Annotated in this window: 53 protein-coding genes and 3 tRNA genes (2 of these 56 cut by a window edge); 49 read left to right on the forward strand and 7 right to left on the reverse strand. The window is 62.3% G+C overall.

Features of this window, described 5'->3' with window-relative positions; genetic code table 11:
- From folD to KIT02_RS03400, 16 genes are all read left to right on the forward strand, one after another.
- Positions 1 to 66, forward strand: partial view of a bifunctional methylenetetrahydrofolate dehydrogenase/methenyltetrahydrofolate cyclohydrolase FolD gene (gene folD / locus KIT02_RS03325; RefSeq protein WP_297582198.1) — the end only. The gene continues 837 nt to the left of window position 1, outside the view; only the last 66 of its 903 coding nucleotides appear in the window; its start codon lies off the left edge, out of view; the stop codon is at positions 64 to 66.
- Positions 63 to 605 carry a DUF1643 domain-containing protein gene (locus KIT02_RS03330; protein WP_297582200.1) on the forward strand — a complete coding sequence of 181 codons (543 nt, stop codon included), beginning with the start codon at positions 63 to 65 and terminating at the stop codon, positions 603 to 605. Before folD ends, KIT02_RS03330 begins: the two co-directional genes overlap by 4 nt.
- Positions 606 to 824: 219 nt before the next feature.
- The gene (locus tag KIT02_RS03335; RefSeq protein WP_297585094.1) at positions 825 to 1802 is read left to right on the forward strand and encodes a septal ring lytic transglycosylase RlpA family protein; all 978 of its coding nucleotides are present in this window, start codon (positions 825 to 827) and stop codon (positions 1800 to 1802) included.
- Between the two features lie 60 nt (positions 1803 to 1862).
- Positions 1863 to 3005 carry a D-alanyl-D-alanine carboxypeptidase family protein gene (locus KIT02_RS03340; RefSeq protein ID WP_297582202.1) on the forward strand — a complete coding sequence of 381 codons (1143 nt, stop codon included), beginning with the start codon at positions 1863 to 1865 and terminating at the stop codon, positions 3003 to 3005.
- A 315-nt stretch (positions 3006 to 3320) separates the two neighbouring features.
- Complete coding sequence (tmk, locus tag KIT02_RS03345; protein WP_297582204.1) at positions 3321 to 3995, forward strand: dTMP kinase; 675 nt, start codon at positions 3321 to 3323, stop codon at positions 3993 to 3995.
- Positions 3996 to 4253: 258 nt separating this feature from the next.
- The gene (locus KIT02_RS03350) at positions 4254 to 5279 is read left to right on the forward strand and encodes an AAA family ATPase (protein ID WP_297582206.1); all 1026 of its coding nucleotides are present in this window, start codon (positions 4254 to 4256) and stop codon (positions 5277 to 5279) included.
- Positions 5276 to 6826 carry a methionine--tRNA ligase gene (gene metG / locus KIT02_RS03355; RefSeq protein WP_297582208.1) on the forward strand — a complete coding sequence of 517 codons (1551 nt, stop codon included), beginning with the start codon at positions 5276 to 5278 and terminating at the stop codon, positions 6824 to 6826. Before KIT02_RS03350 ends, metG begins: the two co-directional genes overlap by 4 nt.
- A 1-nt stretch (position 6827) precedes the next feature.
- A complete protein-coding gene (locus KIT02_RS03360) occupies positions 6828 to 7607 on the forward strand; it encodes a TatD family hydrolase (RefSeq protein WP_297582210.1) in 780 nt (259 codons plus the stop codon).
- On the forward strand, positions 7604 to 8449 hold the full coding sequence (locus KIT02_RS03365; RefSeq protein WP_297582213.1) for an MBL fold metallo-hydrolase: 846 nt from the start codon (positions 7604 to 7606) through the stop codon (positions 8447 to 8449). Before KIT02_RS03360 ends, KIT02_RS03365 begins: the two co-directional genes overlap by 4 nt.
- 267 nt (positions 8450 to 8716) lie before the next feature.
- Complete coding sequence (locus KIT02_RS03370) at positions 8717 to 9613, forward strand: alpha/beta hydrolase (protein ID WP_297582216.1); 897 nt, start codon at positions 8717 to 8719, stop codon at positions 9611 to 9613.
- Positions 9614 to 9740: 127 nt separating this feature from the next.
- Positions 9741 to 10640, forward strand: a complete 900-nt coding sequence (locus KIT02_RS03375; RefSeq protein WP_297582219.1) for a LysR family transcriptional regulator — start codon at positions 9741 to 9743, stop codon at positions 10638 to 10640.
- A gap of 82 nt (positions 10641 to 10722) precedes the next feature.
- Positions 10723 to 11553: a shikimate dehydrogenase gene (locus KIT02_RS03380; protein ID WP_297582222.1), complete on the forward strand. Its 831-nt coding sequence runs from the start codon at positions 10723 to 10725 to the stop codon at positions 11551 to 11553.
- Entirely contained in the window at positions 11550 to 13439 is a 1890-nt protein-coding gene (locus KIT02_RS03385) for a sugar phosphate isomerase/epimerase and 4-hydroxyphenylpyruvate domain-containing protein (RefSeq protein WP_297582224.1), read from the forward strand. Before KIT02_RS03380 ends, KIT02_RS03385 begins: the two co-directional genes overlap by 4 nt.
- Positions 13440 to 13598: 159 nt before the next feature.
- Entirely contained in the window at positions 13599 to 14603 is a 1005-nt protein-coding gene (locus KIT02_RS03390) for a tripartite tricarboxylate transporter substrate binding protein (protein WP_297582227.1), read from the forward strand.
- Positions 14604 to 14663: 60 nt separating this feature from the next.
- Positions 14664 to 15152, forward strand: a complete 489-nt coding sequence (locus tag KIT02_RS03395) for a tripartite tricarboxylate transporter TctB family protein (RefSeq protein ID WP_297582229.1) — start codon at positions 14664 to 14666, stop codon at positions 15150 to 15152.
- Positions 15152 to 16666: a tripartite tricarboxylate transporter permease gene (locus tag KIT02_RS03400; protein WP_297582231.1), complete on the forward strand. Its 1515-nt coding sequence runs from the start codon at positions 15152 to 15154 to the stop codon at positions 16664 to 16666. The genes KIT02_RS03395 and KIT02_RS03400 overlap by 1 nt, the downstream gene beginning before the upstream one ends.
- A 215-nt stretch (positions 16667 to 16881) precedes the next feature.
- On the opposite strand, the gene parE is transcribed toward KIT02_RS03400, so the two are convergent.
- Positions 16882 to 18897: a DNA topoisomerase IV subunit B gene (gene parE, locus KIT02_RS03405; RefSeq protein WP_297582233.1), complete on the reverse strand. Its 2016-nt coding sequence runs from the start codon at positions 18895 to 18897 to the stop codon at positions 16882 to 16884.
- A 207-nt stretch (positions 18898 to 19104) separates the two neighbouring features.
- Here parE and KIT02_RS03410 point away from each other — a divergent pair, with 207 nt between their 5' ends.
- The 3 genes from KIT02_RS03410 (at position 19105) to KIT02_RS03420 (ending at position 21502) form a co-directional block, all read left to right on the forward strand.
- The gene (locus KIT02_RS03410) at positions 19105 to 19431 is read left to right on the forward strand and encodes a hypothetical protein (protein WP_297582235.1); all 327 of its coding nucleotides are present in this window, start codon (positions 19105 to 19107) and stop codon (positions 19429 to 19431) included.
- Positions 19432 to 19562: 131 nt separating this feature from the next.
- Positions 19563 to 19733 (forward strand): hypothetical protein, encoded by a 171-nt coding sequence (locus KIT02_RS03415; protein WP_297582238.1) that lies wholly within the window; start codon positions 19563 to 19565, stop codon positions 19731 to 19733.
- A 257-nt stretch (positions 19734 to 19990) separates the two neighbouring features.
- Complete coding sequence (locus KIT02_RS03420) at positions 19991 to 21502, forward strand: ABC-F family ATP-binding cassette domain-containing protein (RefSeq protein WP_297582243.1); 1512 nt, start codon at positions 19991 to 19993, stop codon at positions 21500 to 21502.
- Positions 21503 to 21607: 105 nt separating this feature from the next.
- On the opposite strand, the gene KIT02_RS03425 is transcribed toward KIT02_RS03420, so the two are convergent.
- From KIT02_RS03425 to KIT02_RS03435, 3 genes are all read right to left on the reverse strand, one after another.
- On the reverse strand, positions 21608 to 22792 hold the full coding sequence (locus tag KIT02_RS03425) for a GGDEF domain-containing protein (protein WP_297582245.1): 1185 nt from the start codon (positions 22790 to 22792) through the stop codon (positions 21608 to 21610).
- 140 nt (positions 22793 to 22932) lie between these two features.
- Positions 22933 to 24312, reverse strand: a complete 1380-nt coding sequence (tig, locus tag KIT02_RS03430) for a trigger factor (protein WP_297582246.1) — start codon at positions 24310 to 24312, stop codon at positions 22933 to 22935.
- Between the two features lie 46 nt (positions 24313 to 24358).
- Positions 24359 to 24443 (reverse strand) — tRNA-Leu (locus KIT02_RS03435).
- A 385-nt stretch (positions 24444 to 24828) separates the two neighbouring features.
- Here KIT02_RS03435 and KIT02_RS03440 point away from each other — a divergent pair.
- Together KIT02_RS03440 and glnA are read left to right on the forward strand one after the other, a co-directional pair.
- Positions 24829 to 25167: a P-II family nitrogen regulator gene (locus tag KIT02_RS03440; protein WP_297582248.1), complete on the forward strand. Its 339-nt coding sequence runs from the start codon at positions 24829 to 24831 to the stop codon at positions 25165 to 25167.
- A 72-nt stretch (positions 25168 to 25239) separates the two neighbouring features.
- The gene (gene glnA / locus KIT02_RS03445; RefSeq protein ID WP_297582251.1) at positions 25240 to 26649 is read left to right on the forward strand and encodes a type I glutamate--ammonia ligase; all 1410 of its coding nucleotides are present in this window, start codon (positions 25240 to 25242) and stop codon (positions 26647 to 26649) included.
- A gap of 69 nt (positions 26650 to 26718) precedes the next feature.
- Here the strand turns inward: glnA and KIT02_RS03450 are convergent, their stop codons facing one another.
- Together KIT02_RS03450 and KIT02_RS03455 are read right to left on the reverse strand one after the other, a co-directional pair.
- Positions 26719 to 27408 (reverse strand): PilZ domain-containing protein, encoded by a 690-nt coding sequence (locus KIT02_RS03450; protein WP_297582253.1) that lies wholly within the window; start codon positions 27406 to 27408, stop codon positions 26719 to 26721.
- Positions 27409 to 27518: 110 nt separating this feature from the next.
- Positions 27519 to 28169, reverse strand: coding sequence for a PilZ domain-containing protein (locus KIT02_RS03455; protein ID WP_297582255.1), 651 nt, complete (start codon positions 28167 to 28169; stop codon positions 27519 to 27521).
- Between the two features lie 193 nt (positions 28170 to 28362).
- Here KIT02_RS03455 and KIT02_RS03460 point away from each other — a divergent pair, with 193 nt between their 5' ends.
- The 26 genes from KIT02_RS03460 to KIT02_RS03585 all read left to right on the forward strand — a co-directional run bounded on the left by KIT02_RS03460 (position 28363) and on the right by KIT02_RS03585 (position 53634).
- Positions 28363 to 29838: an NAD(P)H-hydrate dehydratase gene (locus KIT02_RS03460; RefSeq protein WP_297582257.1), complete on the forward strand. Its 1476-nt coding sequence runs from the start codon at positions 28363 to 28365 to the stop codon at positions 29836 to 29838.
- 133 nt (positions 29839 to 29971) lie between these two features.
- Positions 29972 to 31195 carry a TCR/Tet family MFS transporter gene (locus KIT02_RS03465; RefSeq protein ID WP_297582259.1) on the forward strand — a complete coding sequence of 408 codons (1224 nt, stop codon included), beginning with the start codon at positions 29972 to 29974 and terminating at the stop codon, positions 31193 to 31195.
- 242 nt (positions 31196 to 31437) lie between these two features.
- Positions 31438 to 31710, forward strand: coding sequence for an HU family DNA-binding protein (locus tag KIT02_RS03470; protein WP_297582273.1), 273 nt, complete (start codon positions 31438 to 31440; stop codon positions 31708 to 31710).
- Between the two features lie 132 nt (positions 31711 to 31842).
- Positions 31843 to 31918: transfer RNA gene (locus KIT02_RS03475), tRNA-Val, on the forward strand.
- Positions 31919 to 32122: 204 nt separating this feature from the next.
- Positions 32123 to 32199, forward strand: a tRNA-Asp gene (locus KIT02_RS03480).
- Between the two features lie 129 nt (positions 32200 to 32328).
- Positions 32329 to 33054 (forward strand): peptide-methionine (S)-S-oxide reductase MsrA, encoded by a 726-nt coding sequence (gene msrA, locus KIT02_RS03485; protein WP_297582276.1) that lies wholly within the window; start codon positions 32329 to 32331, stop codon positions 33052 to 33054.
- Positions 33055 to 33173: 119 nt separating this feature from the next.
- Positions 33174 to 33656: a porin family protein gene (locus tag KIT02_RS03490; RefSeq protein WP_297582278.1), complete on the forward strand. Its 483-nt coding sequence runs from the start codon at positions 33174 to 33176 to the stop codon at positions 33654 to 33656.
- Positions 33657 to 33975: 319 nt separating this feature from the next.
- On the forward strand, positions 33976 to 34566 hold the full coding sequence (locus tag KIT02_RS03495; RefSeq protein ID WP_297582281.1) for a hypothetical protein: 591 nt from the start codon (positions 33976 to 33978) through the stop codon (positions 34564 to 34566).
- A gap of 518 nt (positions 34567 to 35084) precedes the next feature.
- Complete coding sequence (locus tag KIT02_RS03500; RefSeq protein ID WP_297582283.1) at positions 35085 to 35450, forward strand: NADH-quinone oxidoreductase subunit A; 366 nt, start codon at positions 35085 to 35087, stop codon at positions 35448 to 35450.
- On the forward strand, positions 35441 to 36022 hold the full coding sequence (locus KIT02_RS03505; RefSeq protein ID WP_297582285.1) for an NADH-quinone oxidoreductase subunit B: 582 nt from the start codon (positions 35441 to 35443) through the stop codon (positions 36020 to 36022). Before KIT02_RS03500 ends, KIT02_RS03505 begins: the two co-directional genes overlap by 10 nt.
- Positions 36023 to 36031: 9 nt before the next feature.
- Positions 36032 to 36649: an NADH-quinone oxidoreductase subunit C gene (locus tag KIT02_RS03510; RefSeq protein WP_297582288.1), complete on the forward strand. Its 618-nt coding sequence runs from the start codon at positions 36032 to 36034 to the stop codon at positions 36647 to 36649.
- A complete protein-coding gene (locus KIT02_RS03515; RefSeq protein WP_297582291.1) occupies positions 36649 to 37839 on the forward strand; it encodes an NADH-quinone oxidoreductase subunit D in 1191 nt (396 codons plus the stop codon). The genes KIT02_RS03510 and KIT02_RS03515 overlap by 1 nt, the downstream gene beginning before the upstream one ends.
- A complete protein-coding gene (locus KIT02_RS03520; RefSeq protein ID WP_297582296.1) occupies positions 37839 to 39149 on the forward strand; it encodes an NADH-quinone oxidoreductase subunit E in 1311 nt (436 codons plus the stop codon). The genes KIT02_RS03515 and KIT02_RS03520 overlap by 1 nt, the downstream gene beginning before the upstream one ends.
- Positions 39150 to 39353 carry a hypothetical protein gene (locus KIT02_RS03525; RefSeq protein WP_297582298.1) on the forward strand — a complete coding sequence of 68 codons (204 nt, stop codon included), beginning with the start codon at positions 39150 to 39152 and terminating at the stop codon, positions 39351 to 39353. It begins immediately after the preceding gene.
- 2 nt (positions 39354 to 39355) lie between these two features.
- The gene (nuoF, locus tag KIT02_RS03530) at positions 39356 to 40669 is read left to right on the forward strand and encodes an NADH-quinone oxidoreductase subunit NuoF (protein ID WP_297582300.1); all 1314 of its coding nucleotides are present in this window, start codon (positions 39356 to 39358) and stop codon (positions 40667 to 40669) included.
- Positions 40670 to 40673: 4 nt separating this feature from the next.
- Entirely contained in the window at positions 40674 to 42776 is a 2103-nt protein-coding gene (gene nuoG / locus KIT02_RS03535) for an NADH-quinone oxidoreductase subunit NuoG (protein ID WP_297582302.1), read from the forward strand.
- A 9-nt stretch (positions 42777 to 42785) separates the two neighbouring features.
- On the forward strand, positions 42786 to 43883 hold the full coding sequence (gene nuoH / locus KIT02_RS03540) for an NADH-quinone oxidoreductase subunit NuoH (protein WP_297582304.1): 1098 nt from the start codon (positions 42786 to 42788) through the stop codon (positions 43881 to 43883).
- Positions 43883 to 44371 carry an NADH-quinone oxidoreductase subunit NuoI gene (gene nuoI / locus KIT02_RS03545; RefSeq protein WP_297582306.1) on the forward strand — a complete coding sequence of 163 codons (489 nt, stop codon included), beginning with the start codon at positions 43883 to 43885 and terminating at the stop codon, positions 44369 to 44371. The genes nuoH and nuoI overlap by 1 nt, the downstream gene beginning before the upstream one ends.
- Before the next feature lie 11 nt (positions 44372 to 44382).
- Positions 44383 to 44991, forward strand: a complete 609-nt coding sequence (locus tag KIT02_RS03550) for an NADH-quinone oxidoreductase subunit J (protein ID WP_297582308.1) — start codon at positions 44383 to 44385, stop codon at positions 44989 to 44991.
- A gap of 15 nt (positions 44992 to 45006) precedes the next feature.
- Positions 45007 to 45315 carry an NADH-quinone oxidoreductase subunit NuoK gene (nuoK, locus tag KIT02_RS03555; RefSeq protein WP_297585097.1) on the forward strand — a complete coding sequence of 103 codons (309 nt, stop codon included), beginning with the start codon at positions 45007 to 45009 and terminating at the stop codon, positions 45313 to 45315.
- A gap of 10 nt (positions 45316 to 45325) precedes the next feature.
- On the forward strand, positions 45326 to 47434 hold the full coding sequence (gene nuoL / locus KIT02_RS03560; protein WP_297582310.1) for an NADH-quinone oxidoreductase subunit L: 2109 nt from the start codon (positions 45326 to 45328) through the stop codon (positions 47432 to 47434).
- The gene (locus KIT02_RS03565; protein WP_297582312.1) at positions 47434 to 49014 is read left to right on the forward strand and encodes an NADH-quinone oxidoreductase subunit M; all 1581 of its coding nucleotides are present in this window, start codon (positions 47434 to 47436) and stop codon (positions 49012 to 49014) included. Before nuoL ends, KIT02_RS03565 begins: the two co-directional genes overlap by 1 nt.
- Before the next feature lie 9 nt (positions 49015 to 49023).
- Positions 49024 to 50472 carry an NADH-quinone oxidoreductase subunit NuoN gene (gene nuoN / locus KIT02_RS03570; RefSeq protein ID WP_297582314.1) on the forward strand — a complete coding sequence of 483 codons (1449 nt, stop codon included), beginning with the start codon at positions 49024 to 49026 and terminating at the stop codon, positions 50470 to 50472.
- 121 nt (positions 50473 to 50593) lie between these two features.
- Positions 50594 to 51424, forward strand: coding sequence for a biotin--[acetyl-CoA-carboxylase] ligase (locus KIT02_RS03575; protein ID WP_297582316.1), 831 nt, complete (start codon positions 50594 to 50596; stop codon positions 51422 to 51424).
- Between the two features lie 71 nt (positions 51425 to 51495).
- Complete coding sequence (locus KIT02_RS03580) at positions 51496 to 53169, forward strand: ribonuclease J (RefSeq protein ID WP_297582319.1); 1674 nt, start codon at positions 51496 to 51498, stop codon at positions 53167 to 53169.
- Between the two features lie 213 nt (positions 53170 to 53382).
- On the forward strand, positions 53383 to 53634 hold the full coding sequence (locus tag KIT02_RS03585; RefSeq protein ID WP_297582322.1) for a DUF1467 family protein: 252 nt from the start codon (positions 53383 to 53385) through the stop codon (positions 53632 to 53634).
- A gap of 15 nt (positions 53635 to 53649) precedes the next feature.
- On the opposite strand, the gene KIT02_RS03590 is transcribed toward KIT02_RS03585, so the two are convergent.
- Positions 53650 to 53973, reverse strand: coding sequence for an MmcQ/YjbR family DNA-binding protein (locus KIT02_RS03590; RefSeq protein WP_297582325.1), 324 nt, complete (start codon positions 53971 to 53973; stop codon positions 53650 to 53652).
- Positions 53974 to 54321: 348 nt separating this feature from the next.
- On the opposite strand from KIT02_RS03590, the gene proS reads away from it, so the two are divergent.
- Together proS and KIT02_RS03600 are read left to right on the forward strand one after the other, a co-directional pair.
- Positions 54322 to 55671 (forward strand): proline--tRNA ligase, encoded by a 1350-nt coding sequence (proS, locus tag KIT02_RS03595; RefSeq protein WP_297582327.1) that lies wholly within the window; start codon positions 54322 to 54324, stop codon positions 55669 to 55671.
- Positions 55668 to 56790: the 5' portion of an ABC transporter permease gene (locus KIT02_RS03600; protein WP_297582329.1), read on the forward strand. Its footprint extends 254 nt past the window's final position; 1123 of the gene's 1377 nt are visible here — the first part of the coding sequence; its start codon is at positions 55668 to 55670; its stop codon lies beyond the right edge, outside the window. The genes proS and KIT02_RS03600 overlap by 4 nt, the downstream gene beginning before the upstream one ends.

A 56790-nucleotide genomic window follows, 5' to 3' on the forward strand; every position in this document is an offset into this window, starting at 1 on the left:
GCCAATACCATCACCACCGCGTCGTTGATAAACGGGCTCACCCTGCCGGGCGACCTCACCGCATGAGTGCTGACCTGCACGACCCCGGCGGCAAGGTCCGCCTGCGGCTGGGCGAAGGCGTGCGCGGCGATGCGGTGATGAGCCAGGACGGCCGCTATCGCCAGCTTATGCGCCGCTGGCTCGGCGATGCCTTTCCGGACGACTACATCCTCTTCATCGGCATGAACCCATCCACTGCCGATGCCAGCGTCGATGACCCGACCTGTGCCCGCGAATGGACCTTTGCCCGTCGCGAGGGTTTCTCGGCCATGGTCAAATGCAATGTCGGCGACTATCGCGCCACCGACCCGAAAATGCTTGTCGCCCCGGGCGTCGTCGCTGTCTCGCCCGATAATCTGCCGGCCATCCGCGCTGCGGCGCGCGGGGCAGGGCGGGTCGTGCTCTGCCACGGCAAGCTCAACAAGGCGCTGGCCCCGGCCGGCAAAGAGCTCGTCGAGGCCCTGCGCGCCGAAAACATCGCGCTCTGGTGTTTCGGCACCAATGCCGACGGCTCGCCAAAGCATCCGCTCTATATGCGCGCCGATACCCCGCTCCGGCCCTATTAGCAAAACGTTCACCAAGCCGCTGCAAATCCGCCTGGCGCCGGTAACCCTTCGTTCGCCTTAACTCCGGGGAAACCCGAAATCTGTTTTCCTGTCGGCACATAGCCTGTGCCAGGTCCGCCCCGGCACGCCGACAGTCCTGAACTTCGAGTATCGCGTACCGTGACGACCACCTGGCGTAGTGCTGTTCGTGCCATTGCCCTGGCCGCCCTGATTGCCCCCATGATCGCCGCCTGCGCCGGCGGCAGTGTCGGCCCGACCGTCAATCGCGGCGCCTTCACGTCAAAGGAATATGGTGTTGCCGCGTCCCCGCGCGTCACCAGCAATCCCAATCCGCCCAAGGGTGGCGGCCGCTATCAGGTCGGAAAGCCCTATACGGTGCGCGGCAAGACTTACGTGCCCCAGCACGACCCCAATTACGCCGCCTCCGGCAGTGCCTCCTGGTATGGCGCCGATTTCCACGGCCGCCGCACTGCCAATGGCGAAATCTTCTCGGCCAATGCCATCACCGCGGCCCATCCGACGCTGCCCCTGCCGTCCTATGTGCGCGTCACCAATACCGGCAATGGCCGCTCGGTGATTGTCCGCGTCAACGATCGCGGCCCCTATGTCAGCGGCCGCATCATTGATCTCAGCTACCGGGCCGCGTCCATGCTGGGCTATGTCAACAATGGCTCGGCCAGCGTTCACGTCGAATATGTCGGCCAGGCGCCGCTTGAAGGCGATGACACCCGCATGCTGGTGGCCTCCTATTCCGGACCCGCCTATGACACCGGCCGCACTCAGGTCGCCAGTTCCGGCGGCCAGAGCAATCGCAGCCTGGTGGGCATGACCACCAATTTCATATCCGGCCTGTTTTCCTACGCCGATACCGCCGAACAGGCGGACCTCGCCATCAATTCCGCTCATGCCGCTGCCAATGCCATGGCCGGCGGCAGCGACCTGCAGGCCTGGGCCGCCAGCGTTGATGCCGACAACCGTGAATTCAAGCTCGGGCTCGGTGTTTTCGCCGATGCGGCCAATGCCGCGGCACTTGCCCAGCAATTCGCCGTACTTGGCGCCGTTGCCGAAGATCAGGTCAGCGTCGGCGGACGGTCTGCAACCAGCCTCACATTTACTGTTCTCAAGCCCGGCGTGGACCGTCAGGACGTCCTTGATCTGGCGCGAGAACTTGGCCTCAGCGACATAATTCTCTATTAGTTTACGTGTCGCTTCAGGCACATGGCGCTATCATGTTGCCAAACTGCAAGGGACTGACGCGTGAGACTGCTCGCCATCTTCGCCATCCTGCTGAGCCTTGTGGCGCCCGCCCAGGCGCAGGTTGGCTTCGACACCAATGCCCGCTTCGCAATCCTCATGGATTACGAGTCCGGAACCGTCATCTTCCAGAAGGATGCCGATGAGCGGCTCGAACCCGCCAGCATGACCAAGCTCATGACCCTGGCCGTGGTTTTCAACGAGATCCGCGCCGGCCGTGTCAGCCTCGATGATCAATTCTTCGTTTCCGAAAATGCCTGGCGCACCGGCGGTGCGGCCTCGGGCGGCTCGACCATGTTCGCCGAGCTCAATTCGCAGATCCGCGTCGAGGATCTGGTGCGGTCGGTCATCATCCAGTCCGGCAATGATGCGGCCATCGTCCTGGCCGAAGGCATTGCGGGCACCGAGCCGACTTTCGCCGCCATGATGAACGAGCTCGCCGGCCAGATCGGTCTCGAGGGCTCCAATTTCACCAATTCCACCGGCCTGCCGGACCCGGACGAATATTCCACGGCCCGCGACCTTGCGGACCTCGGGCGTTACCTCATCCGTGAGTTTCCCGAATACTATCACTACTTCTCCGAGCCGGAGATGGAGTGGAACAATATCCGCCAGGCCAATCGCAATTCGCTGATCGAAGTCGGCATCGGCGTCGATGGCCTCAAGACCGGACACACCGAAGCGGCCGGATATGGCGCGGTCATATCCACCGCCCAGGGAGACCGTCGGCTGGTCGGCGTCGTTCACGGGCTCAATTCCATGCGCGAGCGCGCCGAGGAAGGCCGGAAACTCCTCACCTGGGGGCAGCGCGCCTTTGAGCGCTATGCGCCTTATCCCGAGGGCAAGATCGTCGCCTATGCTGATGTCTATGGCGGCGCCATCTCCAGCGTCGGCCTGGTCGGGAAGGGCGAGATTGCCCTCTATCTGCCGCGCGGCTCGCGCCAGTGCCTGACGGCCACCGTCAATTACGACGCCCCGCTCATGCCGCCGGTCAATCAGGGTGACCAGATCGCCGAACTGCGGGTGTTCTGCAATGACCAGCTGGTGCAGTCCGCGCCGCTCTTCGCCGCCGAGACGGTAGAGCAGGGGGATTTGTTCCGGCGTGCCGTCGACGCCCTCAAGCAACTGGCACTTGGTTGGCTTTGAAACGTGCCGCAGGCAAAATCTCCCCAGTGGGGAGATTTTAGGTGAAAAGGCCACGAAAGCTGAGCTTGAGTGGCGGGCAGAAACGTGCCGCAGGCAAAATCTCCCCAGTGGGGAGATTTTAGGTGAAAAGGCCACGAAAGCTGAGCTTGAGTGGCGGGCAGAAGCATGGTGCAGGCACGCCTCTGCTCCTCCCCCTTCTTCAGGGGGAGGCCGGGTGGGGGTCTTTCCTGCCCGAAACCTCCAAGCGACCCGGCCCGGCCTTTCCCCGCCCCCACGCCTGCCGTAAAAGGGAAATGTCCAAGGAATCACCTGCCCATGCTCGAAGCGCCACAGCGACGCCAGGCCCGGTTCATCACCTTCGAGGGTGGTGAAGGCGTCGGCAAGTCAACTCAGGTCAAGCGCCTCATCAGCGCATTGGCCCGGCACTCCGTCGAGGCTGTTCGCACGCGTGAGCCTGGCGGCACGCCGCGCGCCGAGGCCATTCGCTCCTTCATCCTGCAGGGGCGCTCGGAGGCCTGGGGCACCGGCGCCGAGGCGGTGTTGTTCGCTGCTGCCCGGCTTGACCATGTCAACGCCCTGATCGCGCCCAACCTGGCCAAGGGCACCTGGGTGGTGTCGGATCGCTTCAGCGATTCCACCCGCGCCTATCAGGGCCTGACAGGCGGGGTGAACGACCGGCTGATCGATGCCCTCGAACACCTGGCGCTCGATGGCCATACCCCCGACCTGACCATCGTGCTCGACATGGACCCCGTCGTCGCTTTCCGCCGCGTCGAACAGCGTGCCGTGGAGGATGGGCTTCAACTCACCGGGGACCGGTTCGAGAAGGAAGAGATCGAGTGGCACCAGCGTCTGCGCCAGGGCTTTCTCGATATCGCCCGCAACAACGCCGATCGCTGCGTCGTCATCTCTGCCGATCAGGGTGAGGACGAGCTTGAAGCCGCGATCTGGGACGCCGTCCGCACCCGCTTCCCCGAACTGCAGGCCTGACCCGGGCCCTTCAGCCAAGCCGTTCCTCGCCCATCCAGCGTCTGATTCCCCTACGGTGGCGTTCTCCCCGCCAGGTCATCCCCCCACCAGGTCATCCCCCAACAGGGTCATTCCCCCAACAGGGTCATTCCCTCAACCGGGTCATTCCCGCGAAGGCGGGAACCTGTGGTTTCCCAACCCAACTTCCCCTCCGACCTGGTCCAACCGTCGGAGAACCACCCCATTCCTGTCCGCCCCGTTTTGCTCTAAACGGAACCCATGACCGATCCTTCCGCCCTCCCGGATCTGCCGCTCCCCGAGCAGCGCCAGCTGGCCATTGGCCATGAGGCCGCACGGGCCGCCGTTTTGGCCCAGTTAGCCGGTGGCCGCCTCCCCGGCGCCATCATGCTGCATGGTCCCCAGGGGATCGGCAAGGCAACACTGGCCTTCGAATTGGCCGTAGCCATTCTCACCGCCAGTGGTGACGAAGACGCGCATCGGGTCAGCGAACAGGTTGCAGCCGGCTCCCACCCCAACCTGTCGACGCTGCGCCGCCGCCCCAAGGACAGCAGGAGCTACTACACCGTCATTCGCGTCGAGGACGTGCGCGAACTGCGCGAGCAGTTGCACCACACGCGCGGGCGGTCCGGCCATCGCATCGCGGTGCTGGATGCCATCGATGACTGCAATCCCAACGCCGCCAATGCCCTGCTCAAGACCCTCGAAGAGCCGCCTGCGGACACCACCTTCTTTCTGATCTCGCACCGGCCGGGGCAATTGCTCCCCACCATCCGTTCGCGTTGCCACAACCTGGCCTTGCGCCCGCTGCCCGATGCCGTCGTGGCCGAGATCGTCGGCGCATCCGCCCAGGTCGAGCCTGCCGCGCTTGAGCGCGCCCTCCGCCTCGCCGGCGGCCGGCCGCGCCGGGCCTTTGAAACGCTGTCTCTCGCGGAGGATTCGCCCGCCGGGGCCCTGGCCGGCTGGCTCAATGATCCGGGCAGTTACCCTGTATCCGTCCCGATGCAACTTGCTGACAGCCTGGGCCGGGACGCGCAGGGCCCGGACATGTCCTTCGCCCGCGAAATTCTTGCGACCTGGATGGCCGACGAAATGCGGGCCGCAGCCATGCTGGCCGAGCATCGCGGGCGGCTTGCCTCGGCAACCGAGCTATGGGACAAGGCCACCGCGCTTCTGGACGAAGCCGACAGCGTCAACCTCGACATGAAGCAGACGCTGATCGTGATCTTCGATGCCATTCGCAAGCATGTTGCCCTGATCCAACGCGTCCCTGCCGAGCCACAATGACCGCCAAGCCCTTCTACGTCACCACCGCGATTTCCTATCCCAACGGCGCCCCCCATATCGGGCACGCCTATGAGATGATCGCGACCGACGCCATCGCCCGCTGGAAGCGGCTGGAGGGCAGGGAGGTCTATTTCCTCACCGGCACCGACGAGCACGGCATCAAGATGGTGCAGACCGCGGCCAAGGAAGGCATTCCGGTCCGCGAACTCGCCGACCGCAATGCCGGCGAGTTCAAGCGCCTTGCCGAAGCCCTTAATCTCTCCAACGACGATTTCATCCGCACCACTGAGCAGCGCCATCACGAGGCCTCGCAGGCCATCTGGAAGAAGATGGAAGCCAGCCACAATGGCGATATCTTCCAGTCCACCTACAAGGGCTGGTACTCGGTGCGCGACGAGGCCTATTTCGACGAGTCCGAGCTGACCGAAAAGGACGGCAAGCGCTTCGCTCCGTCCGGCGCCGAGGTCGAGTGGGTGGAAGAGCCGACCTATTTCTTCCGCCTCTCCGCCTATCAGGAAAAGCTGCTCGCCCTCTACGAAGCCAATCCCGATTTCATCGCGCCCAAAGAGCGCCGCAACGAGATCATCTCCTTCGTCAAAGGTGGGCTGCAGGACCTGTCGGTCTCCCGCACCACCTTCGACTGGGGCATTCCCGTGCCAGGCGCCGATGGCCACGTCATGTATGTCTGGGTCGACGCCCTGACAAACTACATTACCGGTGTCGGCTATCCCGATGAGAACAGTGAACTTTTCAAAAAGTTCTGGCCCGCCGATCTGCATGTCATCGGCAAGGACATCATCCGCTTCCACACCGTCTATTGGCCGGCCTTCCTGATGAGCGCCGGCATCGATGTCCAGCATCGCGTCTTCGCCCATGGCTTCCTGACCGTCGATGGCCAGAAGATGAGCAAGTCGCTTGGCAACGTCATCGACCCCTTCCACCTGGTCGACACCTTCGGCACCGACGCCATCCGCTATTTCTTCCTGCGCGAAGTCTCCTTCGGCAATGACGGTGATTACTCCAACGAGAAGCTGGTGAACCGCGTCAATGCCGACCTCGCCAATAATCTCGGCAACCTGGCGCAGCGCTCGCTGTCGATGATCAACAAGAACTGCGACGGCAAGGTCCCGCAACTCGGTGCCCTGACCGACGCCGACAATGCCATCATCGCCGAAGTCACCGAAGCCCTCACTGAGGCGCAGAAGGCCATGGATGTCCAACTCGTCCACGAGGCCACCGGCGCCATCATCGCGGCATTGAGTTCGGCCAACAACTACTTCGCCGGCCAGGAACCCTGGGCGCTGAAAAAGACCGACCCCGACCGCATGGCGAGCGTGCTCTATGTCACCGCCGACACCGTCCGCCGCCTCGCCATCCCCATGCTCGCCTTCGTTCCGGACTCGACTTCGCGTCTGCTTGACCAATTGGGCGTCAAAAGTGACGATCGGACCCTGACTGCTGCGCTAAACGTCAACAGTCTGCTAGCCGGAACCGAGCTGCCGCTACCGCAGGGCGTGTTCGCCCGCCTCGAAAAGCCGGTCGACTAGCATGCTCATCGACAGCCATTGCCATCTCGATTTCGAGGCCCTTTCGGGCGATATCGACGGCGTCCTCGCCCGTGCCGAGGCCGCTGGCGTCACCGGCATGGTCACGATTTCCACAAGGGTGGATAACTTTTCCACTTATGCAGCAATTGCAGAACGTTACCCGAACGTCTGGTGCTCAGTCGGCACCCATCCACACAATGCCGATCAGGAATTGCACATAGAAATCGAGGACCTGGTCCGGTTAAGTGCCCATCCGCGCTGCGTTGCCATCGGTGAAGCCGGTCTCGACTATTTTTACGACAACGCCCCGCGCGACGCTCAGGCCACCGGCCTCCGCCGCCATATCGCCGCTGCGCGGATCACCGGTCTTCCACTGGTTATCCACAGCCGTCAGGCCGACGACGACATGGCCGCGATCCTCGAAGAAGAAGCCGGGCAGGGGGATTTTCCCTTTGTCCTGCATTGCTTTACCGCTGGTATGGATCTCGCCCAGCGGGCGTTGAAACTCGGTGGGTACATCTCGTTTTCCGGTATCGTCACCTTCCGCAACGCCCAGGAAATCCAGGACGTCGCCAAGATCGTTCCCGCCGACCGCTACCTGGTCGAAACCGATGCGCCCTACCTCGCGCCAATTCCGCATCGCGGTCAGTCCAACGAGCCCAGCTATGTTCGGCACACCGCCGAAAAAGTCGCGGAATTGCGGGGGGTTAGCCTTGAACAGGTGGGCGCCGAGACGACCGCCAATTTCGGCCGCCTGTTCTCCAAGACAGGCATCAAATGACAGCCGGACAGGTGCCCGATCGCATCGTGGCGACCATACTGGGCTGTGGCTCGTCCGGCGGCGTTCCGCGCATCGGCAATGACTGGGGCGCCTGCGATCCGCACGAACCGCGCAACCGGCGGCGGCGCTGCTCTCTGCTCATCGAAGGCTGGACGACCGGAATAAGTGAGCCCACACGGGTCCTTATCGATACCGGTGCCGATCTGCGCGAGCAGCTCCTGGATGCCCAGGTCGACCGCGTCGATGCCGTACTCTATACCCATGAGCACGCCGACCACACCCATGGCATCGACGATCTGCGGGTGCTGGCCCTGCACAATCGCCGCCGCGTTGATGTGTACTTCACAAAGGAATGTGGCGCCCGGCTGCGCGAGGCGTTCGGCTATTGCTTCGAAACCCCGGCCGGCAGCACCTATCCGCCGATTCTCAACGCCCACGAGATCACGGCGGGAGACACCATATCGGTTACCGGCCCCGGCGGAACGCTTGAAATCCGGTCGTTCCTGCAACTGCACGGCGACATTTCTTCTCTCGGTTTCCGCATTGGGGAAGTCGCATACAGTTGCGATCTCTCCGGATTTCCCGGGGCCGCGCATGAAGCCATTTCGGGCCTCGATATCTGGATCATCGACGCGCTGCGCACCACGCCGCATCCCAGTCATTTGAGCCTTGCCGAAACCTTGGGCCTGATTGAACAGTTCGCGCCGCGCATGGCGGTGCTGACCGACATGCACATCGATCTCGACTACGCCCGGACCGACAGTGAAACACCGGAAAACGTGACCCCGGCCTTTGACGGCATGCAGATCGACATCCGCGCGGGCCGCATCCTCAACCGCTAGCCTCGCACCGGTCGACGCGGCGCGACGCCAATAACATCATGTTATATTTCGTGCTGAATTGGGTATTTGACCTTAATCAAGCAGTGGCGCCAACTGTCAACGACGCTCGGAGGAGAGCGGCGCATGACGGAGGACACGTGCAGTTAAGCTGTTTCGCAGAGAGCCGCCACGCGTTCTACCTGCACTCGGTATCGCGTTGACCGGCGTTTGATCTGATTTTCGGCGCTTGCTGCCGATTTTCGCACAACACCCAAATTGGAGGAATGAATGAACCTGCTTCGCAGTGCGATGGCGGCTGCCATCCTGTCTTTGACCGTGGCTGGCGCCCACGCAGAAGTCGAAACCCTGATTCCAGAGGGCAATAGCGGCTTTGCCACTTTGCTCAGCGGGGTCAGCTACACCAAGGTCGCCAATGGCTTCGCGCGTAATAATCTCGAAATGGACCTGCTCCTGCCGGGCAGTCAGGAGCCGACTGCCGCAATCGTCTTCGTGATGGGCAATGGCTGGCAGAGCATCGATCGGCGCGTCCTGATCCCGCAACTGTCCGAACTCGCCCGCGCCGGCTATGCAGTGGCCACGATCGACTATCGCATCATTGGCGAAGCCACATTTCCGGAGCCGGAAAAGGACGTGAAGGCGGCCATTCGCTTCCTGCGTGAAAATGCATCGCGCTTCAATATCGATCCGGACCGGATCGGCCTGTTCGGAAATTCCGCCGGCGGCCACCTTTCGCTCGTGGCCGGCCTGAGCCATGGCGTGGCGACGTTTGCCAACGATGAATGGGCCGATCAGGACGATTCGGTGAAGGCCATCGTCGCCTTCTATGCTCCGAGCTTTTTGGGCGACATGTCCGATTCACCGACAGGCCGGACCAGCGCCCACATGGGTATGGACCTGTCCGATCCGGCCAATCTCGAAGCCGGCAAGGCGGGAGATCCGATCACCTATGCCGACGAGACGGATCCGCCTGTACTCCTGATCCACGGAACCGAGGACGTGGTTGTCCCGATCGAGCAGTCGGACCGGCTGCATGATGAACTGGCGGCAGCCGGCGTCGATGTCACCCTGCTGCGGGTCGAGGGCATCGGTCACTCGTTCGGCAAGATGAGCAGCACGCCCGAAGTCATGGCCCGCGTCCGCGGCTTCTTCGACGCACACCTCTAGCAACAAGAACAGGGCGGAGCCCGCACGGGCTCCGTTCCTTCCCATCACGTGCCGGACTTGCGTCACAATTGCTTGATGTTAAAAAATGTAACATCGAGGGATAAAATGTTAACGGGAGCGCCCCGCGGTGCTGACGCTCAGGCAGATCGAAGTGGTCCGCGCAATCATGGTTACCGGAACAATTGCCGGTGCCGCAAAGATGCTCAATGTATCGGCTCCCGGCATCAGCCGGCTGATGAAATACACTGAAGGTTCCCTAAAGGTCCGGCTGTTTGACAGACGTGGCGGCCGCTACGTTCCGACCCCCGAAGCCCGCCACATCTTCTGGCTGCTCGATACGGTCTTCAGCAAGGTCGAGGACCTGCAGGCCGCCGTGGACGGGCTGGGGCGAGGCTCCGATCAGGAATTGCGCCTGGGCTCCGTTCCCAGCATCTCCCAGGCCATGGTTCCCAGCGCCATCGAGCTTCTGCTCAAGCGATTTCCGGAATTGTCCCTGGACATCAATATTCTGAAGATCGAAGAAGCCATCGATTACCTGCTTTTGGGTAAGGGGGAGGTGGTCGCCATCTCGTCGCGGTTCGATCATTCCATGATCGACTTCGTTCCGCTCGCGACCGGCCGGTTGGTGTGCATCGTTCCCGAGAACAGCGACCTGGCGAGCCGGACGATGATTTCGCCGCATGAAATGGCGAAGCACCCCCTGATCGGCATCAATCCGGCAGATCCTTACGGTGCCATCATGGCCGACATCTTTCGCAAGGCGGGCGTCGACTACGAGATGAAGATCAAGGCCCGTTTTGGGACCACGGTCTGCAGCCTGGTCGCGGCCGGCCTGGGCATTGCCATCATCGACGAGTTCACCATATCCAAGGGTCGGATGCCCGGCATTCGCGCCATAGAAATCGCCGCCGAGAGCCAGTTCAGCACCTACGTGGCCTATCGAAACGACATTCCGATTTCCATTTATGCCGAAGCTTTCATCGAGGAATTGCGCGACACCATGAAACGCGTCGCCACCATAACGTGATGTTTGGTTCTACAAATATATCGGACATTTAGTTACGCGGGCCTCGGGGCTATGCTGCCGCTATTGATCGCGGAGCCACAAATTGTCGATTGAACCGGACCCACATCCGCACAGGACGCCTCCCAGTTTCATCCCGCTCGTCGGCTATCCCATCGGCCAGGTGCTGACGCCGCCGCTGTTCAATGCCCACTTCGAGCGAACGGGGCAGGGGACGACCATGATTCCGGTGGAACTGCTGGCTGGACAGGCAGGGAATTTCTTCGCAGCGCTTCGCGGCTGGACCAATTGCCTGGGCTGCTCCATCACCATTCCGCACAAGCAGGCAGCGTTTGCCGCCGTCGACCAACGGACACCGCGTGCCGAGCGCGCCGGGGCGGTCAACTTCCTGCGCAGGACCGCTGACGGACTGCTCGTCGGCGACATGACCGACGGTCTGGCCATGACTGCAGCCATTACCCAGGCCGGCATTGACCTCAAGGGCGCGCGCGTCGCGCTTGCGGGCGCTGCGGGGGGCGCGGGTGGAGCCATTGCCGACGCCCTCTGCGAGAGCGGAATTGCCGCCTTGACCTTGATCGATCCCCAGGTTGACAAATGCGCGGTCCTGGCAGGCCAGCTGAAAACCCGCTACCCGGAGGTTGCCATCAGCACCAGCCATGGCGCTCAACCGCTGGATGTCGCGATCAACGCGTCCCCGATGGGCATGAATGCGGGTGACCCGTATCCACTCGACCTCGATCTGCTCAAACCCCGGGGCGCAGTCGCCGACGTCGTGACCAAGCCGGTCATGACCCCGCTCCTGCTGGAGGCGGCCCGTCGTGGCCACACCATCGTGCGTGGAGACCAGATGGCCGCGGCCCAACTGCCATTCCAGCTTGCTCATCTCGATTCAAATTCGGCGGAGAATCAGCGGTGAAGACCTCCATAGCAACTGTGTCGATCAGCGGTGATCTGCCCGGCAAGCTAAGTGCGATCGCCAAGGCCGGATTTGCGGGTGTCGAGATTTTCGAGAACGATTTTCTGGTCTATGACGCGACCCCGCGTGACGTCGGTCAGATGGTGCGCGATGCGGGTTTGGAGCTCAGCCTGTTTCAGCCGTTTCGGGATTTTGAGGGCTTGCCGGAACCCTATCGCAGCCGCGCCTTCGATCGTGCCCGCCGCAAGTTCGATGTCATGCACGAGATGGGTGCCGAGCTGATGCTGGTCTGCTCGTCCGTGTCACCCCTGGCCCTCGGCGGCGTGGACAGGATTGCGGCCGATTTTGCCGAACTTGGTGCCTTGGCCAGCGAGCGGGGCCTGCGCGTTGGCTACGAGGCCCTGGCATGGGGACGCCACATCAACGATCACCGCGATGCCTGGGAAGTGGTGCGCCGCGCTGGCCACGAAAGCGTCGGCCTGATCCTCGACAGTTTCCATACCCTGTCTCGGGGCATAGATCCGGACACGATCCGCGCCATTCCCAAGGACCGCATTTTCTTTGTGCAGCTTGCCGACGCCCCGCGGTTGCAGATGGATTTGCTTTCCTGGAGTCGTCATCACCGCATGATGCCCGGCGAGGGCGACCTGCCCGTCGAGGCCTTCATGCGGGCCGTGGCGGCGACCGGCTATGACGGGACTGTGTCGCTGGAGATTTTCAACGATCAGTTCCGTGGCGCATCGAACCTGGCTATTGCCCGCGACGGCCATCGCTCGCTCATCAACCTGCTCGACACCGTCCGCCGTTCGGAGCCCGGCATCTCAATCTCCGGCCTGCCGGATATTCCGCCACTGCCGCAAACCGGCGGCCTCGCGTTCATTGAGTTCGCGGCTGACGAAGAAAACGCCCGCTCGCTGGAACAGGTGCTGCGTCACCTGGGCTTCCGGAAGACCGGGCAACACCGGAACAAGGCCGTCCGCCGCTACACCCAGGGCGAAATCAACATCGTCGTCAATTGCGAACGGGAGGGCATGGCGCACTCCGCCTTCGTTCTGCGCGGTCTGACTGCCTATGCGATTGGCGTATCCGTGGATGATGCCGGATTGGCTCTCGAACGCGCCCGGGCAATGGACGCTTCCCTTTTTGAACAGATCCCACCGCCCGGAGATGCCGCCGTGCCGGCGATACGGGGCGTCGGCGGTGGCATTGTCTATTTTCTCGATCAGTCCCGTGGCCTGGGCGACATCTGGGAGACCGAATTCGTCACAACAGAAGACGACACTGCCGCCACAGGGCTGATCGCGATTGACCATATTGCCCAGACGGTGCCGCATGACGAATTGCTGAGCTGGCTCCTCTATTATCAATCCATCCTGCCCACCCGGAAACTCCCGCCCGTCGATATCATCGACCCGCAGGGACTGGTCCGAAGCCAGGTTGTGGAAACCAGCCGCGGCGATATCCGCATCACCCTCAATGGCACCGAGGATCGGACGACTGTGGCCGGCCAGTTTCTGTCCGAGGCATTCGGTCCGGGCATACAGCATATTGCCTTCTCGACTGCAGACATCTTCGCCACCGCCGCCCAACTGGCGACGAATGGCCTGGAGCCGCTACCGATCTCGCGCAACTATTACGAAGACATTGAAACGCGCTTTGGCCTGTCGCCGGACTTCATCGCCCGGCTGCGGCAGCATAACATCATGTATGATGTGGACGCGGAGGGCGAGTTTCTGCAGATCTATACAAGACCCCTGGGGGAGGGGCTGTTTTTCGAGATCGTCGAGCGCCGCTCCGGCTATGCCGGCTACGGTGGTCCCAACGCAATTTTCCGGATTGCGGCGCAGCGCCGGTACTTGCGACCGGCATCGGTTCCGCGTAGCTGAATTCGCAGCGGCGCGGAAACTAGACATAACATCAAGTTATAGAATGTGCTCAAAATGGTATTTGCGTTAGCTCGCGGCCACGGGCAGGGTGGCGACCGGCTAGTGCGAGATGCCGCCTAACTCAAATTATCGGGGGCAATAGTGCCCTGGGAGGAATTCATGCTTCGTAGAACACTGCTTGCGACCGCCGCCGTGGCCGCCCTTGCCCTCGGAACCGGCCTTGCGCAGGCCCAGACCTTTCCCGAGCGCGAACTGCTTGGCGTGGTGATGTGGGGCGCCGGCGGCGCAACTGACGTTGTTGCCCGCTCGGTCAATCCCGGTGCGGAAGCCGCCCTTGGTAAGTCGATCGTGGTGCTGAACAAGTCGGGCGGCGCAGGTGCCATCTCGACCGCCTATGTTAATTCGGCCCCGTCCGATGGCTACACCATCCTGTACGGCGCGGAAAACCCGCAGTTGCATCCGGTCATGGGCGTTTCCGAACTCGACTATGACTCCTTCTTCCCGGTCAACATTCTCGGCCGTGGCGTCGCTGTAATTGTGGTTCCGACGAATTCCAAATACGAGACCCTGCAGGATCTGCTGGCCGACATTCAGGCCAATCCTGGCGCGATCCGCATGGGTTCGACCGGCCCGGGCGGCCTGCCCAGCACCGTCGGCGCTTTGATGAGCAATTCGACGGAATTCGACGTTACCGCCATTCCCTTCGATGGTGAGGGCCCGGGCCTGACCGCCATGCTCGGCAATGAAGTGGATTTCATGCCGGCCGGCGTTTCGGCCGCAGCCGAGCAGATCAAGGCCGGCACCATGCGCGCCCTTGCCGTGGTCAATGCCGACCCCATCGACTCGCTGCCCGGCGTGCCCGCAATCACCGACGCGCTCCCTGAAATGGAAGCCTATCTGCCCTGGGGCCCCTTCTATGGTGTCTTCGTCAAGGCGGACACACCGGACGACGTGAAAGCCACCCTGGTTGCGGCTTACGAGAAGGCCGCCCAGTCGGAGGAATTCGTGACCCTCATGGCCAACCGTGGCAATGTGGTCATGAACATATCGGGCGCCGCAGCTTCCGATTTCCTGACCAAGTGGCAGCAGGTTACGGCCTGGGCTCTGCAGGATACCGGCGCTGCCACCGTCAGCCCTGAAACCCTGGGCATCGCGCGGCCCTGAGACTGAACCAAGCAGGCGGGGCCGGCGCCAGGCGCGTCGGCCCTTGCCACGGGAGGAATGATGGAATTGTCGCGGCGGCCAGGCGAGCTGGTCTTTTCAGTTGTGCTCCTCGCTTTCGCTCTGGCGGCGTTTTGGCAGGCTTACGGTATTTCCGGTTTCAAGGGGCTCTCGACACCTGGGGTCTTCCCGATGCTGGCCACCGGCGCCATGGTTCTGGCCAGCCTGATCAATGTGGTGAATCAGGGCAGGGCGCCGGCTCCATCTACCCAGACCGGTTCGGTTCAGGCGCGCTTCCTGCGTGAATATATCCCGGCACGGCACCTGATCGTGTTTGCCATGCTGGCGATCTACGTCATCACCATGCCCTGGCTGGGCTTCGTGGTTGGCTCCGGGATCTTTCTGGTCGCCATGATCCAGTTCCTTTGGCGCAAGAACCTCCTCTTCACACTCGCCATCAGCGTCATCGCTCTCGCGCTGGTCTATTTTGTCTTCCGCACTCTGTTCCAGGTCGTCCTGCCGCAGGGGTCGCTGTTTCCGGGGCTCTATTGATGTTCATGCAAGCTCTGACTGATTTCGGCACCGTCTGGCTCGATCCGTGGCTGCTCTTTCTGACGGCGGCCGGCACCTTTGCTGGAATCTATATTGGCGCCATTCCCGGCCTGTCGGTCACCATGGCGACGTCCATCCTGATCTCCTTCACCTTCAAATGGGACGTCAACGAAGCGCTCGCGCTGATTTCCGGTGTGTTCCTGGGTGGCGTTTATGGCGGGTCGCGCACGGCCATTCTGCTGAACATCCCAGGCGCTCCAAGCGCCATCGCAACCGCCCTCGAGGGCTATCCACTGGCCAAGAAGGGGCTTGCCGGTGAAGCCATCGGCCTGACGACCGTCATGTCTGTGATCGGCGGCTTTGTCGGGATCGTCGCGCTGGCGACGCTGGCTCCGGCTATTTCGGGCATCGCCCTGATGTTCAATTCCCGCGACTATCTGCTGCTGGGCCTCATCGGCCTGCTATTGGTGGGAACCCTGTCGGGCGAAAGCCTCGCCAAGGGAATTTTCTCGGGCGCACTCGGGGTGACCATCGGCATGGTCGGTATGGACCCGATGACGGCGCAGGGGCGGTTTACCTTCGATTCGCTGACGCTGATGGGCGGCGTCCCCTATGTTGCCGCGATGATCGGCTTCTTTGGCGTCGCCGAAGCCCTGACCCAACTCCACAACCTCGATCTGCCGGCCATCAAGCAGAAGATCGATCGCATCATCCCGCGCTGGGCTGATGTGAAAAAGTATCTCCCGCTCTCGCTGCAGTCGTCGGCCATCGGCACGACAATCGGCGCCCTTCCCGGAACCGGCGGCGACATTGCGGCTCTCCTGGCCTACGACCACGCGAAGCGCGCGACCAAGAATCCGGAAGTGCCGTTCGGGCAGGGGGCAAAGGAGGGGCTTGTGGCTCCGGAAGCGGCCAACAATGCCGCTGTCGGCGGCGCCTACATCCCCATGCTGACCCTGGGTATTCCAGGCGATGCGGTGACCGCGGTCATCATTGGCGCCCTGTTCATTCACGGCCTGCGTCCCGGTCCGCTCATGCTGGTGGAGACACCGCACCTGTTCTGGTTCATCGTCGGAAGCCTGACGCTAGCCAACATCTTCCTGCTCTTTTTCGGCCTCACCGGCATCAAGATCTTCACCAAGATCGTCGAGGTTCCCAAGGCGCTACTGATCCCGCTGATCATCGTGCTCTCGGCGGTTGGTGCCTATGCCATCCAGAACAACCCGGTGGACATCTACTGGATGCTGGCCTGTGGCGTGATCGGCTACTTCCTCAAAAGCTACGGCTTCGAAATGGGCCCGATCATTCTGGGCATCATTCTCGGCCCGATGATGGACTCAAACTATCGCCGCGCCATGATCGGCGCTCGCGATGACGTTGGAACATTCCTGTTCAACTTTGTGGCCCATCCGATTTCCCTGGTGCTCACCACGGCCCTCATCCTGCTGCTCTTGTCTCAGACTCCCATCTGGAGGTGGCTCTTCCGTCTCATACGCCGCCCCGCGACAGAGTGAGACGGCAGAGCCGAGCTGCCTGCCGAGACGGTGCTGGTTAGCATATCCGCGCCTTGACGGGTTCATCACGGCCGCTGGCGGTTGCCCCTGGGCGTCGGAAAATCAGGGTTCCGGGAGCACTTGCCAGCGCGCGGGCATCAGATGCCCGCGAGGTTTGCCGGTAGCCGGCAACCTTTCGACCTCGGCCACGCCAGGCCACGGCTTTGGTGGTCGCCTCACACGTCCAGGTCAGTCACGAAAGCCGCGTTCTCCTGGATGAATTCGAACCGGGCCTCGGGCTTGGTGCCCATGAGCCGGTCCACGGCGGTGCGGGTGGCGTCGCGGTCGTCGAGGATTTTGACCTGCAGCAGCGTCCGGGTCTTGGGCGACATGGTGGTCTCCCGCAGATGCGCGAAGGGCATTTCGCCAAGGCCTTTGAAGCGCGTGGTCTCGATCTTGCCCTTGCCGGTGAATTCGCTCTGCATCAACTCGGCCCGATGGGCGTCGTCGCGGGCGTAGAGCGTCTTGCCGCCCTGGCTGATGCGGTAGAGCGGCGGCAGGGCCAGATAGAGATGCCCATTCTCGATCAGCCGCGGCATTTCCTGGAAGAAGAAGGTGATGAGGAGCGAAGCGATATGGGCGCCGTCGACGTCAGCATCGGTCATGATGATGATCTTGTCGTAGCGCAGTTCGTCCTCGGTATAGCGATCCCTCGTGCCGCAGCCCAGCGCCTGGACGAGATCGGCAATCAACTGATTGGCGGCCAGCTTGTCGCGGCTGGCGCCGGCGACGTTGAGGATCTTGCCGCGCAAAGGCAGCACCGCCTGGTTGGAGCGGTTGCGCGCCTGCTTGGCTGAGCCACCCGCCGAGTCCCCCTCGACGATGAAGAGTTCGGCACCTTGCGCCGCATTCTGCGTGCAATCGGCCAGCTTGCCCGGCAGGCGCAGCTTGCGGGTCGCGCTGGCCCTGTCGATTTCCTTTTCCTTGCGCCGGCGCATCCGTTCTTCGGCGCGCTCGATGGCCCAGTCGAGCAGCTTGCCGGCCTGTTGTGGCGAAGCGGCCAGCCAGTGATCGAAGGCATCGCGCAACGCCGTATCGACGATACGGGTCGCTTCGCCCGAGGCCAGCTTGTCCTTGGTCTGGCCGACGAATTCCGGTTCCCGCACAAAGACCGACAGCATGGCCGCACAGGATGTCAGGACGTCTTCCGCCGTCAGATTGGCAGCGGCCTTGTTCTTGGTCAGTTCGGCATAGCTCTTGAGGCCACGGAGCAGCGCCATGCGCAGGCCCGCCTCATGCGTGCCGCCATCGGGCGTTGGCACGGTATTGCAATAAGACTGCACGCCGCCGTCGCCGATAGTCCAGGCTATGGCCCATTCCACCGATCCATGGCTTCCCGGCCTGCCGCTGCGTCCCGAAAAGATCTCGTCGGTAATCCGGGTCTCCCCCGCGATGCGGGCGGTCATGTAGTCCTTGAGACCATCGGGGTAGTGGAACACCGCCTTTGCCGGCACTTCGTCGCTTGCCAGGCTCTCGTCACAGCTCCAGCGCAGTTCCACCCCGCCGAACAGATAGGCCTTGGCCCGCGTCATGCGGAAAATGCGGCCGGGCGAGAAATGCGCAGAAGCACCAAAAATGTCCGGATCGGGATGGAAGCGCGTCGTGGTGCCGCGCCGGTTCTGCACCCGGCCGATATTGACTACGTCTTCCATCACCTTGCCGCGCGAGAACACGATGCGGTGCAATTGCTGGTCGCGCGCCACTTCCACGACCATGTCGTCGCTGAGCGCATTGACCACCGAGACGCCAACGCCGTGCAGGCCCCCCGAAGTCTCGTAGGCCTTGGAGTCGAACTTGCCGCCGGCATGGAGCACCGTGTGCACGATTTCCAGCGTCGAGCGATTGGGAAATTTGGGGTGCTTTTCGACGGGTATGCCGCGGCCGTTGTCGGTAACGGTGATGTACCCATCCGCCCCCAGATGCACCTCGATCCGCGTCGCATGGCCGGCGATCGCCTCGTCCATGGAGTTGTCGATCACTTCGGCAAAGAGGTGATGATAGGCATTGATATCGGTCCCGCCGATATACATGCCCGGGCGGCGCCGGACAGGCTCCAACCCCTCCAGAATCTCGATATCGGCGGCGCCATAGGCCCCGGTGGCCGCATTGGCATTGGCGGCGTTTTCGCGCTCCGCCTTGGGCTTTGGCGGTTCCTTCTGGGGGGCGGCGTTTCCGAAGAGGTCCTGCGACATGCACTTTCCGTTGGTGGAACCCGAATCGGGCAGTTCGATTTTCTACCATATAGCAGGCGTTCCGCGCGGTCCGGCCTGCGCGCCAATTCCCACAAGGATGGCGGGGAAGCGGCCGTCAAGATGAACGGGAGATGAACGAAGGCGTTTGCAGCGGTTCATCCTGTGCCCGGCACATTCGGGGATTGCGCAAGACCTGGGAGATCGGAAATGCGATCATATCTGGTTCGGACCATCGGTGCGGCTCTGGTTACCGCGTCACTTGCGCTTGCTGGGCCGGCGCAGGCACAGATTTCCTTTGGCTTCATGTTCGGCGATGAGGTGGGCGATCTCTACCCCAAGCGCGTGACCTGCTTCACCAATGGCGAAATCCGCCAGGCAATCGCTGCGCGGGGCTATGTCGACGTTTTCCTCAACGTACCAAATGACGGACGCATCGAGGTGCGGGCGACACGGGATGGCTGGGTCTATCTGCTGGATTTCGACTATTGCCGGGACCGCATCATCGCAGCGCGCACCCTGCGGCCTGCCGGATAATTGTCCGCAATGGATACAATTACGTCCCAGGATAGGGCTGCGGGTTTACCGCTCGTTTGCAACTTGAAAGCACTTTCTTAAGCGCGTCCTGATAGCGTTCTGGACATACGGTTTGTGTCTGGAGTTGCCGTATGAATACCGACCTGCGCAGTATTGCGTTTTCAGCCGCAGGGCAGGGGTCCAAGTCACCCGGACATTGGCCGGTCGCCGGATTATCTGGTATTGCGTACCGGCTGGCCAATCTCCGTGTGTCCCGCCTGTTGGCATTGCTGCTGGCCAGCACATTTTTCTATATCGCCTGATCGACTTGCCACCGCTTTCCGCCGGCGCTACTTCTATTGTGTCCAAGAGCGAACAGGAGGGCTGCATGTCATTGTTTCAGACGCATCGCACGCGTGGCCCCGTTTGCGCCCTGTGGCAGTCGCTGCAGGGCTGACCAGTCTCCGGTCCGGACGTCAACGCTTTCCGTTCCCTGGTTGCCCTAAACTGCGCTCGATGATGATCGAGCCGCGTCCTTGGCATTTGGCGCGCAGATGCGCCGCACCAGAGAGTAGCTTTCATGGGCATGATTAGCCTCAAGCAAGCCGGCCACCGGGCCGGCGACCTCCTGTTTTCCAATCTTGATCTCGTCATCTCCGATGGCGATCGCGTCGGCCTGGTTGCGCCGAACGGCCGTGGCAAATCCACCTTGCTGCGGGCAATGGCCGGCACGGCCGAACTGTCGGAAGGGGAGGTGACGCGATCGCGCGGTCTCACCATCGGCTATGTTCCTCAGGATATCCCAGAATCTGACCTGCCACAGACCTTGCATGCCTATGTGGCCAGCGCGCTCGATGCCGAAACGCGTGACGCCGAAGGCTGGCGTGTCGACATGGTGCTCGAGGAATTTTCGGTTCCCGAAGACTTGAGGCTACGTCCACTCTCGGAATTGAGCGGCGGCTGGCAGCGCATGGCTCTGTTGGCGCGGGCCTGGGTGAACCAGCCCGATGCCCTGCTGCTCGATGAGCCGACAAACCATCTCGACCTCGGGCGCATTCTGGCGCTCGAAAGCTGGCTCGACTATGCGGCCCGCGCCATGCCCGTGGTCATCGCCAGCCACGACAGGGCGTTTCTCGACGCCACCACCAATCGTACGCTGTTCCTGCGGCCCTCCGAGCAGGTCTATCTGCCCTTGCCCTACAGCGCTGCCCGGGCAGAGTTGGACCAGGTCGATGCTGCCACCGAGGCGCAGCGCGAGCGCGACCTCAAATATGCGACACAATTGCGCAGGCAGGCCGCGAAGCTCACAAATGTCGGCATCAACTCCGGCAGCGACCTTCTGGTGGTCAAGTCCAAGCAGTTGCGGGACCGCGCCGGCAAGATCGAGGCGCAGGTACAAGACAGTTTCAAGGAGCGTACCGGGCTCGTGAAGCTGGGCAATAGCGGCGCCGAAGCGCGCGTGATGATGGCATTCGAAAACGTCGTGATTGATACCCCGGACGGACGCAATCTGTTCACCATCGACAAACTGCACATCTTTCAGGGCGACCGTATTGTGCTTCTGGGGCGCAATGGCACCGGTAAATCCCAGTTCATGCGGGTGGTCACCGAGGCCCTGGCTGGCAGTTTGGCCCCGGGTCTCAAGGTCAGTCCGCAACTGGTCCCCGGCTATCTCGACCAGGCCCTGGCCTGGCTGCCGCTAAAACCCTCGCCGCTGGATTTCATCCTGTCCCGCTATGATGAAGGCGACCGCCGGTCCGTCGCCCTGTTGGCGGGCGCCGGATTTCCCCCGGAACGGCAGTCAAAGCCTATCGCGACCCTCTCGCTGGGGCAGCGCGCGAGGCTGGCTCTTCTGGCGCTCAGGCTGGAGAGGCCGAACTTCTATCTCCTCGACGAGCCGACCAATCACCTGGATATTCCGGGCCAGGAACAGTTGGAGGCCGACATTCGGGAGCAGGGGGCCACGTCGATCCTCGTTACGCACGACCGGGCATTTCTGCGTGCCATCGGCACGCGATTCCTGCTCATTGAGCGGCGGCGGCTGGTCGAGGTCGATGATGCCGAGGCATTCCTCGCATCAATGGCAGACTAGACTACTTCACGATAGGACTGCAGCGATGGAGCCTTTCCCTTCTCCCCTGAGGGGAGAAGGGGACGATGAAGCCGATGGTTCAGTCTGAGCGTGAAACGCTTTAGCTCAGGCGCGGTCTCGGTCCGGGCTTGATCCGTGGGCCGATAGCGGTGTTGCGACGATGCGGTTCTTGCCGTCCGCCTTTGCGCGGTACAGCGCCGCATCGGCCTGCTCCATCATGTCCGGGAGCCGCTCATAGTCGGCCGCCAGGTGGATGCCCATGCTCAATGTCAGCCGGTGCCCGGCCGGCAGTTCCGGCAGGCCGAGCCGCGCCAGCGCATCCTGGATGGCCATGGCCCGGTCGGCGAGGTCACGCTGCGTGGCGTGGCGGTAAAAAAGCGCGAACTCTTCGCCGCCGATGCGGCCGGCGCAATCGGCCCCGCCCAGATTGTCCATGACCTTGCCGACAATCGAGATAGCCCTGTCCCCGGCCTTGTGGCCAAACCGGTCGTTGATGGACTTGAAGTTATCGATATCGGCGAGGATCAGCGCCGGTTGCGTGCCGGGTGAAGAGGCCTCGAGCCAGGGCCTGACTGTGCCCTCGAAGCCGCGGCGGTTGCTCAGCCCGGTCAGAAGGTCCGTTCGCGCTTCCCGCTGCGCCGTGCCGATGATTTCCAGCGCGATTCCTGCCAGGAATGCCGTGGCGATGACGGCGATCAGGATGGGTGAAAGCCCGCGGACACTGGCCCAGTAGTCCGACGCCAGCAGGCTCCCGTCTTCGTTGACATCCAGCAGCCCAACGACCATCAGCGCCGGGCGGCCGATGGCGACCAGTACGCCGATGAGGACGCAGGCCACCAGAATGCGCTCCATCGCCCGTTCGGGCCTGGCAGCGGTAGCCTTTGCCAATGTCACCAATGCCAGCGAGCCCACAACGCATCCGGAAATCACCACGCGCGCCTGCACGTCGGCGTCGATGAACAAGAACCACAGGAATGGCGGAACACCGGCCAGAATCACGCCGAGGAACAGCCGCCATGGCACGACCACGTTCATCCGCATCAGTATTGCGGCACAAATGGCGGCCACGGCCGGAAAGAACAGCCCATTGCTGATCAGCCGCCCGGCCGCATCGAACCGGGGGGTGACGAACTCCTGGCACAAAAAAGCCAGCCCCAGCAGCGTGAACGCCGCGATGACCGGCCACAGATAGGCACGCCGGTGCCACTTCATGCCGATCAGCGCGAACAGGCACGCAAATCCGAACAGCATGATCGGGTTCAGCAATGACAGCAGGGACTTGCCCAGCATTCTCTACCTGCGGGGGCGATTGCGACTGCTTGAATCAAGCAAGCAGCATACCGGAGTAAGATAATGAAATTTCGTCGCTTTTGCCATAAAAAAGGGGGCCGCCAGTGGCGACCCCCGTCATATCGGCGTGATCAGGCAGATCAGTGGTGGTGCTCTTCGGGCACTTCGTTTTCGTCGGCCTGAATGAGCTCGGCGAGTTCAGCGCGGGTCATCGTCTTTTCGGTGACGTCGCCCAGGCCGACAATGTGATCGACGACCTTGTTCTCGAAGATCGGCGCGCGCAGGCTGGCAAGAGCCTGCGGGTTCTTGCGATAGTAGTCGTAAACCTGCTGTTCCTGGCCGGGGAAGCGGCGCACTTCGGCGATAAGAGCCTGCTGGTGCTCTTCGTCACTCACCTGCACGTCGTTCTTGTTGCCGACTTCGGCGACGACAAGGCCCAGGCGAACGCGGCGTTCCGCGATGCGCTGATACTGGTCCTTGGCCTCGTCTTCGGTCGTGCCTTCGTCTTCGAAGGAGCGGCCATGGCTCTGCACTTCGTGCTGGACGCGCTGCCAGATGGTGTTGAACTCGGCTTCGACCAGCTGGGCCGGAACGTCGAACTTGTGGCCGTCGTCAAGCGCGTCGAGAATCTGGCGTTTCATGTGCTGGCGGCTCATAGAATCCAGCGCCGATTCCATCTGGGTCTTCACGGCACCACGAAGGGCCCCGACATTCTCGAGACCGAGGCGCTTGGCGAAATCGTCATCCAGATCGCCGGCATTCGGGCCGTCGGCATGCAGGATGGTGACCTCGAAGGTGGCCTTTTTGCCGGCCAGTTCTTCGTTCTGGTAGTCCTTGGGGAAGGTGACCTTGATTTCCTTGGTCTCGCCCTTCTTCATGCCCACGAGCTGCTCTTCGAAGCCCGGGATGAACTCGCCAGAACCAACCGTCAGGTGCGCGTGGTCGGCCGAACCGCCCTCGAATTCCTTGCCGCCGATCTTGCCGACAAAGCTCAGGCCAAGGCGGTCGCCATCTTCGACAACGGCGTCCTCGCCCTTGTCCGTATAGCCGCGGTTCTGGTTGAACACGCGCTTGACCTCGGCTTCGACTTCCTCGTCGGTGACGGCCACGACCGGCTTGGTCAGCTTGACGCCCTTGATGTCCATCAGGGTGACGGCAGGCAGCACTTCATATTCGACTTCGAAGGCCAGGTCGGACTTGCCGTCCAGCACGTCGTTGATGACGGTCTGGTCCTGCGGCAGGTCAACCTTGGGCTGGGTAGCGGCGCGCTCTTCGCGCTTGTCCAGCGTTTCCGAAACGGTTGAATTGATGGCGTCGGTCATCACTTCCGACATGGCCGAACGGCCATAGACCTTCTTGAGATGCGCGGTCGGCACCTTGCCCGGACGGAAGCCCTTGATATTGGCCTGGCCCTTGAGCTCTTCCAGCTTGGCATCCAGACGCGTCGTCAGATCGGCTGCCGGAATGGTGACGCTCAGCTTGCGCTTGAGGCCTTCGTTGAGGGTTTCTGTTACCTGCATGGGGATTTATTCCCGTAATGATTGATCGTGTTAGGCCGGGGCCAGATGGTGCGGGTGAGAGGACTCGAACCTCCACGCCTTGCGGCGCTGGAACCTAAATCCAGTGCGTCTACCAGTTCCGCCACACCCGCAAGGGTCCCCGAAGGCCGGGTTGGCGATGCATCTATATGAAGTGTTCAGCGCAGTCAAAGCATAGAGTGGTCATTCTGCCGCTTTGTCGCGCCTGCCGGCGGTGATCGATGCCCGCCCGGTTTTTCACGCGCAGTCCGCAGAACACTTTTGATGCAATTTTGATCACGATCGCCGCGCCCATGCCGCCAGCGCTTGCCATACTGCACAAATATGTGCCGAAATGCCCATAATATGTGCAGAAGGGGCGGGGTTGGTCCACCGCAATTGCCCCAGGCGGCAATTATCCATTTGATTTGCATGGATTATTTCCGCCGTTTGGGCTTTGGCACAGGCCATGCATACACTTTGCACGGTAACTGCCGAAAACGGCCAGCGGAGGCGCAAGTGAAAAAGATCGAGGCTATCGTAAAGCCGTTCAAGCTCGACGAAGTCAAAGAAGCACTGCAGGAAGTTGGCCTGCAGGGCATCACCGTAACCGAAGCCAAGGGTTTCGGCCGCCAGAAGGGCCATACCGAGCTCTATCGCGGCGCAGAATATGTGGTGGATTTCCTGCCAAAGGTAAAAGTCGAGGTGGTATGTCCCGACGAACTCGCGGAAAAGGCCATCGACGCCATCCGCACAGCGGCCCAGACCGGGCGCATCGGCGATGGCAAGATCTTCGTTTACTCGATTGAGCAGGCCATCCGTATCCGTACCGGCGAATTCGGCGACGACGCTCTCTAGGGAGCAAGCGCTCCCGGGCCGTCCAGCCATACATCCGTAACAAGCATTCCGATTTAGACAGGGGAAGACCTAATGACGACCGGAGCTGACATTATCCAGCGCATGAAGGACGAGAACATCAAGTATCTCGACGTGCGCTTTACCGACCTGCGCGGCAAGCTGCAGCACGTCACGATGGACGCCTCCGTCGTCGACGCCGACATGTTTGAAGATGGCGTGATGTTCGACGGTTCCTCGATTGCCGGCTGGAAGGCCATCAACGAGTCCGACATGGTGCTGATGCCCGATCCGAACTCGGCCTATATCGACCCGTTCTTCGCCGCCTCGACCCTCGCCATCAACTGCGACATTCTCGAGCCGGCCACCTACCAGCCCTACAATCGCGACCCCCGCGGCATCGCCAAGAAGGCCGAAGCGCTGGTGAAGTCCTCCGGTATCGGCGATTCCGTCGTGTTCGGCCCCGAGCCCGAATTCTTCATCTTCGACGACGTCCGCTACTCCACCACGACCTACGACGTCGGCTTCAAGCTCGATCACTCGGAACTGCCGACCAACAACAATGCCGAATATGAGGGCGGTAACAACGGCCACCATATCGGCCTCAAGAAGGGCTACTTCCCGGTTCCGCCGCTGGACAGCGCCCAGGACATGCGCGGTGAAATGCTCGAAGCCATGGGCTCGATGGGCGTCATCATCGAAAAGCACCACCACGAAGTCGCCTCGGCCCAGCATGAGCTTGGCATGAAGTTCAAGCCGATGATCCAGTCGGCCGACGACGTGCTGATCTACAAGTATGCTGTCCAGCAGGTTGCCAACGCCTATGGCAAGACCGCAACCTTCATGCCGAAGCCGGTCTATGGCGACAACGGTTCGGGCATGCACTGCCACCAGTCGATCTGGAAGGACGGCAAGCCCCTGTTCGCCGGCGACCAGTATGCCGGCCTGTCGATGGAGTGCCTCTACTACATCGGCGGCGTCATCAAGCACGCCAAGGCTATCAACGCCTTCACCAATCCGACCACCAACTCCTACAAGCGTCTGGTGCCGGGCTTTGAAGCGCCGGTGCTGCTGGCCTACTCGGCCCGCAACCGCTCGGCCTCCTGCCGTATTCCCTTCGGCCAGTCGCCTAAGGCAAAGCGCGTCGAAGTCCGTTTCCCCGATCCGCTGGCCAACCCGTACCTGGCCTTCACGGCTCTGCTCATGGCCGGCCTCGACGGCATCAAGAACAAGATCCACCCGGGCGATCCGATGGACAAGGATCTGTACGAGCTGCCCAAGGAAGAGCTGAAGGAAATCCCGACCGTTTCCGGCTCGCTCCGCGAAGCTCTGGAAAGCCTGTCGGCCGACCGCGACTTCCTCAAGGAAGGTGGCGTGATGGACGACGACTTCATCGACAGCTACATCGACCTCAAGATGCAGGAAGTGGTCAAGTTCGAGCACACCCCGCACCCGGTCGAGTACGAAATGTACTACTCCGCCTGATCGGCGACCGTGCATTGAAGAAAAGGGGCCCGCAGGGGCCCCTTTTTGTATGGTTGGGTATCGGCTGGCTCAACCATCGCCGCCATAGGCTTCGTGAAGCAGGGCGTCTGGGTCAGGCGCACGCGCGGCGCGGCGCATTTCGAGCCATTCCTCGGGCGCTTCGAGCAGGGACTCGATCTCGTCCGGATCCTGCCGCTCGAAGAACCGCACCGCAAACCCGACATCGAACAGCCGCACCACCTCGGATGTGATCTGGCCAACCGTGACGATTTCACCCACGGCCGGCTGGAAGGCCGCCGACACCGCGGCGCCGGAGACCGAATAGTCGACCACGAGGCAAGGCTGCGCCCAGCCATCTGGCCGGGCAATGACGGAACGGGGGTTTCCCGGCATGAAGCGATGATCCTGTCTGCGCTCCCGAACGCCGGGCCAGATGCGGTCCCGGAAACCGTCAATGGCGGCAGCCAGACCGCTTTCGCCATCGTCTTCGTGCTCGAGCGTCACCGCAAAACCATCCTCGAGCAGGCGCTCCACGGTGCCGCGCAAGGTGCCGAAGGGGCCAAAGGTCAGGGTGACAGCTTCCGTCTCCCCCGGAATGACCGGAGCGGTGACGGTCAGCCGATCCGGACTGATCGACCTCAGGCGGCAAGCGAAGAGATTGAGACCGGGATGCATGGCCTGGTCACCGATGACATAGCGGCCCGCGACCGTACTGATGCCTTCCAGGCTGGCGCTGATGCGTTGTGCTGCTTCGACCAAGAACGGTCTCCTCATCTCCGAACGCCACCAGACTGTCGCAGACGCGTCAAGGATCGGTTACGCATCGTCTGGCGCTTTTGACCGACCCCGTTAAGGCTCCACTAACGAGACTACTCCGCAACAGGGGGCAGCAATATGGTCTCGAGCCCCTCCGGGGCCTGCAGCTGGATGAACTGAAGGGCAAAGCCGACGTCCAGATAGCGCACCACGCGGCCCACGACGCGCCCGACAGCCATGGGCGTCCCCACTTCGGGCGAGATTGGCGCCGATACGGCGACCCCGGATTGGGACACGTCGATCACGAAGCAGGGGATGCGGGTGCCGTCTCCGAGCGTGATGGTGCTGCGCGGCTCGCGCGGCAGGATGCGCCGGTGCTCGCGCTTGTCGGGGACCTGGGCGTGAACATGCTTTTTCTGCCACTCGATCTTGGCGCCGAGTTTGTCGCGTTCAGCCTCGTTCAGCTGCAGATCCAGGACAAAGCCGGAGGGCAGCCGCCGCGTAATGCGCCCGCGCAGGATACCGAATTCGTCGAAATGGGTGGCGACCAGCTCGCCTTCCTTGCCGACGACCGGGCCGACAGCCACCAGCAATCGAGTGGAAATCGAACAGAGGCGACAGGCATAGACCGGAACTTTTTCTTCCGCGTTGTTCCGGCTTTCTGGAAGGGCATAGCGCCCCGCAATGGCGCCAATAAAGCGCACGTCATGCCATCGATAGGCCGAGCCATGAGCGAGCTCATCGCTCTCGGCAATCAGTGCCATGGCCCCCCTCCGAGCGCTTTGCAACCAGTTCTAGGCTACGGCGGAACCCTTAATTAGTTTTCCAGATATTGTGATAAATCCGTATCCTTTCGTTCTTCCTCCATCATCCGGCCTTGTATGGCAAACAACGTTTGTGGCCATGATTGATGCGGTTCTGCCGCCTGGCCAGATCAAGCACCTCCAGAGGACCCGAATGGATGCCCAAGCACTTCTGACGCCGCAGGAAATGGCGCAGGCCGATCGGCTCGCCGTGCAGGCGGGGCAATCGTCCGTGGCGCTCATGGAAGCGGCAGGCCGCGCAGTTGCGGCCGCGATCATCGCGCGCTTTGCTCTGGCCCCCGTATTGGTCCTTTGTGGCCCCGGCAACAATGGCGGCGATGGCTACGTCGTTGCCCGTAGTTTGCGCGAGGAGGGCTGGCCGGTCATCGTACGGGCCGTGCGCGACACGAGCCTGCTCAGGGGCGACGCGGCAAAAATGGCCGCTCTCTGGGGCGAACCGGTCCCGCTGTTTGCCCCGGATGATCTGGACGGTATCGCGCTCGTGGTCGACGCCCTCCTGGGGGCAGGGCTCAACGCCGACATTTCGGGGGAGTTTGCCGCAGCTTTACACGCCGTCGCGCAAAGCAAAATTCCGGTTGTCGCCATCGACGTGCCGAGTGGCCTCGATGGTGCGGATGGGAAGATCCGCGGCTTTGCCCTTGAGGCTGCGTTGACCATCACCTTTTTCCGGCCCAAGCCGGGGCATTTCCTTCTGCCGGGCCGGGATCTGTGTGGTCCCACGATCGTGGCCGATATTGGCATTCCCGATGCGGTGCTGGACGAAATCGCCCCACAGACCTGGCTCAACGCCCCCGGCCTGTGGCACTTGCCGGTGCATGGGGCAGGGGACCACAAATTCGATCGCGGGCATGTGGTCGTCCAATCCGGCCGGGAGCTCGAGACCGGGGCCGCCCGCCTCACCGCCCTCGGCGCATTCCGTGCCGGCACCGGCTTGGTGACGCTGGTTGGCGACCACGACGCCCTCAGGGTCCATGCCGCCCACGTGACCGCCATCATGCTGCGGGAGGCAAGAAACCTCGACGCGCTTGATGACCTTCTGCGCGATCCGCGCATATCCGCCTTCGTCATCGGCCCGGCGGCCGGTATCGGCGCGGAAACCGCGAGCCGTGTCATGGCGGCACTGGCGACAGACAAGGCCTGCATCCTGGATGCCGACGCCCTCAGCAGCTTTGCGGACCGCCCGGACGACCTGTTTGCGGCCATCGCAGGCCGGCAGGCTCCCGTGGTGATCACCCCGCATGAGGGCGAATTCGCAAGGCTCTTTAGCGAAAGTGCCGATGGCAAACTGGAACGCGCCCGCGCCGCCGCCTGGCGATCCGGGGCGATCGTCATTCTCAAGGGCCGCGACACGGTTATCGCAGCTGCGGACGGACGCGCGGCGATAAACGACAATGCGCCGTTTTGGCTGGGCACGGCGGGATCAGGGGACGTTCTGGCCGGGATCGCGGCCGGATTGCTGGCGCAGGGCATGGCCGGATTTGAGGCAGCCTGCGCGGCCGTGTGGCTCCATGGTGCCGCAGCCGCCCGGTTCGGCGGACCGGGAATGCTGAGCGAAGACCTTCCGGACCTGCTGCCCGAGGTTCTGCAATCCCTCCACCGGGCCACCTGAACAAAGCCGAACGCTTATCTGCTGCCGCACTTTGTCAGCACCCCAATTCATTTCTAGGCGAATCCTTGCCGGGCTCTCGCGGGCCGCCTACATCAGTGCGCCCACGGTCGCGCGTTTGGCGAACCGGCGCAGAATGTCGGAGCGAACAATGAACAAGGCGCTTGTCGTCATCCTGGCCGCGGTCATGCTGGACGCGATCGGCATCGGCCTGATTTTCCCGATCCTGCCGGCGCTGCTGCGCGAAGTCGGCCATACGACCGATATCGCCACCATTCTCGGGGTGATGCTGGCGCTCTATTCGGCCTGCCAGTTCCTGTTTTCGCCCATTCTGGGTGTGTTGAGCGACCGCTTCGGGCGCCGGCCCGTCCTGTTGGTTTCCCTGGCCGGCGCCGCCATCGACTATGTCGTCATGGCCATCGCGCCCGAGCTTTGGCTGCTGGTCATCGGCCGGGCGATCGCCGGCGTCACCAGCGCCAATATGGCCGTGGCGACCGCCTATATCACCGACATTTCCACCGAGGACGAGCGGGCAAAGCGTTTTGGGCTTTTCCACGCCATGTTCGGCATCGGCTTCATCATCGGTCCGGTGCTCGGCGGTATTCTCGGTGACATCTGGCTGCGCTCGCCCTTCCTCGTGGCGGCCGCCCTCAACGGCATCAATTTCGCGCTGGCCCTGTTCGTGCTGCCCGAATCCCGGCCCGGACGCAGCGATGCCCGCTTTACCTGGGACACGCTCAACCCCTTCAAGCCGCTGGCCTGGGCCATGACCTTCAAGGCACTGGTGCCGATCATGGCGATCTTCTTCATCATGAACCTGGTGGGCACGGTTTATGGCACCAGCTGGGCCATCTATAGTGAAGACGTCTTCGCCTGGAATGGCATGATGATCGGTCTGTCCCTTGGGGCGTTTGGCGTCTTTCATGCCCTGGCGCAGGCCTTTCTCACCGGCCCCGCGGTCGAAAAGCTGGGCGAGCGCTGGGCCCTCATCGTCGGCATGGCGTTCGAAACCGGAGCCATGCTGACCCTCGCGTTTGCCAGTAACGGACTGCTGCTCTTCCTGATGGCGCCGGTTTTTGCGCTCGGTGGCATCGGCATGCCTGCGCTGCAATCATTGACCACAAGGCAGGTGGATGCCGACCGTCAGGGGCAGTTGCAGGGCGTTCTGGCCAGCCTGGTCAGCCTTGCTGCCGTCTTCGGGCCCCTGCTGTTCAGCACGCTCTATCACGGCCTGCGCGCGAGCTGGCCCGGTGCCATCTGGCTCGTGGCCATTGCCATTTATCTGTGTGCCGTGCCGCTCATGATCGGGCTTGGACGCATGCGTCCGGGTGCTGCATCGGCAGCCGCTGATTCTGCCTGATCCGGGCAGCAATGCGGCGAGATCGGGACAAAGTGAACCAAATTGTGGTGAGAAATCCCCGGAAAACCGGCTTTTGTCGCCCGTTTCGGTCTTGCGAGGGGGCTTTTTCCGGTCCATTAACAGGTCTGCACCGCCGGGCGACCCAAAACCCCCGGAAAACCTTGCCAATTCGGCAGAATCGCCAAAGGTTGTCCGGGTTTTGATTTGCCAGCTGCGGCGGGCACCCACTGTGAGGAAACGCAATGAACAAGAACGATCTGGTTGGCGTCGTTGCCGACAAGGCTACGATCACCAAGGCACAGGCCGCCGAAGCGGTTGACGCAGTGTTCGAGGCAATCACCGCTTCCCTGAAGGGCGGCGACGAGGTTCGTCTGGTTGGTTTCGGCACCTTTGCCGTCTCCAAGCGCAAGGCGTCCACCGGCCGCAACCCGGCCACCGGTGCCGAGATTCAGATCCCGGCTTCGAACCAGGCCAAGTTCAAGCCCGGCAAGGGCCTGAAGGACGCGATCAACTAAGATCGGTCCTGCCGGACAGGCAATCGGCCCCGTGCGGAATCGCCGGGGCCGTTTCCATTTCGGGAAAATGTCTGTTGACGACCGGGGGCGGGGGCCATAATCAGGGCGCCGTTTCCATACCCGCATACAGGCGGGCGATTAGCTCAGTTGGTAGAGCGCCTCGTTTACACCGAGGATGTCGGCGGTTCGAGTCCGTCATCGCCCACCATTCTCTTCCGCGCCATGCGCCGAAGTGGCAAATTTCAATCTCACATCAACAAAATCGAACTGTGCGCTGGAAAGACACGACTTTTCCACAGTGACCTGTCGGGTTCACGAAAATCGCACAATCGCCCAACAAGCTCGCTTGACTTCACCATAGGGGCCCGGTAAACGGACGCCACGTTGCGCGAACGACTGGTTCGCAAGCGCTGCGGGAGTAGCTCAGTTGGTTAGAGCGCCGGCCTGTCACGCCGGAGGTCGCGGGTTCGAGCCCCGTCTCTCGCGCCACCTTTCTTCCAAATTTTCTGGTTTGAAACGTGGTTCGCGGCTCATATCGCCGTGATCGCCCTACTTTGGCGTAACTTTGTGCCCATGACGACCGTATGTGATGATGTCATGCATCACCGGAGGTTTGTCATGCCCACCCGCTCCGCCGATCCCGTCCGCCGCCGTCTCGTCGCCGGGCTTGCCCTTAGTCCGCTGCTTTCGTTCGCATCGCTGCGCACAGATGTGCTGGCGCAGGAAGAACCGGTGGTCATTCCCCCGCCTGACCGGAACCTTGAGGAATCGGGTGAAACGGCCCGTGCCGTGTTCGCGGGCGGATGTTTTTGGGGCGTTCAAGGCGTTTTTCAGCGGGTCAAAGGCGTCAGGAATGCCGTCTCGGGCTACTCCGGAGGCAGCGCCGAGACGGCCACCTACGATCTGACCACCCGCGGCGACACCGGCCATGCCGAAACCGTCGACATTACCTATGACCCGCGCGAGGTCAGTTTCGGCGAATTGCTGCACATCTTCTTCTCTGTCGCCCACAACCCGACACAACTGAATTATCAGGGGCCCGATCGGGGAACCCAATACCGCTCGACCATCTTCGTCCTCAACGAAGCCCAGGCCGAGGTCGCCCAGGCCTACATGGACCAGCTCGATGCCACCGGCCTGTTCGAGGGGCCCATCGTCACCACGCTGGAGCCGTTCGAGGCCTTCTATGCGGCCGAGCAGTACCACCAGGACTTTCTGACCCTCAATCCTGACTGGCCCTATATCGTGGTTCACGACCTGCCCAAGATCGCGGCCCTCGAATCTCTCTTTCCCGATGCGTTCAGGGCGGAGCCGATCCTGGTGGGCATGCTGCCGACCGGTTGATCGAAGCGGGAACCCGAACACGCGGCCTGCGTTTATTCGGCAGACTTCGAAAGGGGACGCGCGAAATGCGCCTGTTCGCTACGACGACAATTGCTGTGTTGACTGTGTCGGCGCCCGTCATGGCCGCCGACGCTATCACCGTGCCCTTGTCCAGCACCGCCGAAATCCCCATCGGCGATTCCAGCGGATTCGACTGGACGGGCTTTTATGCCGGCGTCTTCGCCGGACTGCAGTCGAGCCCTGCCGGCGGTGACCAGGTTGCCCTGGGCGTGAACGCAGGCGTCAACGCCCAATTCGACTTCTATCTCCTGGGTGCTGAAGTGGCCGTGCGTGGACTCACCGGCGGAGTCGGCGAAAGCACCTATGGGCAGCTGCTGGGCAGGGCAGGGCTTATCGCCTCGGACGACGTCATGATCTACGCTGCCGGCGGCTATGGCATTGACCTCGGCCCGCCGGCCGAGCAGGACGCGCTCCTTGGCGGCGGCATCGAATATGCCGTCACCGACTCGGTGTCCCTGCGCGCAGAATATGTCCACGGATTCCCCCTTGAGGGCGGAAATCCCAAGGACCAGATCACCTTCGGCGCCAATTTCCACTTCTAGAACAGCCGGTTGACCGATTCTTTGCCAAATGCCGCGCCTCTCGTCAGGCGCGGTTGCTTTTTGGCAGGATTGTGGCAACCTGCGGCTGCGCTGTGACGGCATATCTTTCGCCGGCGCCCAATTGTGGCCGGACTGGAACGCAATTGCGGCAATTTGTATCAAATTGAACCAATTTAGGGACATTCCTGCAACACAGGCCCCCAAATGGTCACTGAATCTTATCCGCACCCAGGGATTGTGCATCCCAAGGCCTTGCAAGCGCATTTAGCGTGAGGCAAATATCGGCCGACTACGGTTAACTCTATTGGGAGTGCAAGACATGTTTGTACGTTCTCTGTCCGTTGGCGTTGCAGCCGCGGCTCTTATGGTTGGTGGCGCTCAGGCTGCTGACCTCATCATCCCGACCACCCCGCAGCCGATCTACGAAGCTGCCGGTTTCGACTGGGAAGGCCTCTACGTCGGTGCTCGCGCCGGTGGCCAGTTCGTCGGCGCCAACGCCGGTACCTATGCTGCTTCCAGCAACAGCACCACCTATGGTGTTATCGGTGCTGCCGTCGGTGTGAACTTCATCCCCGTCGACCCGATCCTGCTCGGCGTTGAAGTCACCGCTGACTACATGTGGAACAGCGCTGCTCCGGTCACCTCGACCGGTGAATTCTTCGCCAACCTGCGCGTTGGTGCTGTCGTGACCGACTCGGTTCTGGTCTACGCCCTCGGTGGCGTTGGTTCCCAGCTCCAGGGCGGCGCTTCGCAGGGCGTTTACCAGCTCGGCGGTGGTGTTGAATTCGCTGTGACCGATGCCGTCACCGTTCGCGGTGAAATCGTCGGCCAGGGTGACTTCGCTTCGGAAGCTGGCGACACCTTCTTTGAAGCCGCCAAGGCAACCGTCGGCGTCTTCTACCACTTCTAAGATTTGGCGCTGCCGGTTTCCGGCAGCACCGCATCTTGCAACCCAATTCGGCGAATCGAGAAATCGGTTCGCCGTTTTGGTTTTCCGGACCGAATCGGTTCGCCGACCAGAGTGCTCGGTCGATCCGGCTGACCATCCCTACCGCCCGCCCGTGAACGGCATGGAATGTAACGGGACTTGAGGTGATCCGGACGTACGCCGCGAGTCGCTTCGGGATCGTGGTCGCATCCCGCGTTTTCCCACCGTCGTCTGTGATAGCATCGTCCCCCAGCCACATTTCGTTCATCGCGCATTTGACGCACGAATTTGCTCGCTTGCCGGGCCATATGGCAGCGGCAGACCTACAGATTTGCAAATCTGTTACATGATTGTTTTGCTCATATTTTCTTTCCCTTGAAACGTTTGGGGGGAAGGTCTAAGCCGGTTCCGTCACGTCCGCGTCGGTCTGGTCGCCCCAATTGCATCCAGTCCCGCGCCTCTCTCGGCCGTTCTGGCCGGCCCGAAAACTAGGCTGCCGCATGACTGATTTGCTCAGCGACTATCTCCCCATCGTCATCTTCATAGCCCTTGCTGCCGTCATCGGCGCTGCGCTTCTGGTGGCGCCGTTCCTGGTGTCGGTGAAGCGGCCTGATCCGGAAAAGGTGTCGGCTTTCGAGGCGGGGTTTGAGGCCTTTGACGATGCGCGCATGAAGGTGGACGTCCGTTTCTACCTCGTGTCGATTCTCTTCATCATCTTCGATCTCGAAGTTGCCTTCCTTTTCCCCTGGGCCGTGGCGTTCCGGGATGTGGGCTGGTTCGGCTTTACCTCGATGATGATTTTCCTGGCCGTTCTCACCATCGGCTTTATCTATGAATGGCGTAAGGGAGCCCTGGAATGGGATTGAGCCCGTCCAGTTCGACACTGGTTACTCCGCAGCCGACCGGCGCTCTCGATCCGGCGACTGGCAAGCCGGTAGGCGCAGACGATCCGTTTTTCGCAGGCGTGAACAACGAGTTGGCCGACAAGGGCTTTCTTGTCACCACCGTCTCGCAGCTCATCACCTGGGCGCGTACCGGCTCGTTGATGTGGATGCAGACCGGCCTGGCCTGCTGCGCCGTTGAAATGATGCAGATGTCGATGCCGCGCTACGACATCGAGCGCTTCGGGACGGCCCCGCGCGCTTCACCGCGCCAGTCGGACGTGCTGATTGTCGCCGGCACATTGACCAACAAGATGGCTCCGGCCCTGCGCAAGGTCTATGACCAGATGCCCGAGCCGCGCTACGTGATCTCGATGGGCAGCTGCGCTAATGGCGGCGGCTACTATCACTATTCCTATTCAGTGGTTCGTGGCTGTGACCGCGTGCTGCCCGTGGACGTCTATGTCCCGGGTTGCCCGCCAACAGCCGAGGCGCTTCTCTACGGCATTTTGCTGCTGCAGAAGAAGATCCGCCGAGACGGCACGATCGAACGGTAGGGCAGGGGCATGGACGAAATAGTTGCAGCCGACCCGCTCGTCACTCTGGGCGAGCATATCGTCGCATCCCTGGGCGCGGACGCCACGGGGTTCGAGGTGGCCTTCGGCGACCTGAGCATCACCGTGCCGCGCGATTCCATCGTCAATGTGGCGAAGTTCCTGCGCGATGATCCTAAATGCCGCTTCATTGGCTTTGTTGACGTCTGCGGGGCCGACTATCCGGCGCGCGAACTGCGCTTCGATGTGGTCTATCACCTGCTGAGCCCGCATCTGAACCAGCGTATCCGCATCAAGCTCGAAGCCGATGACGTCACCCCGGTCCCGTCCATCTGCGACGTCTTTCCCGGCGCGAACTGGTTCGAGCGCGAAACCTATGACCTTTATGGCGTGCTGTTCTCGGGTCACCCCGACCTGCGCCGCATCCTGACCGACTACGGCTTTGACGGCCATCCGCTGCGCAAGGACTTCCCGCTGACCGGCTTTGTGGAAGTGCGCTACGATGAAGAGCGCAAGCGCGTCGTGTACGAACCGGTCAAGCTCACCCAGGAATTCCGCTCGTTCGATTACCTGTCGCCCTGGGAAGGCACCGATTACGTGCTGCCCGGCGACGAGAAGGCGAAGAACTGATGTCTGAAGTCGACGTCCGCAATTTCACCATCAACTTTGGTCCCGTCCACCCCTCGGCGCATGGCGTGCTGCGCATGATCCTCGAGCTCGATGGCGAATTGGTCGAGCGCGTTGATCCGCATGTGGGCCTGTTGCATCGCGGCACTGAAAAGCTGATCGAGTACAAGACCTATCTGCAGGCCGTGCCCTATTTCGATCGTCTCGACTATGTCGCGCCGATGAACCAGGAACATGCCTTTGCCCTGGCCGTCGAACGCATGCTCGAGATCGAGGTGCCCCGTCGCGGCCAGCTCATTCGCGTGCTCTATGCCGAAATCGGGCGTCTGCTCGCCCACCTGATGAACGTCACCACCCAGGCCATGGATATTGGCGCGCTGACGCCGCCGCTTTGGGGTTTTGAGCAGCGCGAAAAGCTCATGGTGTTCTACGAACGCGCATCCGGCGCCCGTATGCACGCGGCCTATTTCCGGCCCGGCGGCGTCCACCAGGATCTGCCGCAGGCCCTGATCGACGATATCGCCGTGTTCTGCGAAGAGTTTCCGGCCGCCCTTGCCGATATCGACAAGCTTCTCACCGGCAACCGCATTTTCAAGCAGCGCAATGTCGACATCGGCGTGGTGCCGCTCGAAGAGGCCTGGGGCCGCGGCTTCTCCGGCGTGATGGTGCGTGCCTCCGGCGCCGCCTGGGACCTGCGCAAGAGCCAGCCCTACGACGCCTATGCCGAGATGGATTTCGATATCCCCACCGGCTCGAACGGCGACTGCTATGACCGGTACCTGGTCCGCATGGAAGAGATGCGCCAGGCCAACGAGATCATGAAGCAGTGCATTGCCAAGCTGAATGCGCCGGACGGCAAGGGCCCCGTCGCCTCCACGGATGGCAAGGTGGTGCCGCCCAAGCGGGGCGAGATGAAGCGCTCGATGGAAGCGCTCATCCATCACTTCAAGCTCTATACCGAAGGCTACAAGGTGCCCGCTGGCGACATCTACGCCGCCGTGGAAGCGCCCAAGGGCGAGTTCGGCGTCTATGTGGTGTCCGATGGCACCAACAAGCCCTATCGCTGCCATATCCGCGCGCCGGGTTTTGCGCATCTGAGTGCCATGGATCACCTGTGCCGGGGCCACATGCTGGCCGACGTCACCGCGATCCTGGGGTCGATTGATATTGTGTTCGGAGAGGTTGATCGCTGATGTCTGTGCGACGCCTTGCAGACGAGTCGGTGCAGCCGGCAAGTTTCGCCTTCACTGCTGAAAACGCGGCCTGGGCCGAGAAACGCATCGGGCTCTATCCCGAGGGCCGTCAGCAGTCCGCCGTGATTCCGCTGCTGATGCGGGCACAGGATCAGGACGGCTGGGTCAGCCGCGCGACGATCGAGACGATCGCCGAAATGCTGTCCATGCCCTATATCCGCGTTCTCGAGGTTGCGACCTTCTATACGCAGTTCCAGCTCCAGCCCGTTGGCACGCGTGCCCACGTGCAGGTGTGCGGCACCACGCCCTGCATGCTGCGCGGCGCCGAAGGCCTGATCGAGGTCTGCAAATCCAAGATCCACGCCGAGCCGCACCATCTCAATGCTGACGGCACCCTGTCCTGGGAAGAGGTCGAATGCGCCGGCGCCTGCGTCAACGCGCCGATGGTCGCCATCTTCCATGACACCTACGAGGATCTGACCGCCGACCGCCTCGGCGAGATCATCGACGCCTTCCAGGCCGGCAAGGGCGACAGCATCAAGCCTGGCCCGCAGATCGAGCGTCAGTATTCGAGCGCCGAGGGTGGCGACACGACCCTGCTCGAAAAGCCCACGGCCAAGCGCGAAAAGTTTGTTCCGCCCCCGGCACCCGATGCCCCCGCCGCTGCGGCAGCGCCCGCGGCATCCCCGGCGCCGACGACCGCTGCAAAGCCCAAGGACGTGGCCGAAGAGAACGCGCCTGCCCTCAAGGGCACGCCAAAGGAAGCCAAGGTTTCCGAGGCCAAGGCCGAAGGCGAGCGCAAGTCCGCAGATGCGGCAGCCAAGGCCGACGGCAAGCCCAATACGGCCATGCGTGAGGGCGCAACCGGCGCTGAGTCCAAGGGCGAAGCCATTGATGGCGGCAAGGCCGTTGGCAAGGGCAAGACCGCCGCGCCCGCGAAGGGCGCCGCGTCCACTGCGACCCGCAAGTCCAAGCCCAAGGTCGACGCTCCGGCCGCAAACCCGCGCGAAGTGTCCCCGACACGGGACGCGGCGTCCCCTCAGGCCCTGTTCGCAACGCCTGAAGGTGCTGCCGACGACCTCAAGTTGATTTCCGGCGTCGGTCCGGTGATCGAAGGCAAGCTCAATGCCCTGGGCATCACGCAATATGCCCAGATCGCCAAGTTCAAGAAGGCCGACATCGCCCGCGTTGATGAGGTCCTGAACTTCCGGGGCCGTATCGAGCGCGACGACTGGGTCAAGCAGGCCAAGGCGCTCGCCAAGGGCGGTGCTGACGAATACCGCAAGGTCTTTGGAAAGGACCCGCGCTAAATGGCTGAACGCAGGATCGATTTCGGTACGCTGAGCCTCAAGGACTTTGCCATTGGCATTGGCCTGGTGGTTCTCGCCATTGCGCTGTTGTCGGGCCTGTTCGTCCTGCTCAATCTTTCCCTGCCGGGCTTTGTGGCCTCGGCTGGTGGTGGCGCAATCGGAGTTGCGCTCTGGTTCCTCTATCTGTTCAAGCGGAATAGCTGATCATGCTCGCTGACAAGGATCGTATCTTCACCAACCTCTATGGCCGCCATGACTGGCAGCTCGATGGCGCGCGCGACCGCGGCGCCTGGGTGGGCACGAAGGAATTCATCGACAACGGTCGCGATTGGATCGTCAACGAAGTCAAGGCTTCCGGCCTTCGCGGTCGCGGCGGCGCTGGTTTCCCGACCGCGCTGAAATGGACCTTCATGCCCAAGGAAGGGGCGGGAGACGGCCGGCCGAGCCAGCTTCTGGTCAATGCCGACGAGTCCGAGCCCGGCACCTGCAAGGATCGCGAGATCCTGCGCCACGATCCGCACCATCTGGTCGAAGGCTGCCTTTTGGCGGGCCGTGCCATGGGCGCGCATATCGCCTATGTCTATATCCGCGGCGAGTTCATCCGCGAGCGCCAGCGCTTCGAAGCCGCTGTTCAGCAGGCCTATGACGCCAGGCTCATCGGCAAGAACAACGTCCATGGCTGGGACTTCGATATCGTCGTCCACCACGGCGCCGGCGCCTATATCTGTGGCGAAGAAACCGCGCTGATGGAAAGCCTTGAAGGCAAGAAGGGCCAGCCCCGCCTCAAGCCGCCATTCCCGGCGGCCATGGGTGTCTATGGCAACCCGACAACCGTCAACAACGTCGAATCCATCGCCGTCGTCCCGGAAATCCTGCGCCGGTCCGGCGCCTGGTTTGCCTCCATCGGGCGCGCCAACAATACCGGCACCAAGCTGATGTGCGTCTCCGGCCACGTGAACCGGCCGGCCACCTTCGAAGAGGCCATGGGCGAGAGCTTCAAGGACATCATCGAAAAGCATTGCGGCGGCATCCGCGGCGGCTGGGACAATCTGCTGGCGGTTATCCCCGGCGGCTCCTCGGTGCCCTGCGTGCCGGGCGAGAAGATCCAGAACGCCATCGTCGATTTCGACGGCCTGCGCGAGGTTGGCTCATCCATGGGCACCGCGGCGATCATCGTCATGGACAAGTCCACCGACATCATCCGGGCCATCTGGCGCCTGTCGGCTTTCTACAAGCACGAGAGCTGCGGTCAGTGCACTCCGTGCCGTGAAGGCACCGGCTGGATGATGCGGGTCATGGAACGCATGGTCGAGGGCCGCGCCCAGAAGCGCGAAATCGACATGCTGTTCGAAGTGACCAAGCAGATCGAAGGCCACACCATTTGTGCCCTTGGCGACGCGGCCGCATGGCCGATCCAGGGCCTGATCCGCAACTTCCGTCACGTGATCGAAGAGCGGATCGATCAATATACCTATTCATCCACCAGCGACGGCGCCGTGCCGTCGATCGCTGCGGAGTAAGCCGATGGCCAGTATCAAAGTCGACGGCCAACTGGTCGAAGTCCCCGATTACTACACCCTGATGCAGGCGGCCGAAGCGGCCGGCGCGGAAATTCCGCGTTTCTGCTATCACGAACGCCTGTCCGTGGCCGGCAATTGCCGCATGTGCCTGGTCGAGGTGAAGGGTGGCCCACCCAAGCCGCAGGCGTCCTGCGCTATGTCCGTGCGCGATCTGCGCCCGGGCCCCAATGGCGAGCCGCCCGAAATGTTCACCAACACGCCCATGGTCAAGAAGGCCCGCGAAGGCGTGATGGAATTCCTGCTGATCAACCATCCGCTCGATTGCCCGATCTGCGATCAGGGCGGCGAGTGCGACCTGCAGGATCAGGCCATGGCTTATGGCGTCTCCGGTTCGCGCTTCCACGAAAACAAGCGCGCCGTGGAAGACAAGAACATGGGCCCGCTGATCAAGACTTCGATGAACCGCTGCATTCACTGCACGCGCTGCGTCCGCTTCACCACCGAAGTCGCCGGCATTTCCGAGCTGGGCCTGGTCGGCCGTGGCGAGGATGCCGAAATCACCCCCTATCTCGAGCGCGCTCTGACCAGCGAGCTCCAGGGCAATGTCATCGACCTCTGCCCGGTCGGCGCGCTGACGTCCAAGCCCTATGCCTTCAACGCCCGTCCATGGGAATTGACCAAGACCGAGAGCGTGGACGTCATGGACGCCGTCGGCTCGGCCATCCGCGTCGACAGCCGTGGCCGCGAAGTGATGCGCATTCTGCCGCGCATCAACGAAGCCATCAATGAGGAGTGGATTTCCGACAAGACCCGCTTCGTCTGGGATGGCCTCAAGAGCCAGCGCCTGGATCGCCCCTATGTCCGCAAGGGCGGCAAGTTGCAGGCCGCGAGCTGGGAAGAGGCACTCTCCGCCGTCGCCAGCCGCATCAAGAAGGCCGGTAACAAGGTTGGCGCCATTGCCGGCGACCTGGCCGCCGTCGAGGAAATGTACGCGCTCAAGGGCCTCTTGGCATCCATTGGCTCCGGCATGACCGATGTTCGCCCGGCCATGTCCGGCATCGATCCGTCCATGCCGCGCTCTGCCTATCTCTTCAACCCGACCATTGCCGGGATTGAAGAAGCCGACGCCGTGGTCATCATCGGCTCCAATCCGCGCAAGGAAGCCTCGGTGCTCAATGCGCGCATCCGCAAGACTTGGCGCGCCAAGGGCCTGCCGATCGCCGTCATCGGTGAACAGGCTGACCTTACCTATGACTACACCTATCTCGGCAATGGCTTCGAGACTCTGGCCGAACTGGCAGCAGGCAAGGGCGCCTTCGCCGAAATCCTCGCCAAAGCCCAGCGCCCGCTGATCATTGTCGGTGAAGGTGCGGTGTCCCACGCCACCCTCGGCAAGCAGGCCGGTCGCGATACCATCGCGCTGGCTGCCAAGCTTGCCACTGGCGCCAATGTCGCCGAGGGCTGGAACGGTTTTGCCATGCTGCACAGCGCAGCCAGCCGCGTCGGCGGCCTCGATATCGGCTTCGTGCCGCATGACGGCGGTGTCTGCTCGGCCGATCAGATCGCCCTGGCAGGCAAGGGCGAACTCGATGTCCTGTTCCTGCTGGGTGCCGACGAATACGACACCTCTGCCATGGGCAAGGCCTTCGTCGTCTATATCGGCAGCCATGGTGACAAGGGCGCCCATCGCGCCGACGTCATCCTGCCGGCTGCGGCCTATACCGAAAAGTCCGGTACCTACGTCAACACCGAGGGCCGGGTGCAGCTTGCCTGCCGCGCGGTGTTCCCGCCGGGTGAGGCCAAGGAAGACTGGGCCATCATCCGGGCGCTGAGCGGCGCCATCGGTCAGGCCCTGCCGTACAACTCCCTGGCCCAGCTGCGTGCAGCCATCTACAGCGAATTCCCGCATCTGGCCCGCGTGGACGAGATCAGCGCCGGGTCCGTGACGGACGTGGCCAAGCTCGCCAAGGCCGCCATCAAGACCAAGTCGGCGCCCTATGCTTCGCTGGTCGAAGACTTCTATCTCAGCAATCCGATCGCCCGCGCATCGGCAGTTATGGGCGAATGTGCGGCCATGGCCGCTGGCCTCAAGCAGGCGGCGGAGTAGGGGAGCATTATGGACTTTATCACCGCTGCCCTGAATTACCTGCTCGGCATCCCCTTCCTCGGTTGGGGCACCGAAATCGGCTTCGTCTATAAGGCGCTGCTGCTGCTGGTCGTTCTGCTGGTCTATACAGCCTTCATCCTGCTCGCCGACCGCAAGGTCTGGGCCGCCGTACAGATCCGTCGCGGCCCCAATGTCGTCGGTCCGTTCGGTCTCCTGCAGTCCTTTGCCGACCTTTTGAAGTTTGTCTTCAAGGAGCCGCTGATCCCGGCCGGCGCCGACAAGGTGCTGTTCCTGGCCGCGCCCCTGATCACCGCGACGCTGGCCCTCGCAGGCTGGGCCGTCGTGCCGGTCTTCGATGGCTGGGCCATGGCCGACATCAATGTGGGTATCCTTTACCTGCTGGCCATCTCCTCGCTTGGCGTTTACGGCGTCATCATCGGCGGCTGGGCCTCCAACTCGAAATACCCGTTCTTCGGCTCGATCCGCGCCGCCGCGCAGATGGTGTCCTACGAAGTCTCGATCGGCCTCGTCATCATCACTGTGCTGCTCTGCGTCGGCTCGCTCAATCTCAACGACATCGTCGTCGCCCAGTCCGAAATGGGTCTGGCCACCACGCTTGGCGTGCCGTGGCTCAGTTTCCTCAACTGGTTCTGGCTGCCGCTCTTCCCGATGTTCGTGGTGTTCTACATTTCGGCCCTCGCCGAAACCAATCGCCCGCCATTCGACTTTGCCGAAGGTGAATCCGAACTCGTGGCCGGCTTCATGACCGAATATTCGGCGACGCCCTACATGCTGTTCATGCTGGGCGAGTACATCTCCATCCTGCTGATGTGCGCCATGACCACCATCCTGTTCCTGGGTGGCTGGGCTGCGCCCATCGATCTGCCGCCCTTCACCTGGATTCCGGGCGTGGTGTGGTTCTTCATCAAGGTAAGCTTGGTATTCTTCATGATCGCCATGGCCAAGGCCATCGTGCCCCGCTACCGCTACGACCAGCTCATGCGGATCGGCTGGAAGCTGTTCCTGCCGCTCTCGCTGATCATGGTCGTGATCGTCGCTTTCGTCCTGCAGCTCACCGGCTGGGGCTGGCATGGAGGGGTTGCGTGATGCGCGCCGGACAGATCCTCAATACCCTGCTGCTGCGCGAGTTCGTTTCGGCCTTCTTCCTGGCCATGCGCTACTTCTTCGCGCCCAAGCCCACGGTGAACTACCCGTTCGAAAAGGGCCCGGTCTCGCCACGCTTCCGGGGTGAACATGCCCTGCGCCGCTATCCCAATGGCGAAGAGCGCTGCATTGCCTGCAAGTTGTGCGAAGCCATCTGCCCGGCCCAGGCCATCACCATCGAGGCCGGCCCGCGTCAGAACGACGGCACCCGGCGCACCGTGCGCTATGACATCGACATGGTGAAGTGCATCTATTGCGGCTTCTGCCAGGAAGCCTGCCCGGTCGATGCCATCGTCGAAGGCCCGAACTTCGAATTCGCAACCGAAACGCGCGAAGAGCTCTATTTCTCGAAAGAGAAGCTGCTCTCCAATGGCGACCGCTGGGAGCGTGAAATCGCTGCCAACCTGGCCGCCGACGCGCCTTATCGCTGAGAGGGAAGACGATGAGCCTTCCACTGTTTTTCTTCTACGTGTTCTCGGTGATTGCGGTCGCTTCGGCCTTCATGGTCATTTCGGCCCGCAATCCGGTTCACGCCGTGCTGTTCCTGATCCTGACCTTCGTCAATGCGGCCGGGCTGTTCATGCTCGCCGGTGCCGAGTTCCTGGCGCTGATCCTGATCGTCGTCTATGTCGGCGCGGTCGCGGTGCTGTTCCTGTTCGTCGTCATGATGCTGGACGTGGACTTTGCCGAGCTGAAATCGGGCCTCTTGCAATATGCGCCCATCGGCATGGTCGTTGGCGCCATCCTGTTCCTTGAACTGCTGCTGGTTGCCGGTAGCGCCATCGTCTCTCCGGAAATCACCGGAGGCGCCGTGCTGCCGATCGACAACACGATCGAGAACACGCGCCAGCTCGGCCAGGTGCTCTACACGCGCTACGTCTTCCTGTTCCAGGGCGCTGCGGCAGTGCTGCTGGTCGCCATGATCGGCGCCATCGTGCTGACCCTGCGTCATCGTCCGGGCATCAAGCGCCAGAACACGGCGTCGCAGATCGGCCGCAAGGCCAGCGAAACGCTCAAGGTCGTCAAGGTCAAACCGGGTCAGGGGCTATAGGGGGTTATCATGGGCTTGGAAATCGGGCTCGGTCATTACCTGACCGTCGGCGCCATCCTGTTCACGCTCGGCGTGTTCGGCATCTTCATCAACCGCAAGAACATCATCGTCATCCTGATGTCGGTCGAATTGATCCTGCTTGCCGTCAATCTCAATCTGGTGGCCTTCAGCGCCCAGCTCAACGATCTGCAGGGCCAGGTCTTTGCGCTGATGATCCTCACCGTCGCCGCTGCCGAAGCGGCCATCGGCCTGGCCATCCTCGTTATCTTCTACCGCAACCGTGGCACCATCGCGGTTGAGGACGTCAACATGATGAAGGGCTAAGAGCACCGCTATGATCATTCAGGCGATTGTTTTCCTGCCCCTTATCGGGGCGCTCATTGCCGGGCTGTTGGGCCGCTCGATCGGGCATCGCCCCTCCGAGTTCATCACCACGGGCCTGCTCATCGTGGCTGCCGCGCTGAGCTGGGTCGTGTTCATTCCCGTCGCTTTCGGCGATGGCCTTGTCGGTGCCGTGGGCGATGGCCATGCGGCCGTGCTCAAGGTCGAGGTCATGCGCTGGATTCAGGTCGGCGACATGGACCTGCGCTGGACGCTGCGCGTCGACACGCTGACAGCCGTCATGCTGGTCGTCGTCAACACCGTCTCGGCGCTCGTGCACCTCTATTCCATCGGCTATATGCATGAAGACCCGCATCGCGGCCGCTTCTTTGCCTATCTGTCGCTCTTCACCTTCGCCATGCTGATGCTGGTGACTGCCGACAACTTCCTGCAGATGTTCTTCGGCTGGGAAGGCGTGGGCCTGGCGTCCTACCTGCTGATCGGCTTTTGGTACACGCGCCCCTCCGCCACCGCCGCCGCCATGAAGGCGTTCATCGTCAACCGCGTCGGTGACTTCGGCTTTGCGCTCGGCATTTTCGGCGCCTTCTTCGTGCTCGGCCATATCGACTTCGATGGCGCTTTCCACGCCGCCGACGAGTTTGCCGCCACCGGCCTGCCGGTGATGAACTTCCTCGGCTACCAGCTCGACGCCATGACGGTGATCTGCCTGCTGCTGTTCATGGGCGCCATGGGCAAGTCGGCGCAGTTCCTGCTGCACACCTGGTTGCCGGACGCCATGGAGGGCCCGACCCCGGTGTCGGCTCTCATCCATGCCGCGACCATGGTCACCGCCGGCGTCTTCATGGTGGCGCGTCTGTCGCCGCTGTTCGAGCTGTCGCCCTTCGCGCTCAATGTCGTCATCACCATCGGCGCCATCACCGCCTTCTTCGCGGCGACCGTTGGCCTGGTCCAGAACGACATCAAGCGTGTCATCGCCTATTCCACCTGCTCGCAGCTTGGCTACATGTTCGTGGCCTTGGGGGTGGGGGCCTATTCGGCCGGTGTCTTCCACCTGTTCACCCACGCCTTCTTCAAGGCTCTCCTGTTCCTTGGCGCCGGCTCGGTCATCCATGCGATGCACCACGAGCAGGACATGCGGAACATGGGCGGCTTGCGCAAGAAGATCCCCATCACCTATGCGATGATGATGATCGGCACCCTGGCGCTGACCGGTGTCGGCATTCCGGGCACCAATTTCGGCTTTGCCGGCTTCTTCTCCAAGGACGCCATCATTGAAAGCGCCTATGCCTATGGCGGCAATCTGGGCAGCTTTGCCTTCTGGCTCCTCGTCATCGCGGCCCTGTTCACCAGCTTCTATTCCTGGCGCCTGGTTCACCTGACCTTCCACGGTTCCCCGCGCGATGCCCAGCATCATGGCGAAGGTCCGCACCCCGATCCGGCCCATGCTGCCGCCGAAACCCACGACGAGCCGATCGACGACAGCAATGCCGACGATCATGGTCATCATGGCCACCACGGCTCTGCCTATGACAACGCGCATGAATCGCCCAATGTCATGCTGGTACCGCTCTATGTGCTGGCCGTCGGTGCAGTCCTTGCGGGCGTGGTGTTCTACGGCATGTTCTTCCACGATGTGGAGCACATCGAACACTTCTTTGCAGGTTCCATCTTCGTCGATCATCAGATCATCGAAGACGCCCACCACGTTCCGACCTGGGTGAAGTGGAGCGCCACCGCCGCCATGATCATCGGCTTTGTCGCCGCCTGGTTCATGTATATCCGGCGTCCCGAAATTCCGGGCCGTCTCGCGGCGACCAATCCGGGCCTCTACAAGTTCCTGCTCAACAAGTGGTACTTCGACGAGCTCTACAACACGATCTTCGTGCGGCCTGCTTTGTGGATCGGCACCGCGATCTGGAAGGGTTTTGACGACTGGCTGGTTGACGGCAAGATCGCCGAAGGCCTTGGCCGCCGCGTGCAGAATGTCACCAGCTGGGTCGTGAAGCTCCAGTCCGGCTATCTCTATCACTATGCCTTTGCGATGCTGATCGGCATTGCGGCGCTGCTGACCTGGGCCATTACGGCCGGGGGGCTCCTCTGATGACCTTTGAAAATTCTATTCTGACCCTCGTCACCTGGCTTCCGATCCTCGGTGCTGCAATCCTGGTGGTGACGCCAAAGGGATCCATCGGTGCAATCCGCTGGATTTCCCTTGTGACCACCCTGGTCGTCTTCGCCCTTTCGCTTGCTCTGTGGCAGGCCTTTGATCCGTCCGATGCGGGCTTCCAGTTCGTGGTCAACATGGCCTGGATCGGCGACAATATCGGCTACCGTGTCGGCGTCGACGGCATCTCGGTGCTGTTCGTGGTCTTGACCGCGCTGCTCATGCCCGGCGTGGTTCTGGCGAGCTGGGAAGTCGAGACGCGCCTCAAGGAATACATGATCGTGTTCCTCGTGCTCGAAACCCTGATGATCGGCGTGTTCACCACTCTCGATCTGGCCATGTTCTACGTCTTCTTCGAAGGCACCCTGCTGCCGATGTTCCTCATCATCGGCATCTGGGGCGGTTCCGCGCGTATTCAGGCCGCCTACAAGTTCTTCTTCTATACCTTCATCGGCTCCGTGCTGATGCTGCTGGCCATGATGGCGATGTATTGGGATGCCGGCACCACCGACATCACCAAGCTGCTGACCCATCAGTTCCCGGCCGATATGCAGGTCTGGCTGTGGCTGGCCTTCTTTGCCTCCCTGGCGGTCAAGATGCCGATGTGGCCCTTCCACCGTTGGCTCCCGGAAGCCCACGTGCAGGCGCCCACGGCCGGTTCGGTCATCCTGGCCGCCATCCTGCTCAAGCTCGGCGGCTACGGCTTCCTGCGCTTCAGCCTGCCGATGTTCCCCGATGCCTCCGCGCAGTTGGCCAACTTCGTCTTCGTGCTGTCGGTTGCCGCCATCATCCTGACCTCGCTGGTCGCTTTGGTGCAGACCGACATCAAGAAGCTCATCGCCTATTCGTCCGTGGCCCATATGGGTTTCGTGACCATGGGTATCTTCGCGGGCAACGCACTGGGTATCCAGGGCGCCATGTTCCAGATGATCAGCCACGGCATTGTCTCGGGCGCGCTCTTCCTCTGCGTCGGTGTCATCTATGACCGCATGCATACCCGCGAGATCGACGCTTATGGCGGCCTGGTCGAGCGGATGCCGCAATATGCCTTCGCCTTCATGGTCTTCACCATGGCCAATGTCGGCCTGCCCGGCACGTCCGGCTTCGTGGGTGAGTTCCTCACCATGATCGGCGTGTTCCAGGTCAATACCTGGGTGGCCTTCGGCGCCGCATTCGGGGTGATCTTCTCGGCCGGCTACGCGCTCTGGCTCTATCGCCGCGTGATCTTCGGCGCACTAACCAAGGACAGCCTCAAGGGCATCCTCGATCTCAACCTGCGCGAAAAGATCGTGCTTTATCCGCTGATCGTGCTGACCGTGGTGTTCGGCTTCTATCCGGCGCCGATCCTCGATACGACGGCGGCTGCGGTTGACAACCTGGTTACGCAATATTCGACCGCCATTGGCCGCGACCCGGCCGTGGACCTGGCCGATGCGCGCGCACCGCTTGACTATGTGGCGCCTGCCGAGGGCGCAGCCGAGCCGGCCGACGATCACGCCGCGCCCGCTTCGCACTAGGAGACTGACGTGAACTCAGACATTACCGATTTCGCGAGCTTGGCTCCTGCCTATCCCGAACTGCTCATGGCCGTCGGCGCCCTGGTGCTGATCCTGGTTGGCGTCGTCGTCAACAAGGAGAAGTCGGGCCTTGTGACCTGGCTGTCGATCGGCCTTCTGGTCGTCACCGGCATCCTGGTCGTGACCACCGCGAACGATGGCGTGATCTTCAACGGCCTGTTCATCGCCGACGCCTTCGCGCGCTACATGAAGGTGCTGGTCATGGGCGGCGCCGCTCTGGCGCTGATCCTGGGCCTATCCAATGCCGAAGAACACGGCATCCACAAATACGAGTATTCCATCCTCGCCGTCCTCGCGACGCTGGGCATGATGGTCATGGTTTCGGCCAATGACCTGATGAGCCTCTATGTGGGTCTGGAACTGCAGTCACTGTCGCTCTACGTCATGGCCGCCATCAAGCGCGATGACAGCCGCGCGACCGAGGCGGGCCTCAAATATTTCGTCCTGGGCGCGCTGTCCTCGGGCATGCTGCTCTATGGCGCGTCGCTGGTCTATGGCTTTACCGGCCACACCAATCTCGCTGAAATCGTCGTCGCCATCGCCGACGAGGGCCGCTCTGTCGGTCTGATCTTCGGCGTTGTGTTCCTCCTGGCCGGCGTGGCCTTCAAGATCTCGGCCGTACCCTTCCACATGTGGACGCCCGACGTCTACGAAGGCGCGCCCACCCCGGTCACCGCCTTCTTCGCCATGGCGCCCAAGGTGGCCGCCATGTCGCTGATGATCCGGCTGGTCATGGATACGTTTGCGCCCATCACCCATGATTGGCAGCAGATCGTCATCTTCCTGTCGATTGCCTCCATGGTGCTGGCCGCTTTCGCCGCCATCGGCCAGAAGTCCATCAAGCGCCTGATTGCCTATTCGTCGATCGGCCATGTCGGCTTCGCGCTGGTGGGTCTGTCCTCCGGCACCCAGGTCGGTGTCGAAGGCGTGGCTGTTTACATGGCCATCTATGTCGGCATGACCGTGGCGCTCTTTGCCTGCATCCTGTCGCTGCGCACCGCGACGGGTGGCTATGTGGAAACCATCGACGATCTCGCCGGTGCCTCCAAGGCCCGCCCCTTCGTCGCCGCCATCATGGCCATCGTCATGTTCTCGCTGATCGGCCTGCCGCCGCTTGCCGGGTTCTTCGCCAAGTGGATGGTGTTCCTTGCGGCCATTGAAGCCAATCTCTATGTCCTGGCGGTCATCGGCATGCTGGCTTCGGCCATCAGCGCCTTCTACTACCTGCGCGTGGTCAAGGTGATGTACTTCGACGAGCCCAAGGCCGATTTCGTGGCCGTGCCCGGCGAACTCAACGTCATCATGGGGGTGTTCGGCTTCCTGATCGTCACCTACTATTTCACGCTCGGCAGTCCGCTCGCCAGTCTGGCGCGCACGGCAGCCGGAAGCCTGTTCTAGGTGAGGATTTTTGCCCTTTCCACAGGGTCATTCCCGCGAAAGCGGGAACCCCTGTTGGCAATCGGTGTGCAGAAAACGGAGGTTCCCGCTTTCGCGGGAATGACTCCGGGACGGGACGGCCATGGCTGAGTTTGTCCTTGGTTCAAAGGCCCGCGATGCCGGTTACCGGCTCGCCGGATTCGACGAGATCGGCTCCACCAATAATGAAGCGCTCGCGGCCGCTGCTGCGGGCGATCCCGGCGGCATCTGGTTTGCTGCCCTCCGGCAGACTGCCGGTCGCGGCCGCCGCGGCCGCGAGTGGCACAGTCCATCTGGCAATCTCGCTGCCAGCCTGCTGATCATTCCTGATGCCGCGCCCGAAGTGGTTGCCACCCTGGGCTTCGTTGCCGGCGTGGCCCTCAATCGCGGGCTCGGTGCCATTCTGCCCAATGGTCTGGTGCGCATCGGCATAGACGGCGCGGATGGCGCCGATGGCCGCTCGCGCATTGCGCTCAAATGGCCCAATGACGTCCTCGCCGATGGCGCCAAGCTGGCCGGCATCCTGCTCGAATCGACCAAGACACCCGATGGCCGCACCGCCATCGTCGTCGGCGCCGGCGTCAATGTCGTGGCAGCGCCCGAAGGCGTGCCCTATCCGGCCACGTCCATGCGCGCGCTCGGCGTGGACCGTTCGGCCGAGGATGTCTTCGAGGCGCTTTCCGATGCCTGGGTCGACGTTTTCGGCCTGTGGGACGAGGGCAGGGGCGTTGCCCGCGTGCTGGAAGCCTGGCGCGGGTCGGCCGCAGGCATAGGCGCGCCGGTGGCCGTCCAGCAGGATGGCGTCGTGCGGCGCGGCATTTTTGAAACCATCGACTCGGCTGGCCGGTTGATCATTCGCGACGATGACGGCGCGCGGATCTCCATCACCGCCGGCGATGTACATTTTGGGGCAACGGCCAGCGCCCGAAGCTGACCATAACACCAACGCGGCGACCGCCGGCCAAAGATCGGCAGGCGTCGCGTCACAAAAGGAAAACAATACCCATGGCTAAGAACCAAAGGGATGAACTCGTCTTTCTGCCACTTGGCGGCGTCGGCGAGATCGGCATGAACATGGCCGCCTATGGCTTCGGCCCGGCCAATCGCCGCAAGTGGATCGTCGTCGATTGCGGCGTCAGCTTCGGCGGTCCGGACCTGCCGGGGATCGAGCTGATCATGGCCAATCCCGAATTTCTCGAAGAAAATGCCGACGACGTGCTGGCCCTGGTCCTCACGCACAGCCACGAGGACCACTACGGCGCGGTTCTCGATCTCTGGCCTGCTTTCGACCGGCCGGTCTATGCCACGCCTTTCACCGCCGCCATGCTGGCGGCCAAGCGGGCAGGGGACGGCATTGTCGAAAATGTCGACATCACCATCATGCGTCCCGGCAAGGCCTTCACCGTCGGCCCCTTCACCATCGAGCCGATCAATGTTGCCCACTCGATCCCCGAGTCCAACGCGCTCCTGATCACCACTCCGGTCGGCAGGGCCCTGCACACCGGCGACTGGAAGCTCGATCCGACGCCCGTGGTCAATGCGCCCACCAATATTGCCCGCCTCGAGCAGATTGGCTCGGAGTCCGAACTGCCGCTGGCCCTCGTCTGCGACAGCACCAATGCCATGAAGGATGGCGAAAGCCCGAGCGAGCAGGAGGTTGGCGACAACCTTGCCAAGCTCATCGCCGATGCCCCGCATCGCGTTGCGGTCACCACGTTCGCCTCCAATGTCGGCCGCGTCGTGTCCATCGTCCGCGCCGCCCACAAGGCGGGCCGCGAAGTCGTGCTGTCCGGCCGCTCACTCCACCGCATCATGGGCATTGCCAAGGAACTCGGCATGCTCGAGGGCCTGCCGCCGCTGCATGATCAGGACATGTTCAAGTCCATCGCGCGCGACAAATGCGTGCTGATCTGCACCGGCAGCCAGGGCGAGGCGCGGGCCGCCATCGCCCGCATCGCCCGGGGCGATCATCCGGTCATCGATCTCAATGCCGGCGACCGCATGATCTTCTCGTCCTGGGCCATCCCCGGCAATGAGCGCGAAGTCATCGACATCCAGAACCTGCTGATCGACAAGGGTATCGAGCTCATCACCGCCAATGACGCGCTCGTCCACGTCACCGGCCACCCACGCCGGGGCGAATTGCAAAAGCTCTATTCCTGGGTCAAGCCCGAGGTGCTGGTGCCCGTCCACGGCGAGGCCATGCATCTTGAAGCCCATGCCAAGCTGGGCCGCGCCTCCGGCATTCCCAATGTCTGCGAGGCCCGCAATGGCGACCTCGTGCGCCTCTTCCCCGAACCCATGGCCTTTCCCGCCGAGGTTCGCACCGGCGAGCTCTACCTTGATGGCCTGGTGCTCTGCACGCCTGAGGAAAGCGGCGTCAAAGGCCGCCGGCGCCTGTCATTCGGCGGCCTGATCATCGTATCCCTCGCGGTCAATTCCAGCGGGCAGGTCGTCTCCGGTCCCGAAATGGTCATCGAAGGTCTCCCGGAAACCGAGGACGATTCTGTCTCCGATCTGGTCGAGGACACCATTGCCGGCGTGATCAAGTCCATGCCGCCCAAGCGCCGCGCCGATACCGAAGTGCTCAATTCCGCGCTGTTCAAGGCCATCCGCGGCGAAGTCAACGGCTTCTGGGGCCGCAAGCCAAACGTCAGCGTCTTCGTGCATCGGGTCTAAAGCGCTTCGCCCGTGAACTGAACCATCGCCGTCATCGCCCCCTCGCCCCTTTGGGGAGAGGGTTGGGGTGAGGGGTGAAGGTTTTTCGGCAAGAACGCGGTGTGAACCCCTCATCCGGCGCTGCCCGCCGGTGCGACGATAGGAACCGGCAGTCCACCCTTCCGCGCCAACGTCGCTGTGCGTTATATGACAGGCAGTGAAAGGTCCCTTGCCATGCAGATCGGCTCGATCATCGCCATCTACTTCGTCGCCTGGTGGATCACCTTCGTGGCCGTCCTGCCGATCGGCAGCGAAAGCCATCACGAGACCGGGGCCGAGATCGTCGCCGGAACCGATCCTGCCGCCCCCGTGCGCCCGCGCCTTGTGCTCAAGGCCCTGATCACTTCGGTGCTGGCCGCAGGCGTCACCGCCTTCGTGCTTTGGGGCGTCAACACCGACATCATCCGCGCCTACTGGAACCGGTAGAAGGCCCGCAGGCTGCTACTTGGGTGCCTTGACCGCGGCACCATGCGCATGGGCCATCACCAGGGCCGCCCGCATGTCGTCCGCGTTCGCCCCCTTGAAATTCAGCACCGTCCAGCCCTGTCGTCCCCAGCCATTGGGGATGGCTGAAAACAGGTCCGGCGCCACCGCGCACTTGAATTCCTGCTCGTCGGGCGTGAATTTGAGGTTGGCACTCATGCCGTCCGCCGCAAGGGTCGCAAATGTGCGCCTGACCTTGAATGCGATGCGGTCGAAATGCGGTGCTGAGCGTGTGCCCTCGAGCGACATCGCAATTTGCGTGAATGTTTCGGATTTTGTCATAATGCCTTGTTCCAGAAACAAAAAAGCAGGGCACAAGGCCCTGCTTAAATGAGTTTGATCGACAATACGTTGGTCTTAGGCACGCTACAAAGCGGCAGCCAACGCTCCTCCCTTGACGTTGTCGACGTCCGGCGGTTTGGGCCGCCTTTGTTTTATTGCGAGGGAACCTAACAACAGTTTTTCGGTCTGCCAAGTAGATTCTGCATAGCTTGCATGCTTGCATCGAATGGACGGTTGGGCTTTGAGTGGGCATCAACAGAAGTCACGAGTCGAGGCTGGTTGGTTCTGGAAAATTCACGAGGTTTTCCGCCAGACGACAAGCCGCCGATATGCAGTTTCGGAGTTCCCATGCGCCTGTCCCGCTATTTCCTGCCCGTGCTTCGCGATGTGCCCAAGGAAGCCGAAATCGTCTCGCATCGGCTCATGCTGCGCGCCGGCATGATCCGCCAGCAGGCGTCCGGTCTCTATTCCTGGCTGCCGCTCGGCTACAAGGTGCTGATGAAGGTTCAGAAGATCATCGAGGAGGAGCAGAACCGCTCCGGCGCGATTGAACTGCTCATGCCCACCATCCAGTCGGCCGATCTCTGGCGGGAATCCGGCCGCTACGACGCCTATGGCAAGGAAATGCTGCGCATCGAGGACCGCCACGAGCGCGAATTCCTCTATGGCCCCACCAATGAGGAGATGATCACCGACATCTTCCGGGCCTATGTGAAGTCCTACAAGGATCTGCCGCTCAATCTCTACCACATCCAGTGGAAGTTCCGGGACGAGGTGCGTCCGCGCTTCGGCACCATGCGCAGCCGCGAATTCCTGATGAAGGACGCCTATTCCTTCGATCTCGACAAGGAACGGGCAGTCGAAGCCTATGAACGCATGTTCGTGGCCTATCTGCGCACCTATGCCCGCATGGGCCTCACCGCCATTCCCATGCGCGCCGATACCGGACCCATCGGTGGCGATCTCAGCCACGAATGGATCATTCTGGCCGAAACCGGCGAGAGCCAGGTTTTCTGTCACCGCGATCTGCTCGACAAACCCATTCCCGCCAAGGACGTCGATTTCCGCGGCGATCTCAAGCCCATCTTCAACGACTGGACCTCGCTTTACGCGGCCACCGAGGAAATGGTCGATCACACCGAGTACGAAGCCAGTGTGCCGGAGGACAAGCGCGTCTCTGCGCGCGGCATCGAGGTGGGACACATCTTCTATTTCGGCCTCAAATATTCCGAGCCCATGAAGGCCAGCGTCACCGGCCAGGATGGCAAGGAAACCCTGGTGCATATGGGGTCCTATGGTATCGGGCTCACCCGCGTCGTTCCCGCGATCATCGAGGCCAGCCATGACGAGAACGGCATCGTCTGGCCCGTCTCCGTCGCCCCGTTCGAGGCCGTGCTGATCAACCTCAAGGCGGGTGATGCCGATACGGACGCCGCGTGCGACAAGCTCTATGGCGAATTGACTGCCGCCGGCCTCGACATGCTCTACGACGATCGGGACCAGCCGGCTGGCAGCAAGTTTGCCACCGCTGACCTCGTGGGCATTCCCTACCAGCTGATCCTGGGGCCGCGCGGCCTTAAATCCGGCGAAGTCGAAATCAAGCATCGCAAGTCGGGCGAACGCGAAACGCTGCCGATCGCGGCCGCCGTCGAACGCCTGAAGAGCCTGATCGAACCCCAGCGGATGACCGACATTTGACCACCAGCGCTCCAGAAGCCGCCCCGGTCCGCGCCACGCGGCCGTTTTCGCGATTCGAATGGCTGATTGCCGGTCGCTACCTGCGGGCCCGCCGCAAGGAGGCCTTCATTTCGGTCATCGCCAGCCTCACCATGGTCGGCGTGGCCATCGGCGTGGCCACGCTGATCGTCGTCATGTCGGTCATGAACGGGTTTCGCGGCGAGCTCCTGGACAAGATTCTCGGGCTCAACGGACATTTCACCGCCTATCCCATCGAACGGCAATTCACCGACTACGAAGAAACCGTCGCTGCCCTCGAGCAGGTGCCCGGTGTCAGTTTCGCGGTCTATTTCGTCGAGGGGCAGGTGCTGGCCTCCGGGCGCGGCGGACAGTCGACCGGCGTCACGGTGCGCGGCATGGATGAGGAAAACCTCAAGAAGCTGCCGCTTCTCTATAACGGGGTAGAGCAGGGCGGTTTCGACCAGTGGGACGGCAGCCGGGGCCTGGCCATCGGCTACCGGCTCGCCCAGACCCTGGGCGTCGGCATTGGCGATGAAGTGCAGATCATCAACCCCAATGGCTCGATGACCCCGTTCGGGTCAACGCCCCAGATCCGGTCCTACCCGGTCAACGCCATCTTCGATCTCGGCATGGTCGAGTTCGATTCCTACTTCATGTATATGCCCCTCGAACTGGCGCAGGACTATTTCAAGCTGGTCGACGAAGTCCTCAAACCCGGCATGGGCCCACTGGACCCGCTGGCCACCGACGAAGAGATCGACGCGGCCTATGAGCGTATCGGCAAGGCCAGTGCCGCCGAAATCTTCATCGACGATCCCGATGCCGTGGCCGAAATGCGCCGCCGCCTCGAAGCCGCGCCGGAAGCGCGCCCACTGGTCCTGACCGACTGGCAGCAGCGCAACGAAACCTTCTTCTCGGCCCTTCAGGTCGAGCGCGTGGTCATGTTCACCATTCTGTCGATGATCATCCTCGTCGCCGCCTTCAACATCATTTCGAGCCTCGTCATGCTGGTGAAGGACAAAAGCGCCGATATCGCGGTCCTGCGCACCATGGGCGCCACGCGCGGCTCGATCATGCGCATCTTCTCGATTACCGGCACGGCGATCGGCTTCATCGGCA

The organism is Devosia sp., from assembly GCF_025809055.1.
In the GTDB taxonomy this organism is placed as follows: Bacteria; Pseudomonadota; Alphaproteobacteria; order Rhizobiales; family Devosiaceae; genus Devosia.

What these genes read in the sequence shown, in the direction of transcription:
- KIT02_RS03395 (WP_297582229.1), top strand. Translation starts at nt 14,664, where the DNA reads ATGGAATTGTCGCGGCGGCCAGGCGAGCTGGTCTTTTCAGTTGTGCTC.
- KIT02_RS03350 (WP_297582206.1), top strand. Translation starts at nt 4,254, where the DNA reads ATGACCGATCCTTCCGCCCTCCCGGATCTGCCGCTCCCCGAGCAGCGC.
- nuoL (WP_297582310.1), top strand. Translation starts at nt 45,326, where the DNA reads ATGATCATTCAGGCGATTGTTTTCCTGCCCCTTATCGGGGCGCTCATT.
- KIT02_RS03550 (WP_297582308.1), top strand. Translation starts at nt 44,383, where the DNA reads ATGAGCCTTCCACTGTTTTTCTTCTACGTGTTCTCGGTGATTGCGGTC.
- KIT02_RS03370 (WP_297582216.1), top strand. Translation starts at nt 8,717, where the DNA reads ATGAACCTGCTTCGCAGTGCGATGGCGGCTGCCATCCTGTCTTTGACC.
- KIT02_RS03390 (WP_297582227.1), top strand. Translation starts at nt 13,599, where the DNA reads ATGCTTCGTAGAACACTGCTTGCGACCGCCGCCGTGGCCGCCCTTGCC.
- KIT02_RS03420 (WP_297582243.1), top strand. Translation starts at nt 19,991, where the DNA reads ATGGGCATGATTAGCCTCAAGCAAGCCGGCCACCGGGCCGGCGACCTC.
- KIT02_RS03360 (WP_297582210.1), top strand. Translation starts at nt 6,828, where the DNA reads ATGCTCATCGACAGCCATTGCCATCTCGATTTCGAGGCCCTTTCGGGC.
- tig (WP_297582246.1), bottom strand. Translation starts at nt 24,312, where the DNA reads ATGCAGGTAACAGAAACCCTCAACGAAGGCCTCAAGCGCAAGCTGAGC.
- nuoF (WP_297582300.1), top strand. Translation starts at nt 39,356, where the DNA reads ATGCTCGCTGACAAGGATCGTATCTTCACCAACCTCTATGGCCGCCAT.
- glnA (WP_297582251.1), top strand. Translation starts at nt 25,240, where the DNA reads ATGACGACCGGAGCTGACATTATCCAGCGCATGAAGGACGAGAACATC.
- KIT02_RS03575 (WP_297582316.1), top strand. Translation starts at nt 50,594, where the DNA reads ATGGCTGAGTTTGTCCTTGGTTCAAAGGCCCGCGATGCCGGTTACCGG.
- KIT02_RS03525 (WP_297582298.1), top strand. Translation starts at nt 39,150, where the DNA reads ATGGCTGAACGCAGGATCGATTTCGGTACGCTGAGCCTCAAGGACTTT.
- KIT02_RS03465 (WP_297582259.1), top strand. Translation starts at nt 29,972, where the DNA reads ATGTCGGAGCGAACAATGAACAAGGCGCTTGTCGTCATCCTGGCCGCG.
- KIT02_RS03510 (WP_297582288.1), top strand. Translation starts at nt 36,032, where the DNA reads ATGGACGAAATAGTTGCAGCCGACCCGCTCGTCACTCTGGGCGAGCAT.
- KIT02_RS03400 (WP_297582231.1), top strand. Translation starts at nt 15,152, where the DNA reads ATGTTCATGCAAGCTCTGACTGATTTCGGCACCGTCTGGCTCGATCCG.
- KIT02_RS03505 (WP_297582285.1), top strand. Translation starts at nt 35,441, where the DNA reads ATGGGATTGAGCCCGTCCAGTTCGACACTGGTTACTCCGCAGCCGACC.
- KIT02_RS03330 (WP_297582200.1), top strand. Translation starts at nt 63, where the DNA reads ATGAGTGCTGACCTGCACGACCCCGGCGGCAAGGTCCGCCTGCGGCTG.
- nuoG (WP_297582302.1), top strand. Translation starts at nt 40,674, where the DNA reads ATGGCCAGTATCAAAGTCGACGGCCAACTGGTCGAAGTCCCCGATTAC.
- KIT02_RS03500 (WP_297582283.1), top strand. Translation starts at nt 35,085, where the DNA reads ATGACTGATTTGCTCAGCGACTATCTCCCCATCGTCATCTTCATAGCC.
- KIT02_RS03565 (WP_297582312.1), top strand. Translation starts at nt 47,434, where the DNA reads ATGACCTTTGAAAATTCTATTCTGACCCTCGTCACCTGGCTTCCGATC.
- nuoH (WP_297582304.1), top strand. Translation starts at nt 42,786, where the DNA reads ATGGACTTTATCACCGCTGCCCTGAATTACCTGCTCGGCATCCCCTTC.
- KIT02_RS03585 (WP_297582322.1), top strand. Translation starts at nt 53,383, where the DNA reads ATGCAGATCGGCTCGATCATCGCCATCTACTTCGTCGCCTGGTGGATC.
- KIT02_RS03410 (WP_297582235.1), top strand. Translation starts at nt 19,105, where the DNA reads ATGCGATCATATCTGGTTCGGACCATCGGTGCGGCTCTGGTTACCGCG.
- proS (WP_297582327.1), top strand. Translation starts at nt 54,322, where the DNA reads ATGCGCCTGTCCCGCTATTTCCTGCCCGTGCTTCGCGATGTGCCCAAG.
- KIT02_RS03470 (WP_297582273.1), top strand. Translation starts at nt 31,438, where the DNA reads ATGAACAAGAACGATCTGGTTGGCGTCGTTGCCGACAAGGCTACGATC.
- KIT02_RS03335 (WP_297585094.1), top strand. Translation starts at nt 825, where the DNA reads ATGATCGCCGCCTGCGCCGGCGGCAGTGTCGGCCCGACCGTCAATCGC.
- KIT02_RS03415 (WP_297582238.1), top strand. Translation starts at nt 19,563, where the DNA reads ATGAATACCGACCTGCGCAGTATTGCGTTTTCAGCCGCAGGGCAGGGG.
- metG (WP_297582208.1), top strand. Translation starts at nt 5,276, where the DNA reads ATGACCGCCAAGCCCTTCTACGTCACCACCGCGATTTCCTATCCCAAC.
- KIT02_RS03455 (WP_297582255.1), bottom strand. Translation starts at nt 28,169, where the DNA reads ATGGCACTGATTGCCGAGAGCGATGAGCTCGCTCATGGCTCGGCCTAT.
- tmk (WP_297582204.1), top strand. Translation starts at nt 3,321, where the DNA reads ATGCTCGAAGCGCCACAGCGACGCCAGGCCCGGTTCATCACCTTCGAG.
- nuoI (WP_297582306.1), top strand. Translation starts at nt 43,883, where the DNA reads ATGCGCGCCGGACAGATCCTCAATACCCTGCTGCTGCGCGAGTTCGTT.
- KIT02_RS03580 (WP_297582319.1), top strand. Translation starts at nt 51,496, where the DNA reads ATGGCTAAGAACCAAAGGGATGAACTCGTCTTTCTGCCACTTGGCGGC.
- parE (WP_297582233.1), bottom strand. Translation starts at nt 18,897, where the DNA reads ATGTCGCAGGACCTCTTCGGAAACGCCGCCCCCCAGAAGGAACCGCCA.
- KIT02_RS03460 (WP_297582257.1), top strand. Translation starts at nt 28,363, where the DNA reads ATGGATGCCCAAGCACTTCTGACGCCGCAGGAAATGGCGCAGGCCGAT.
- KIT02_RS03495 (WP_297582281.1), top strand. Translation starts at nt 33,976, where the DNA reads ATGTTTGTACGTTCTCTGTCCGTTGGCGTTGCAGCCGCGGCTCTTATG.
- KIT02_RS03515 (WP_297582291.1), top strand. Translation starts at nt 36,649, where the DNA reads ATGTCTGAAGTCGACGTCCGCAATTTCACCATCAACTTTGGTCCCGTC.
- KIT02_RS03490 (WP_297582278.1), top strand. Translation starts at nt 33,174, where the DNA reads ATGGCCGCCGACGCTATCACCGTGCCCTTGTCCAGCACCGCCGAAATC.
- KIT02_RS03590 (WP_297582325.1), bottom strand. Translation starts at nt 53,973, where the DNA reads ATGACAAAATCCGAAACATTCACGCAAATTGCGATGTCGCTCGAGGGC.
- KIT02_RS03520 (WP_297582296.1), top strand. Translation starts at nt 37,839, where the DNA reads ATGTCTGTGCGACGCCTTGCAGACGAGTCGGTGCAGCCGGCAAGTTTC.
- KIT02_RS03365 (WP_297582213.1), top strand. Translation starts at nt 7,604, where the DNA reads ATGACAGCCGGACAGGTGCCCGATCGCATCGTGGCGACCATACTGGGC.
- KIT02_RS03425 (WP_297582245.1), bottom strand. Translation starts at nt 22,792, where the DNA reads ATGCTGGGCAAGTCCCTGCTGTCATTGCTGAACCCGATCATGCTGTTC.
- msrA (WP_297582276.1), top strand. Translation starts at nt 32,329, where the DNA reads ATGCCCACCCGCTCCGCCGATCCCGTCCGCCGCCGTCTCGTCGCCGGG.